This is a genomic window from Chryseobacterium sp. sg2396 (assembly GCF_042610505.1).
GTDB lineage: Bacteria > Bacteroidota > Bacteroidia > Flavobacteriales > Weeksellaceae > Chryseobacterium.
The window spans coordinates 1-54,678 of sequence record NZ_JBHGAQ010000023.1; the positions used below are offsets into that span (position 1 = coordinate 1).

The following is a 54,678-nucleotide window of genomic DNA, read 5'->3' on the forward strand; positions in this document are numbered from 1 at the left end:
TGTTAATCAGCTATTTATAGTCGAATTCACGTTAATATATGATTCATTTAAATCTGATTTATCAATAATATCTTTTACAGAATATCTTTTTTCTCTAATCATCTTACCATATTTGACGCCAAATAAATGTATTTGAACAACTCTGTCGCCATTAGATGCAATTGAATAATTCTCACTCAGAATTTTAGATAATTCGTTTATTTCCATGTTTAATAGTTTTATAATTCTAAATACGGTTAGTGTTTTGTTTTACAAATTTTAAATAATAAATTTAACTAAGTTGATTTTACGAAATCGATTTTAAGGTAAATTTTGCCATTTCAATAGTAGCTGTAGTGGCATCTGCTGAAAAAATAAGATTTCCTAAAAGGTTTTTAGCTTTCTCACCTTTTCCGACATTGTTCAGGAGTATCGCTTTATTTATTTTCAGCATTCCGGCTGTGTCCGCATCAGGATTTTTTGAAAGACCTTGTTCGATAGTTTTCAGCCTTTCTGCATTACCATTTAAAAGATTAGAAAGTTCTTTCCAGGCAGGCGCAAAATCGGGAACCTTATCCGTTAAAGTTTTTGCGATCTCTAACTTCTGTTCTTTATTATCTGTCCATTCAATTTGTAAATAGGCAAGATATAAACCTTTTGGAAATTTCCCAGACTGTTCTCCTTCTAAAGTGTATAGAGCAGCTTTAGTTGTAAAAAATCCTTTCGGAGCTAATTCATCTGTTCTTTTATAAAACTTTAAAGCACTTTCGAAATCTCCTTTCAATAGATACGTAAAAGCTAAATCATAGGTAGGATATGCCCAATCCGGTTGGATTTTTATAGCTTCTTGGAGTTTAGTAATTGCCAAATCGTATTTTCCCGACTGGCCCAACTGTCTGGCTTCCTTGTGTAACTGATCAGCAGTTGCATTTGTATTTTGATTGTCCATAATTTCATAATTTACTTTTCCTGTTGTGTTTTGTAAATCGTTCTTTGATAGGCTGTGTCCTAATTTGTCTTTGAAAACAATAACATTTTCGGAAGATTTGTTTTGTTCTGATTTCTTCTGGCAAGAGTTGAAGATTGAAAAGATATATAGTAAAATAAGTGAAGGTTTCTTTATCATGATTGAAGTAGTGTTATATGTTGTTTTTATTAAGCATTCCACTCTACCACAAGCGCTTTCTCCATCCACGGATATTTGATAACAGAAAAAGAAAAAGGGCATTGGTTAAGCAGAACATCAAAAGTTTTACGCTCTACCGTAAGTTTCCACTGCTCCGGAGATTCAGAAAGAAGGCCTTCTCTGATCAGAAAATTTTCTCTCAATCCTTCTACAGAAGTGCTGCCGAGCGCGCGCCAATTGGAAATTAAAGCATTTAGAACCTGATTGCTGAAGGCTGCGTCTTCAATGGCAATTTTAATATTTTCGGATAAGATAGCTTCAGGAGAAAGGCCGCAGATGATCTTGTTTAAGGCTAACTCGGGATTTGTTGTGCTTTGCTTTCCGGTTACCACATACTGCAGAAACTGCGCTGCCTTTTCCCGGTTTTGCTGACTGGTAAAGTGACCCTCAGCGGTGAAATTCAGGCGTTCCAGCAGTCGCGGAATAAATGGGCTTAGTAGCACTATTCCGGCATTACGGACACGAATATTTTGTCTGTCGGTCATTTTATGGTATTAGTTTTATTTTCGGTTATCCTATTCCTCTCAGCACTGCCGCGAGCATCATGCTCGTGGCTTACCAGCAACAGAAAATCGTACCCGGAATTAGTATAAGTTTTATTTAGATTTGATTATGTTCTCCAGTCTCGTCATCATCTCATCCTTTTCCTTCAGCATTCTTTCGTAAAGCGCAATTTTTTCTTCGTGAAGTTTAATTAATTGATCCAGCTGATTGACCGTGGAATTATAAAATACAGATGCGGGCTGCTGACAGTTGTCAAAAGTATTTGAAATGATATTAATAGCCTGTTCCTCATCAAAATTCCGGAAGGCTTCTACGGGGATTTTCAGGACTTCGGATATTTTCTGCAACAAAGCTTCTTCTACGACTTCTTTCTGTTCCAGGATAGAAATTTTCTTCTGGTTCCAGTCCTCGCCGAGATCAAAGGCCAGGGCTTCCTGTTTGATGCCGAGCATTTCCCTGAACCGTTTCACATTCCGTCCCTGATGTATTTTCTGTTCCATTTGCCGTTTTTTAATTTTTTAGTGTAAGAAAACTGAAAGTAAAGATAAAAAAATATGGATGAGGATGAAAATTTCTTCGGGAATAAAATATCCTTCTCGTATTAATAATTCAGGAGTATACAACATCACCGTTATATTAAAGTCTCTCACAGATTCGCACAGATTTTCACGGATCGGTGCGTGGCTTCGGCTCTGCTCGGTCATCGGGATGGCCATTTATTTAAATCGTTTTCAGTGTAAAAACTAATAACCGAGACCTAAGCACTCCGTTTGTCATCCCGCAGGGATCCCGACATAGTATCAGAGCATGGTATGGAAAGATTCGCGTTTGGATTCCGTACCGGAATGACAAAAGGATGGATAAACTTTGATGCGTTTCTTTAGAATACAGTTTTTAACTTTACCAAAAAGCATGATAATCTTTTAGCAATCTTTTGTAGTTGAAATTTTTACGGTAAGATATAAAACCACAGATTCGCACAGATTTGCACAGATACAGAAGTGGCTTGGACTTCGCTCAGCCACTGGGATGACTATTGATTAAATTGTTTTCAGTATAAAAACCAATAACCGAGATCTAAGCACTCCGTTTGTCATCCCGTAGGGATCCCAGCATAGTATTAGAGTATCGGATGGAAAGATTTGCGCTTGGATTCTTGCAGAATGACAAATGAAGCGGATAAGTCAGAGGTTTTTAAATGAAAATCTTTAAGCTTTTATTGATTACGAAAAATAACAACCGATAGGGTTTCACCACTCTGTTTGTCATCCCGAAAGGAATCTAAATGTAGTCTTAGAGCAAGATATGGAAAGATTCGCGCTTGGATTCCGTACCGGAATGACAAGAGGATGGATAAACTTTGGTGCGCTTCCTTTAGAATACCATATCTAACTTGACTAAACAGTGTGATAATATTTTGTCAATCTTTTATGATTAAACATTCATCTCCAGCTTCCTGATCAGATTCCCCTTCACCACCGTAAAAGCATGGTCTTTTGCTTCGGCAAAGGAAATACCATATTTCCGTTCGATGTTCTGGAGATCTTCCGGGAATGCCGCCAGGATGCGGTCGTAGAAGGTGTCGAGGAATTCTTTTGAAGGCATCTCGTATCTGATCTTCAGCTGGAACCGTCTGAGCAATGCGGTATCGATGATTTCGGGGTGATTAGTCGCGCAGAGCAGTAGGGCATTTTCGGGATAATAGTCGATCAGCTGGAGCAGAGTATTTACCAGTCTTCTCATTTCGCCCACATCTTTATCGTCGCTGCCTCGGGCTTTTCCGATCTGGTCGAGTTCATCAAGGAAAAGGACGGACCGTTCGCGTGCAGCCTTATCGAAGATCATTTTGATGTTCTGGGACGTTTCGCCGATCCGTGAAGAGACAATGTTGCTTAAATTAAGAATGATGATATTTTTGCCTAAGGCATTGGCGACGGCTTTGGCAGTCATGGTTTTTCCGCAACCGGAACTTCCTTCCAGAAGCACTTTGTTGTTGACCGGTAGCCCGTATTCCTGAAGCTCTTTGGCGTAGGTGTTTTCTTTGATGAGCTGTACAAACTGTTCTTTGTTGTTAGGTGAAAGAAATACGTCGTCAAGCGTTATGTCTTCCTTATCCTGGATAATGAGGTTGTACAGATTCATTGCTTCAATTTTATGGCAGCAAAGATAAAGCTTATCCAGCAAAAAAGCCGAACAATTCCTGTTCGACTTCTATCGGCTATTATAAAAATTAAAAGTTGTCTTCCTTAGTGTAAAATCTTTGCTATGTTTTCGATGCCCTTTTACCCACGTCGGGCAAAAGAGCAGTCAATCTTTTTGACGGATTGAAAACATATACAATATAATTCATTTGTGTTTTTCCGGAAACTGATTATCAGTTTCGGAAAATCTGATTAGTTTCTCTCTTCTCTCTTAACAGTTGCAAAATAAGAAGCAAAAACTACTAAACATGTTGCGATTCCGATGTAAGTGATCATTTTGTTGAATTTTTAATTATTTGATTTATTATTATCGATTTTACATTTGCAATATTACGGCATTCAAATGAAGTTTCAAAACAAATAATTATGATGTATATCAGTGTTTTAAGTGGTTTTTGTTTACAGTTTAGATAAAAATAGTTTACATTAATTTAATATAAAATCAAAAATTTATAAAGGCTTTTGTTGTGTTTTGTATAAAAAATTATTGATCTGTTAATAATTTCTGCGCTTGCATTTAAAAGTTGATAATCCAAAAAAGAAAAAATGCAATACATAATAACATTTTTTGAGACAATATTATATCACTTATTTTTGACTTGTATGGATATTGAATGTTACAAAAACTTATTATTGGGCTGTTTAAAATGCTGTTTTACGCTGCCGGTTTGGGCGACAGCAATAAAAGATCCTAGTGAATTCTGTGTACAACTTATTTTTAAGAAATTATTTTATTGTTGTAAATCAGGTTTTTACAGATTTTATTTTTTAAATCCGTTTTTTTAAGATTGAATGTTCTTATTTAAAAGGTAAAGTAAAATTGATTTAAAAAATCAGATATTCAGTTAATCAAATTCTCATGTTGATCGGGGATTGAAGATTTTATTATCTTAAAAACTGTACATGATCAGACCGCATCATTGAATGCAGAAAGCTGTAAGAACAGATCCGATGCTATACACAAACTTAATGAGATATAAAGAAAATGATCAGATGTTGTAAGTAGATTGCTTCGATAAGGCCCATTGCCTGTTTTTGAAAAGCGCTTCGATATAACCGCCACCGGATCCGCTTCCATAGTTGATAAAAAACCTGTTTTTATCCTTGTCCCTTTTGATCTTTCCGATATATTCCGGGAACATTCCCAGCCGGTAATCGGATTGAAGCTCGGAACTTTTATTCTCAGGATAAATGAGGACTTTTACTTCTGTAGGATTAATGTGATGAAAATAATCACAGTCTGAAAAATAGCCGGTAAAAAAATAAGAGGCTTTTCCAAAATCATTCTGCCCATATTCACGATCTATGATCAAGGTATACAGATCCGTAAATTTCGATTTTTCCGACCGGTAAAGCGGATTGCTGTCGGTAAAATCAGGAATACCGTCCTTATCGGTGTCTGCTGAATCCGGATTCAATAAAACCAGCTTTTCAAAAAGGTTATTAAAACGGTCCTTGTCCGAATCCTTTTTTACGGCTTTAAGATCGATTTCAAAAACAAGATCGTCTTTCACAGCTTCTCTTTGTGGGCCGAAAGGGTAGGCCCAGCTTTCGCTGATCCTGACAAAACTGCCGTAAGCCACTAATTTGTTTCCCGAAATAAAGTGTTCCGGTTGTTTTCTGCTGAAATGCGTAAATTGGCTTAATCCCAAATAATAGGCATCGGGAATATTATCTTTCACTTCAAGCAGCCAGTAGCCGAACATATTCTGGCCAATGCCATATACAATGCCATCCACCTTCTCGGTATTGATATAATAAAACTGGTTACCGAAATTTTTGATAAGTTCCCTAAACGTATCGTCATATGCTTTAAAGCGTTTCTTATCTTCTGCTTCCGAATAAGATTTCCGGTCTTCTTGTGTTTCTTTATTGTAGCTCGTAAGATTTTTATCGACCGTAAATTTTACATGAGAAGGGTTGGCCCGCAGAATCTCCTGTAGGGTATCAATCCTGAATTCCTGGTACGCTGTTTTTTCTTCTTTGTCATTCTCAAAACAGGCATCTTCTTTACGGTCTGTTGTACACGAAGCCAGTATAAAAACAAATAGCGGTAAATGAGTAAGTTTCATGGTTAGGGCAGTTTCAGTAAAGTTTCTGGTCATTTTTGCAAAAGAAGCTGGTCCGTTTTAAGGTGCCGGTTTCCTTTTTAATGATTTCTTCGCCACATTTCGGGCATTTTTTTTCGTGATAGACCTGGAAATTCTTTTTCAGGACATTGTCTTTTTTCCATTTCTTGAAATCGAAACTGTAGGTCCGTGCTTCATCGATCATGGCTTTCAGCTTGGAAGGAGGAAGATGCCCGACCAATGTTTCCGGATGGATGCCGACTCTGAAAAGGGCTTCATTTTTTATGATATTGCCAACTCCGGCAAAAATATCTTGGTCCATCAGCGCATCGCAAGCCATCATTTTCGGACGGTCTTTCAGTTTCTTTTTCGCTTTTTCAGGATCCCATGCATCGCTCATCACATCGGCTTCCCAATCAAGACCTGATAGAAATTCAGGGTCTACGAGCTTTACGTTGCAGGTATAAAAATACATTCCTCCGCTTTTGAATTCCAGTCCGAGCTTCAGGGTATGGGCCTGGGCTTTATTTTCCGTCAGGCTGTAGGAACCGAACATCAGCAAGTGGATGCGGATATTGGCTTTGTCGAAAATAAGAAAAGTTTGTTTGCCGAAGGTTTTTACTTCCCGTAAAATGTGGCCTTTGATCTCCGAGGTTTCCGTTATGGAACTTCCTTTTACTTCAATTACCTTTTCACCTGCAAACTTTTGCAGATCTTCTTTCATCAGAACAACCGGAGGACCTTCGGGCATAACTTTAGATTTTATATTCCTGGTCTTCAACGAGAGACCATTTTCCGTTCTTGTATTCTGCAATTATTTTGCCACCACTTGACCTTTTGAAATAAGGGATATAAAACGTTGCTTCATCAGGACCCTTTTTGATCCTTCCGTAAAAAGTACCGAACACGGAAGCATTGGATTTATTTTTAAGTTGATAGGCCTTAGTGCCGGAAAAAATCAGTACCCGGGTATTTTCGGGATGGATCTTCTGAAAAAAACGGCAGTCGGATTCATAGATTTCAAAGGAATAATGATCCCGGGTTGCGTGGTGATCTCCACTGCTTTCGGGCTCAATAATGTTTTCAAAAAGTTCGGTAAACCTATTCTTCTCCGAGGCATGTAGCGGATTTAGATCTTCAAAGTCAGAAATCCCGTCTCCATCCGTATCACGGGAATTTGGATTCAGGAAAATCAGATTTTCAAAGAGATCGTTGTACCCGTCACCGTCAGAATCTTTTTTGATATCATCCAGATTGATTTCAAAGGTCAGGAAATCTTTTACGGCGGTCGATTCATCGAACCGTATTCCTTTTTTGATGCCGATAAAACTTCCGTCGAGGAAAAGGATATTGTTCTTAATAAATCCATCCTTCTGTATGTGATTGATATAGGTGTTTTTGCTGAATCCTATATAGTAGGCTTTTGGCTTCCGATCTTTTATTTCCAGCAGCCATTGCCCGAATTGATTTACGGCAACCGCATATAATGATTTTCCTGCTTGCTGAAACCTGATGTAGCGGAACTGATTCTGAAAATACGTTTGGAAGGCTGTAAACGGATTGTTATGTTCAGGCATTTTCTGGTCCTGCGGCATTGGTGAATATTCATCTGACGTCTCATCCTGTTCGTAGCTGATATTCCCCTTGTTCTCTTTGTATTTAATATGTTTCGGATTGTTCATCAGAATGAATTCTGTCATTTCTGAAGTCGGAGAGAAGCTATCTCCGGCCGGATAATGTTTTTCACCGTCATCAAAACATTGTTCCTGAGAAAACAGATACACCGGAAACAGCAGTACGAGCAAACTTTTCATATTTGGAAATTTAAAACAATACTACTGAAATTTTTTTAAGCCGTAAACTCTTCATTATGATAACGGATAATCTCTGAGATCTTTTGTAAGTGAAAAAATTTATGCTGACCCTGCCGAAATAGTTCTGTGAAGCTTAAAAACAGTTAATATTAAAAAAAACGCTGTGCGCTTAGTGTGCAAACATCACGTATTTACCCAATACTCAGCAATTTTTCGACAATAAATTGTTACCATTTATCTCTGTAATCTTTTATCAGTGAAACGGCTCTGTGGACTTTAAAACAATTCGTATTAAAAAAAACGCTGTGCTCTTAATGTTCAAACACCATATATTTCCTTACTATTTCAACATTTTCATTAAAAAAAATAAAATTTAAAGTAATTTTGAAGCATGATGAATTTAAACCAGATTTTCACGAATCAGCGTACAGGAAACAATCCGCACACCAAAGCTTCCAGAACGGATTTTCAGAGGGATTTTGACCGAATTATTTTCTCATCCGCTTTCAGGAGGCTGCAGAACAAAACGCAGGTTTTTCCGCTGCCCGGAAGTGTTTTCGTACATAACCGACTTACGCATTCACTGGAAGTTTCATCCGTGGGAAGAAGCCTGGGAAGCGTGATGGGCGAGTTCATCCACGATGAGTATAAGAATGACCTTACCGAAGAGGCAAAGAATTTCTACCTGCATAACCTGGGGAATGTGATTGCTGCAGGCTGCCTTTGTCATGATGTTGGCAATCCGGCTTTCGGACATTCAGGAGAAGATGCGATTGCGAGCTATTTTGAAAGAAATGAATCGGATTTAAAATCTAAATTCAACGAAAAGGAATGGGCAGACCTGGTAAATTTTGAGGGAAATGCCAATGCAGTCAGAGTCTTGGTCCAGCAACAGCAGGGGAAAGATGCGGGAGGCATTCAGCTTACCTTCTCTACGCTTGCGAGCATTGCCAAATATCCGTGTGAGGCCATCGCCAAAACAAAGGGAGTGGTGCACCGTAAAAAATTCGGTTTCTTCCAGAATGAAAAAGATATTTTCCTGGAAATTGCCAAAGCGACCCAACTGATTCCGGAAAGTGAGGAACCGTATATTTTTAAAAGACATCCTTTCGTATGGCTGGTGGAAGCAGCGGACGATATCTGTTACAACATTATCGATATGGAAGACGCCCACCGCCTAGGCATCGTTTCTACAGCCGACTGCAAAAACCTGTTTTTTGAACTGGTGAAATCCGAGACGGATGACGTGAAAAGAATAGAAGAAAAACTGGGTTCCATCTCCAACGAAAACGAGCAGATTTCGTATTTACGGGCAAAAGTCATCAACGCCCTGATCAATACCTCGATGGAAAGATACAAGCAGGATTTTGAAAAGATCCTGAACGGAAACCTAAACAAAGCCCTGCTGGATCTTTATAAAGATGAAAATAAAGCACTTCAGGACATTGAAAACTTTTCCATCGAAAAAATATACAACCACAAAGCCGTGGTGGAAATCGAAAATGCCGGATACAATGTCATGTATGAACTGCTTGACCACTTTATTCCGTCCATTCTCAAACCTGAAGAAAAAAGGAAATCCTACGATACCAAAGCGCTGAAGCTGATTCCTAAACAGTTTATTTACGAAAGCGGTACCGATTACCAGAAAGTATTGGGTGTGATCGATTTCGTTTCGGGTATGACCGACAATTACGCCACTGACCTATATCGTAAAATTAAAGGAATCGATATCGGAATGACAGTGTAATGGTGAATTTTGCTTCGCAAGTGAATGGTGAAGTGTGAATCTTAATTTGAGGCTCGTGCTGGATTCACAAAGGCGCGAAAGCTTTTTAAGTGCTTTGTGTAAAAGAAAAACGCAAGGATTTTATCTCTGATAAAATAGAGTACCTTTCAATATATGAATGAAGCAATGGTCATTTACGAATTTATCCATTGTTATCATTTGCTTAGTGAAACGCCCTTGCGCTCGGAAAATATTCTCAATATGATCAAAAAATCCTTGCGATCCTCGCGTTAATACAACTTAAACAAAATCAAATCCAGTAACCAGATTTCCTTTTAATTCATCTTAAAATAAAGCTGAAACACCTGATCATCAACCAATATATCCTCATCTATCATTTGCCGAGTGAAACGCCCTTGCGTCCGGAAAATATTCTCAATGCCATCCAAAAATCCTTGCGGTCAGTGCGTTAATCAAAAAAAAATTGACAAGCGAAGCGGATTGACGATTCACCATTCACTCTAAAATTCCCGTTGTTCATTTGATTTTTCAGGTGAAAATTCTTATCTTACAGCAAACCACTAAAATAAAACAGTATGGTGTACGCAGGAATATTGGCATTTATCGGCCTTGTTACTCTATTTGCTTCATTTTTTACCGTAAAACAGGAATCTGCTGCGATTGTAGAGCGGTTGGGGAAATTTCTAAAGGTGAGCCATGCGGGCTTGCATCTGAAAATACCGTTTCTGGATCAGATTGCCAAACGGCTGAACCTTAGGATCCAGCAGTTGGATGTCATTATTGATACCAAAACGTTGGACAATGTGTTTATTAAAATGAAAGTTTCCGTACAATACCAGGTAATCAGGGAAAATGTAAAGGATGCTTATTACCGGCTGGAAAATCCGGAAAACCAGATTACTTCCTATGTATTTGATGTAGTACGTGCCGAAGTGCCGAAAACAAAACTGGATGATGTATTCGTAAGGAAAGATGACATTGCTATTGCGGTGAAAAGTGAACTTCAGGAGGCCATGCAGAGTTACGGATATGATATTATTAAAGCGCTGGTGACCGATATCGATCCCGATGAACAGGTGAAGCATGCGATGAACAGGATCAATGCTGCCGAGAGAGAAAAAACCGCTGCCGAATATGAATCGGAAGCCCAGAGAATACGAATCGTTGCCGTAGCGAAAGCCGAAGCGGAATCCAAAAAGCTACAGGGACAGGGGATTGCAGATCAAAGACGAGAAATTGCAAAAGGACTGGAAGAATCGGTAAAAATGCTGAATGCCGCCAATATCAATGCCCAGGAAGCTTCTGCACTAATCGTGGTGACCCAGCATTACGATACCTTAAGTTCCATAGGCGCCAACAACCGGAGCAATCTCGTGCTTCTTCCCAATTCACCGACGGCAGCCAGTTCAATGCTGAATGATCTGGTTGTATCTATGGCAGCAACCCAGAAGATGGATGAATATGTTCCGGTAGCTGATCCAACAAAAAAGAAAGATTTTTAAATCGTTCTGATTATATAGCAGGCTTGGAAATCAGCGTTTGATTGATGATAAAACCGATTGACATACTGAAAAATAATAAGTAAATTTTTGTATTTTAATAATGAATTGATCCTTTCCGGCATACCGGAGAGGATTTTTTGTAAAAAGATGATTAGGCATTGAATAATGTGGATTTGGTTTAATTAATTTGTTTTTAGTGAGTTAAATTAAATAGGAGAGGAAAAGACAAGCAGTGGATCGGAAGACTAAATAAGGTTCATCATACCGAATAACAAACCATAGGCTTGTACGATTAAGTTCATGTTGGCTGTTGGATTGACAAATAAAACTTCCCGCATCCGGCATCCAGCTTCCAAACCTGATTAAAGAAATATCTTCAATTTTTTACTCTTGTTTTTTTATAATTAAATCCCTAATTTGATCTTCCTTTTAAAAATACCAAATTGTACAACCAGAAATAATAATATGGATAATCAACTTGAAATTGAAAATTACAGGATCGGAAAGTCGGAAGCATGGGCAGGAAATATGGAGGATCACGAACTTCTGGAACGCATCAGGGAATCTGAATTTGCCAAACACCAGATGGATCAGGGAAAGGATTTCTGTTACTTTTTAGATAAAAAATATCAAACAGGCAATACCGAAAACAGAGAATATGTCTGCATGGCCTATACGCTGAACGAGCCGGCTAATCTGGAAAGGGCATCCGTTTCAGATGTTGTCGTGGAAGAAAATGAAGTATACCATATCCACCGCATCAGTGTAGTGAGAGATGGGGTTCTGATCGATAAAATTCCTGATACCAAAATAAAAGTGCTCGACAGTGAGAACGAAAGCAGCGGCGGGATTCTGAGCAGCAACAAAAAAATAAATATTACCATAAAAGATCTCAGGCTGAATGATATCCTGATCATGGAAGATTCCAGGGTAAAGGCATTCAAAGAACGTGATTTCCTGAGAAAGGAATTTGCGAAATACGTCTGGGTAAGCCCGGACAGCTATTGGGCTTACGGAAGCTATACCTTTACTTTCATCAACAACCGCGAGCAAAGCGTAGCTTGTAAAAAAACATTTTTCCGTGATGAAGCGGGCAACGTGCTGGATCCGGAAATCCGTTACCTGAATAAAGGGGAAGAATTTGTTTTTAAGATGGAAGACTATAACAATCAGGTAGATGCGAAACGCGAAATTTTCCCTTACATTGATTTCGCAACGGACACAAGCTGGAAAGAGTTGTCCGATTACATTGCTCCCATCTACAGTGACATTTTCAGCCAGGCTTCGTTACAGGAATTTGCGCCGAATCTCGTGGAGAAACTGGACGCTATTGCTGATCAGGATGAAAAAATTCAGTTTGCCATTGAATATGTGCAGAATAATATTTACTACATCTTCAATGCCGACGAAATGAACGGCCACAAGCCGCAGGAGCCAGCCGTTACTTATGAAAACAAACAGGGCGACTGCAAGGCAAAATCCGTTCTGCTTAAAGTGATCCTTGATTATATCGGGGTGGAAGCGTCTGTCGTACTGGTAAATTTCCATACCGATTTTTATATTAAATATTACCTGCCGTCATTGCTCATCTTTAACCATGCGATTGTCAAAATTAACCATAAAGGCGAAGAATATTTTGTGGATGCGACGGTGCGTGATGAATTCGGGTTGCTGGAAAACCGCGGATTTATTTACTTTATGTACTATCTCGAAGTAAAGTCGGATCAGGAGCTGAAACAGAGGAAACCGTACCGATATCCTTATTTCTGTGTGGATGAAAAAGTGGATTTTAAAGTGCAGGATAAAACGGGAACGCTTGTTTTAACGACTGCCTATAGAGGAAACCGCGCCAATACCATGAGACGGTATTTTAAAAATACCAACAGGCGGGAAGTAATCGACAGCTGGAACAATTTCCTGTTTTACAGCCTGAATTATTCCGGCGACCGGAACGGTACCGACGTCAGGGATATTTTTACGGATGCAGCCATTGAGATGGTCAGCGACGACAGGAAACTGAATGAGTTTAAAATTCAGTATAAGGCCTCTATCCAAAACCCGTACTACACTGATCCGAAAGAAAACCGGTTTATGATGTATTTCGACAGGAATGTGGTAAAGACCGGCGCGCGTGATTTTATCCATAAAGATCTCCCTTTCTGGCATAATTTCGACAGCGAAAAGTATGAGATCAATCTCTATACGGATCAGAAAATCGATACCGAAGAAAAGTATACTGTGAAGGAAAGCATCATCCATAATCCGTACTTTGATTTCTCCAGCCGGAAAAAAGTAACCCCAAAAGGAGCAACTGCCTATATTGAATTCCAGCCGTTGGTTAATCTGGAGATTCCAAAAGAAGATTTTGAAAAATTCAGGGCGGATCATCACATTATCGCCGACAGCAATTTCGGATTGGGCATCGATATTATTGAACCCGGATTTATCAACATGCTGAAATACAGCTTTAAAAAGAAGTTTAAATAATAATAAGCTGGATGCCGGAAGAAGCTGGAAGCGGGATGATGAGAGAGTCCAAAATTTAGCTTATGATAGAAAGTGGAAATATCTTAATATTAATGAGGGTTGGTAAATGATGATTGATGTTAATAAAAAGCTTCGGCTGGTTTGCTTGCAAACCAGCCGAAGCTTTTTATTGGTTAATTTAAAATTCAATACTATTCAATGATGGATCAATAGACGTCTGGTAATCATTTTGACAAAAGGAAACTTCCATCTTCCTGCATCCATCTTCCCGCCAATGATTTACTCAGAAGCTTTTGCCGCCGAAATTCCTTTAAACTTCTGTTTCCCGATCAGCAGTTCAAAGAACAGCCTGAAATCCGAAATCAGAGACCACAAAGGATATCTGAAAGTGACGGGTTTATTCTTTTCAACAACCGCATGGCTAAACCAGGCAAACCCGTAGCCGAAGATCGGTACATACCAAAGGAACCTTTCTTTTCCTGAAGCAATTACATATCCGATCACGAAAAAGACCAGCAGCGTTCCGATAAAATGGAAAATCCGGGTTCCCATTTTACGATGCTCAGTTAAGTAAAACTGATAAAATTCCGTAAATGTTTTTATTCTTTCAGACATGACTATTTATAATTTAATGTTCCGATCATAAACTTATTGGAAGCATTCAATGCCTTTGAGTTTTTAGTCAGTTCCTTAATTACCCCTTCATTTTTGATGTAATTGGAATGAATAAAATAAGTGTCTCTGTTCTCGCGGGTGATATATCCGGTATGGAAATCAAGTCCGACGATATATACCTGGTTCTTACCTTTTCCCAAAATGTATTTTTCAAGTTCCTGCCTTTTGGTAAAATACCGGATGTCCGTGCATAGCTTTTTGATCATCACCGAAGATGCCTTTTGGGCAAGAAATGTTCTGTTCAGGGCAAAGCCATAGTCAGACAGGGTATTCGTTACAAAATATCCGCAGGCAATACTGCCCTTCCGCGGTATTCTTGACGTTCCGGCAAATGACCAGGGTGTACCATGCCAGTATCGGGGAACATCATAATTGATAAATGTGAATAAATAAGCTGCCCTTTCACTATTTGTTTTTCTGCCTACTGATGTTAATTTCTCCTTATAATCATGAGGGCTTGCATGATCATGATCAATAACAATACCGTCTTTATCTTTTTTGCTGCAATTCAAAGAAAATAACAGCAATACAGGAAAGAGATACCTCATTAATAATTATATTTTGTTCAGCCTGCTGTTTTTTCTGCCGTAAGAAAAATAGAAAATTAGTCCTAAAACCAGCCAGATTCCAAACCATGACCAGTTTTCCGTACTCATTCCCGTTAAAAGATAACAGCAGGACACCAATCCTAAAACGGGAATCAGCGAAAGATTTTTAACGAAAGCCAGAATGGAAATCACGATACAAACTAAGTAGAAGGTAATCAACGGAATATTTTTTACAACGTCTCCGAACATCTCAGAAAAATAGGTCGGAAAAAGATAATTCACAAGGATTAAACTTAAAATAAAGCCTGCCGGAAAAATATATTTCGAATTGATATAAGGGATTCTGAACTTTCCTTTTCTTTCTTCCATTTCTGCCTCACTTTGCGGGGAAAGCATCAGTACCCCTCCACAGACCAGGACAAATGCAAATAAGGTCCCGATACTGGTGAAATCCAAAATAAGATTTTCGTCCGTGAAAAATATGGGAAGGCCTACAACAATACCGGTAAGAATGGTTGCAAAACCTGGGGTTTTATATTTCGGGTGGATTTCCGATAATTTTTTTGGCATCAATCCGTCCCTGCTCATTGTCATCCATATTCTCGGCTGCCCCATCTGGAATACAAGTAAAACGCTGGTCATGGCTACCACGGCGGAAACAGATACGATGAAAAGCATCCACTTTACTCCTTTTAAAGCGAATATCTCCGCCAACGGATCCGAAACGCCCAATTCTTTATAAGAAACCATGCCGGTAAGAACCAAAGCCAGGATAATGTAAACGATGGTGCAGATCACCAAAGAATAAATCATTCCTCTCGGAAGATCCCTCTGAGGGTTTTTTGCTTCTTCTGCCAGGGTGGAAACGGCATCAAAACCGATATAAGCATAGAAAACGGCAGAAACCCCGGCCATTACGCCGCCAAAACCATTCGGCATAAAAGGTACCCAGTTATCAATATCGACATAGGCAAAACCGACAATAATCACGAGAAGTATCACGGCCAGTTTTATGTAGACCATCAGGTTACTGAAGTTTTTGGATTCTTTTGTACCTCTGTAAACCAGATAGGTAATTAATACGTTGATAAGTAATGCGGGTAAATCGAATATGATTTTCAGGTTACCCAGAACAGGGGCGTTTTTCCAGGCTAAAAAGCCTTCACTATTTTGTAATGAAATTATCTTCTTATGAAGAATACCGGAAATGGTATTCCCTTCTTTCAGGCTTTCTTTAACCTCATTGGATGTTAAATAGCTCTCCAGAGGCGAACCCTGCAAAAGAGCCGCTTTGTTCTGTAGATAATCGTTTATACTTTTGATAAAGGTCGTATTATCCAGAAACGCCGAGTGGGCAGATTTATAATTGATGGTCAGCCATTGGGGAATATGAAGGCCGAAAGTCTCCAGCAGATTGGTAAAATAACCGCTCCATGAAAAGGCAATATAAATATTTCCGATCGAGTATTCCATAATCAGTGCCCATCCGATGATCCATGCAAAAATTTCCCCAAAAGAAACATAGGCATATGTATAGGCGCTACCCGATACCGGAACCCTGGAAGCAAATTCGGCATAGCACATGGCCGTAAATCCGCAGGCAACAGCACAGATAGCATACAGAAAGATAACACCGGGGCCGCCGGAAAAGCAGGCATTCCCAATGGCACTGAAAATCCCCCCGCCGATAATTGCGGCTATACCGAAAAATGTTAAATCTTTTACGCTTAAAACTTTATGCAAAGAATGTTTTTCACCATCACCCCCCTCCAAAATTGTCGCATTCAATGGTTTTCTTCTAAAAAGTTGATTCATTCAATTCTATATTTGATTCAAGAAAAGCAAATGTAATTATTTCCCTGAAATAATTTTTACTTTCTTTAAGGTTTCTTCCGTATAAAGTTAAGAAGTCTTAAAAAAATATTCAGTTATTAACAATGTGTTAAAAGGCTTGTCTATGCAATTTCTTTTCAATATTTTCGTTGATAAATTGTGGATAAAACTCCCGTAATTTTAAATAGCTGAACCTGATTTTCAGGTCTTCCCATGTTAAAATTTAAAATTAATGAAATCAAGAAAAATACTTTTAGCGGCTGCTGTAATGTATTTCGGGATCTCCGATGCGCAACAGTCTCAGTACTTTACCCAAAGAGAAAACTACCGGTTTGATTTAGCTGAAAACCTTTACCAGACCAAAATATACAACGCTTCCCAATACGAATATGCCCGTCAGTACTTTTACAACGAGCATCTTTCGAGATCGAGAAAAGAAGCGGCGCAATTTTTTGATAATGTCATCGGTGTGATTCTTCAGAAAAACCATGCGGAACAGGGCCTGGAAGCTTTCATGAAAGAATATCCGAATTCAGCCTACTTTGCCCAGGCAAGCTTACCATTGGCGGATTATTATCTGGCTAAAAAGGATTTTGAAAAGGCATTGGAAACGCTGAAAAAGGTAAATCAGTACCAGCTTTCCAGAGAAGAAAATACCCAATACATCCTGAAGCTGGGATACGCCAAATTTATGATGGGCGATTCCAAAGGGGCGACCGATGCGCTGGAAGAAGCCTTCAAAACGGCAGACCAGTCGCAGAAAGGCGATATAGCGTATATGCTGGGGCATTTATATTACTCCAACCGGCAGAATGATAAGGCCTTCCAGTATTTTGATTCCATAAAAGATGAACCGAAATATTCCAAGCTGGTCCGTCCTTATTATGTACAGATGTACTACAACGATAAAGATTATGATAAGGCTATTACCGAAGGAACGGCTCTTTTAAATGAAGATATTTCGGATTCTTATAAAGCGGAGGTCCACAAGATCATCGGGGAAAGCTATTTCATGAAAAATGATTATACATCGGCATATCCGCACCTGAAAGATTACCTGAGCGTTCAGCAGAATCCTTCGGAAAATGATCTTTATGAAATGGGATTTGTAGCAGCTCAGCTTAAAAAGTACGATGAAGCCGTTTCCTATTACAACCAGCTGCTGAACAGCAATTCGGCATTGGCGCAGAACGCTTATTACCAGCTCGGAAATGCCTATCTGGCAGTCGGCAAGAAGCAGGAAGCTTTATCGGCGTTCCGTTCGGCTTACCAGATGAATTATGACAAGAATGTTAAAAAGCTGGCACACGAGCAGTACGCTAAACTAAGTTACGACATCGGAAACCCGTTTGAAAGTGCTTCTACGGTAATCCAGAATTACATCGATGAAAACCGGAACGGCGCCAATGCTTCCGAAATGCAGTCGCTTCTTGTAAAATCCTATTTATATTCCGGAAATTATAAAGAGACGCTGAATGCTATTGACAGGCTGCAGAGTTCCACGCCGGAAATCGATAAAATCGACCAGGAAGTTTCTTACCTGCTGGGAACAGAGGAATTCAACAAAGGGAATTACGATGCAGCAGAGCAGTATCTATTAAGAAGTTTAGCATTTAATATTAATAAAGAGTTCAACAGCAGGGCTCTGTACTGGCTGGGGCAGGTGTATTACCAGAAAGGAAATTATCCTTCGGCAATTGCCCGTTACGAAAAACTCCTTGATGTAAACTTCCCGGAGAAGCAGCAGCTGCCGTATGATCTCGGCTATGCTTATTTTAAATCTAAAAAGTTCGATGAAGCTGAAAAATACTTTAAACAGTATTTGGCCAACCCGAAACCGGAATTTAAAAACGATGCGGAACTCCGTCTGGCAGATATCAATTATGCCAACAACAACCTGAACGAAGCGATCGCGATTTACGATAAAAACGAAGATGCCACGGATTATACCTTGTATCAGAAAGCTATGGCTTTAGGATTCAAAGGCGATACCCAGGCAAAGATCACCAACCTGAAAAACCTGCTGTCCAAATATCCGGATTCGGATTATTACGACGATGCCCAGTACGAAATCGGAACAGCCTATGCGGCGCAGGACGATTTCAGCAATGCCAACGATTATTTTAACAAAGTCATTAAAACTTCTTCCGATAAAGATCTTGTAGCGAATGCATCCATCTACAGGGCGCAGAATTATATAGACCAGAACCAGAGCGATAAAGCTTTATCTGAATTAAGATCGCTTGCCGAACAATATAAAAATACGGCTTATGCTGAAAAAATCGTTCAGGCTGCGAAACCGATCTTTACGAAAAACGGTGATGTGTCAGGCTATGAAACCTTTGCACGGAATGCCGGGGTGAATATTGATGCTTCGGAAATTGATGAAATCAATCTGTCGACAGCCAAACAGCTTTTCACAAAAAAGGATTACAAAAACGCAATTTCCTATTATGAAAAATATTTAATGCAGAACCCGACAGGAGAAGGACTTTATCAGGCGAAATATGAATTGGGCGAAAGTTATTACCAGACCAAGAACACCACAAAATCCCTGTTGGTTTTACAGGAGGTAGCGAATGTTCAGAACGACTATCAGGATGATGCGCAGACCCGTCTGGCCCAGATCTATATTGCTCAGGGCGACACCCAGGAAGCGAAAAAATATCTTGAAAATCTGATCAGCTCTTCGGATGTCAACATTAAAAACTACGCCAATGTAGAGCTGATGAAGGTCTATGCGGATGAAAAGAATTTCGCCCGGGCGGAAAAACTTGCCGATGCGGTGATTGCCAACAGCAAAAACGCGGCAGCCGTTATTGAAACGGCCAAAGTGATCAAAGCAAGAAGCCTTATGAATTCAGGAAAGGACAAAGATGCACAATCGGCTTATGCAGCTCTTGAAAAGTCTTCCAATACTTCGGTAGCGGCAGAATCCCTTTATGCAAAAGCGTATTACCAGAATAAAGGAAAAGCGTATAAATCGTCCAATGAAACGATCTTTAAGCTGGCCAACAATTACGCTTCCGAGGAATATTGGGGCGCAAAAGCTTTGGTGCTAATGGCGAAAAACTATATCGGCCTGAAAGACAATTACCAGGCAAGTTATACCTGCGACCAGATCATCGAGAATTACAAAGATTTCCCGGAGATCGTAGCGGAAGCGAAGGAGGTTAAAAAGCAAATCCGGAAATAGTGATTTTTATGGGAGAGGAATTTCCTAATGAATATTCCGTTTCTGAACCGATGAGTCCAGGGATTTGTGCAAAGCATTTTGCTGAAATAATGAATAGAAAAGGATTTAACCTTGATTTTTCATTAAAAAGCCTGGAAATTGAAATTGATAAAGTTCTGGAATGTTATTCGGAGATAAAGGTACATGACATGGAAATTCTGGAAGCCTGGCTGACAGCATATATTGGCGAGTCATTGCTCATATGCTTTGGTGGAAGATGGATAGGTAACTTTTACGGCCCTTTATGCAAGACAGGAGTAAATTTTTATACTTCTTATATGATAATCAATGATTTCAGGTTTAACCCAAATCACTTTATAAGTTACTATCAGAATAATGGTAAAAAATCCAAGGGAACTTTTTATGATTATTTATATACAAGAAATGAAAGTATTGGAATCTTCCGTGATTTTTTAGGCGGAGGATTAATTAAAAAAATAAACAACAGTATTCAATAGATTGACAATCCTTTGTGATTAAAATTAAGAGTATGAACAAGAAAATTCAAATATTATCCATATTATTTTTAGGGGTTTCGTCGGTGGCGTTTTCCCAGATCAAAGAAGAAAAGCTGATTCTCAATAAGAAAAGGGAGCCGGAAGTACGGAAGATCGAAAAGAAGAAAACGTCGGTGGAAACGATTAAGAATTATCCTCCTGAAGAGAAATCCCAGAATCCGGTACAGTATACCATCACCGATGTGCCGGCCGTTTCGGATTTCAAGACGTCCACCATCCAGGGACAGGATGTGACGCCGAAATTTGAAGGTTCGGTCCAGAATAACTACATCCAGTTCGGAATGGGGAACTACGGGAAAATTCTGGGTGACGCGAATATTTCAAAAACCCTGGAAAATAAAATTGAGGTTGGCGTAGATGCCCATTTCCTCTCCACACAAGGTCTTAAAAAAGAATACGACTGGGATTCCAAGCAAAGTTCCACCACTTTGGGGGCATACCTGAATTCTTACGGCGACAAAGGTAAATTCAACCTGAATGCGGAATATGGTTTAAACAGTTACAACTATTATGGAATTTATGCTTTAAGTCCGGGCGATGTGGATCTCGACCAAAGAGTAAATCAATTTAAGGTAAACGGATATTACGATTTTTATTCCAACGAAATTTTAAATGATGTCCGCGTTAAATCTTCTTTCTTAAAAGACCATTTCGATGCCCAGGAAAACCAGGCTTCCGTGTTGGCAAATTTCTCCAAGCATGGTGTGGAAATAGGAAAATCGGGAATCAATCTGAATGCCGATCTAGGCGTTGGCCTGGAAACGGTGAAAACCGAATTCACGATCAGGGATAAAAACGCATCGAACTTCTTCAATACCAATTTAAATCCGAAAGTTACTTTCCGAAAAGGGGATTCTTATCTACGGTTAGGTTCTCAGTTTTCGTTCCTGAACAGCAAGAACAACAACGACCTGATGGCGGAACAGATGAAGAACAATAAAGCCTTTTGGTTCCCGGAAGCGGAGTTTCAGGTTGCAGCTGCCGAGCAGTTTAAATTTTACGGTGGGGTAGACGGAGGATTGAAGCTCAATACCTACGCCGATCTTTTGCAGCAGAACCCGTTCCTCGTTTCGGATCAGTATTTAAGGCCTACGGAAACAAAATACCATTTCTATGTCGGATTAAGAGGAGATATCGATGATATGTTTAAATATGACGTTTCTGCAGGTTATGGTAAAATGAGAGACATCATGTTCTTTAAAGGCAACAGCATTTTCGACAACAATTACACCCTGAACCGTTCCGCTTACGACTATGCGAATACTTTCTCTGCAGTATACGATGAAGGGAATGTAAGCGACATTAAAGGAAGCCTTCAGTATTTCCCGCTGGCGAACTTAATTCTTGACGGAGAGGTGAAATTTACCAAGTTTGACCTTAAAAACTACGAAAATATTTACAATGTTCCGCTGCTTACAGCAACAATCGGTGCAAAATATACCATGCTTAATCAAAAATTATTGCTCGGTTTTAAAGGGCTTTTTGCCAGCGACAGAACCACGAATTCCTTTATGATTGAGGGAGTTGGGAGTCCGATGATGTACCGGTCTACGGAGAACACCAACGATAAGGTAGGGGGGTATGCCGATTTAAATTTGTCCGCAGAGTATAAAATTCACAAAAATTTTAGTATTTTCGCACTCGGAAATAATCTTCTGAGCTCAAAATACCAGACGTACAAAGGATATAAGGTTCTCGGTGCACAGGTTTTGGGAGGTGTGAAGATTACGTTCTAAATATAATTGATAAATGATGAGTGATTATATCGTTTATAATTTATCAATCATCATTTATAAAATGGCTCCGTAGTTCAACTGGATAGAATATTGGATTTCGGCTCCAACGGTTGGGGGTTCGAATCCCTCCGGGGTCACGAATGGTGTCATAAGAAGCCAAATGCTTCCTTATGACGCCATTTTATTTTAAATATCTATTAATCAGTATCTTGAAATATTTGTGATTGTTAATTGATTTTAATACTACGCAGTATAAATATCTGTAATCCAAAATAATAGCTATCATACTTTGATTTTTGATACAATTTCTGGAAATTTTTATAGCGACCTGACAGGATTCGAACACCATTAATTATCTCCTAATACAATTTCTCAAAATTGAAATCATGACTTAAAAAGATAAGTTCTTTTATAAAGTCATTCATTTCCTGATCATTTTTATGATCCCTCCTTTGCTGTTTAAATTTAGACATGCTTAATATAACCTTAATTCTATCCGGTAACAATTCTTCAATCTGATCTGAAACAAGTATTACCTTCTCCGGAAAAAATAGTCTGATAACCTTTTGTTTGGTGATGACGTTAGCAGATTCATAGAGATCTGCTAAATCATTAATAATAAAACTGCAATGTTTATGGGTTTGTTTTTCGGTTATAAGCTTTAAAGCTTCATTCTGTAGTTGTTTTGTATAGTTTTTTAGAGATGTTTTACAGTTATTTTTAATCAGATTATAATCATCATAATCAATTTCCCCTCTGGTAAAAAGTTGCTGGGCATTTAAATTTCTGTTAACAACTTTTTCCATAGCCCTCGCAATTTCATTTTTCTTATAATTGTAAGCTTTTTGTTCATTAGCATTTATATCATTTGATATTTTACGAACTGATTCCCGGAAAGCTTCATTGACTTTAAGGTTATTTAGAAACTTCAAAAAATTAAGATTAAGCAATGTAGCGCTTAATCTGTATGCGCATCCTTTTGTGCAATGGTAGTAGTAATATTTTTTTCTTTTGCCTTTAGAACCGCTACCCGTAAGTGTTTTTCCGCAATTAGGACATTGAAATATTCCCCTTAAGATCAGATTTTCATTTATAGATTCTTTGATAATAGAATTTAGGTGCTTTGGCTTTTTTAATTTTAGTTGTACTTGCTCAAACAATAGTAAAGGAATTACACTATTATGATTGCCTTTTATCGTTTTACTTTCCGCAGTATCTTTATTCAGGATTCTGATTCTCCCACAATAGACAGGATTTCGCACCATTTCATAAAAAGTATTCGAACTACACTTTAGACCTTTCATTATTGCTTGTCTATATATACCGGAAAGAGGTAAATTCTTTTCACGAATAATAGTCTAAAATACTTCCCTAATGATAATGGCCTCGGACTCATGTGGTACAATATATTTATGACCATCCGCTGTAACTTTATTTCGATATCCAATTGGAGCTTTACCCATATATCGGCCTTCCAATCTTGCTTTTTGCATTCCTAAGCTAACATTCCGGCTTCTTTTGTCATTTTCAACTTCAGATGTTGCCAGGTATATAGCAAGCATAATTTTACTTTCCGGTATGGAAAAATCAATAGGTTGCTCAATAGCCTGAATTGAAACATTCATTATTTTAAGCTGTTCCAGCATATTGTATGCATCGGTAATATTTCGGCTGAAACGATCCCAATGGGTAATTAAAAGGAGTATGGGCTGGTTTCTGCTGAGCTTAAGTTTTGTAACCAATTTCTTCCACTCAGGACGGTTAAAGGTTTTTGCCGAATGATCTTCGAAGATAATTTCAGTAATAGTAAGATTATTGTACTCGCAGTAATTTTTTATCCGCTCTACCTGGCTTCGCTGTGAATATCCTTTGATGGCCTGTTCATCTGTACTGACTCTTATGTAGGCATAGGCAGGTTGCATAAGCTATTGATTTTTAATGATTTAATATTATTGCCTTATGTTGATAAAACGGAAAAGCCTGTTGATTTATTTAAAAACTAAAGGATTTTAATGGGCAGATTAATAATCGGGAGCTATAAGGGCATCCTTTATAATAATACACGACATTTCCTTACTGTTTTCCGTAAAGCCATCTTGTTTTATATAATTTAAAAAATAGATGCTTATGATTTTCAAATCAATTATCATTCATAGAAAATACTTCATATAAAAATATATTACGTGACCTTACTGTTTTCCGTAAGCCATTATTTTATTATATCGCTATTTTTGAAAGATATATTGTTCAGACATAATATCTTATTAAAGCTTATAAATTACTTTTAAATTTCATCTGTGGTTGCGAATTAATTATTAAATTGCAACAACTAATAACGACTCATCATGAATAAACCAAATAGACAATCTCCATTTAACTTGATCAAAAGCTTAAGCAAAAGCTTTACGTTATTGGCTTACTATAATTGGCAAGTCTTTTTTTGAATTTTCTCAGCTCTTATTGCGATAAGATTATTACCCGTAAAATCGTTTCTTGTCATTCCTGCATGTAGTAGACCAGAAAATGAGCCATCTATTTTAGGAATTTCTTATTGAATATGTTTTAAAGTCATACGATAGTTGGCATTTAGCGAGGCTGCGATAATCTAGGTAATAACGAAACGGATGTCAGATTTTGAAGCGCCAAAAACCAAGCTGGTGACTGAGGTCTATGTATTGGTAATTAGGTTTGGAAAACTAAATTATTAAAAAATAAAAATCCAGCTGAATTAGGATTTAGTAAAGTTGAATCTTTAAACCCATTTGTGATATATGTTAGCAATAGAACAAAAAACCGAATTAGAGGAAATTTTAGATGTATTAGGTGAAAACCTAAGTATAACAGAGACACAGCATGACGCAGCTGTTCGTAGCTATAAAGCTGTCGGCAATTGGCTTACTACGGAAGATTCTGAATTAGCATTGTATAAGCCTGTAGTCTCTCCACAAGGATCATTCATCATTGGAACCACGATCCAAACAATAGACCCTGACGGCGATATGGACTTGGATGTTGTATGTGAATTGAATGGTAAAAGACCTGATTGGACTCAAAAAGATGTTAAAGAAATTGTTGGAAATCAATTAATAAAACACAAAAAATATGAATCTATTTTGGATGAAGAAGGTCGAAGATGTTGGACCTTAAAATACAGGGAAAATAGTTCACCTAACGAACGATACCATATGGATATTTTGCCTGCCATAAATACACATGGATATTCTATTATACTTGAAAAAGCTTATTCCAATTTGAAAGATCAAGATATTCAAGAATTGGTATTAAGTATTACAGATAATGAAAGGCCCGAATATGATTATTCAATTGAACCTATAGAATGGCTTCAAAGCAACCCTTTTGGATATGCAAAGTGGTTTATGAATATTGCAGATAATATTAAAGGAAAACGTACAAAAATGTTCTCACTCAACGAATCTGTTAATCCTACACCAAAGTTTCAAAAAGATAGATTACCATTGCAACGAGCTGTACAATTACTAAAAAGGCATCGTGATATAATGTTTAAGGATTATAGTGATGAAGATAAGAAGCAAAAGCCAATTTCATGTATTATTACAACTTTGGCAGCAAAGTCATATGATGGTGAAGATAATATTGCAGATGCCTTATTAAATATTATCGATAATATGGAGAGTCATATTGCCAATAGATATGACTATGCGACAAATAGATATATAAAATGGATTTCAAATCCAGTAAATGAAGCAGAAAATTTTGCCGATAGATGGGCATTGTTAGGATCAAAAAGAGAAGATTTTTTCAATGATTGGATAAAACAATTAAAAACTGATTTTAAAATATTTCAATCATCTTTTAATCGGATCAATCTCTCCGAATCATTACAAAAGTCTTTTGGTAATGAACCGGTAACGAGAACATTTTCAGCTATTGGAAATAAGATGAGAATGTTAACAGAAGCTGGAAATAATAATATAGATCGTAAACTAGGATTAGTGGGTACCGCAACTACAGGTTTATCTTCTGTTTCCAAAGTGCAGTCGCACAATTTTTTTGGTAATGATCAAGAAGCCTAGTTTAAATATTATGCAACAATACGCTGCATTAAAAAGAGATTATAATTACGGGGACATTAAAATAATTGGTGACCGTCTAATTTGGGAAGGGAAATTAAAATCATCGCCAATTGGTGACGAATACCTAATTAAAATTTCATATAAGAAAAATGACGTTCCCAAAATATTTGTTTTACAACCTGAAAATTTAAAACTACCAGAAGGAAAGAACAGGCTGATGCATGTTTATGATCATGAAAAACAAAGATTGTGTCTCTACTATCCCGATGCAAAAGAGTGGACAAATAAAAAAACAATAGCTAGCACAATATTGCCTTGGGCAATTGAATGGTTATATCATTATGAAATATGGCTAATTACTGGTAACTGGACAGGTGGTGGAATTCATCCTAGCGATGAAAAAGACAAAAGTGAAATTAAATAATGATTTCTATGGTTTACTATTTTAATATCAAATAATTATAAAAAAGAGCATATGACCAATGTTGAAACTAAGTTCAAAATTCTATCTATCGATGGAGGGGGTATCCGAGGTATTTTTCCTGCGATGTTTTTAGCGAATTTTGAAACCGAGCTTAAAGCTAAGGGTGCTGAAAAATGGCAAGTGTATCAAAATTTCGATTTGATCTGCGGTACATCAACCGGTGGAATAATGGCTATTGCCTTAGCATTAGGAATTCCGGCAAAAGAGATTTATGATCTATATCTAAATAATGCTAATACTATTTTCGGTACTAAAAAAGGATTTTTAAAAAGATTCAAATATTCTGCTCACGATCGTTCTCAACTAGAAAAGCTGATCAGAGATAAATATAAAGAATATCATAATGGGCAAGATAGTGAAGACCCTTTATTAAAACACTGTAAAACCCATGTGGCTATTCCTATCTACGACTTAATGGAAGGCAGGCCATCCGTTTTAAAAAGCAAATATCACGATGCTTTTGTGAGAGATTACCATATACCTGCTTATCAAGCGGCTCTGGCAACCTCAGCTGCTCCAACATATTTTGATCCCTATTCTGCCGAATATACAGATTTGAATGGATTGAAAAAAACATTTAAAAATAAAGTAGATGGGGGTGTTTTTGCTAATAATCCAACACTAAATGGAATAATCGAAGCAAAAAAGGCTTTCAGTTTGGACTTATCAGATCTATCTGTGCTATCCATAGGTACCGGCCATCAACGTTTTTGTGATGCAGGATTGGATAAGAAGAAGCAACACAGAATAAAGTATGGGATTTATTATTGGATGCTAGAGGATGGAAAAAAAAGATTAATCGATCTTTTCATGCAGGGACAGTCTCAGCAGGTTCAAAATTTGATTAGTATCCTGAAAAATGGTATTGATAGACGAGAAGTTGATAATTTCAACTATATACGTATTGACACAGAACTTGATGAAACGTGCGGAATAGAGATGGACGAAACAGATGTAGGTAAGCTGGGCAAGCTTGCGGAAAAAGCTAGTATTGAATTTCAAAATAATGCGACTCAGGTTATTAATTTTTTTGGAAATGGCAATAAATATCTAAATAGTGTTTAGGCTTATAATGCACTCTATGGATCTTAATATGAAGTTTAATAGCACCAAATTTTTTTATGAGTTACATTAATAAGTCGTTCAAGAAATTAAAAGATGATCTTTTATCAAAAGGTATTTATGATGTCATCAAGTGGATATTTATATCTTTAATCTTACTTCTGCCATCAAGATGGATTCCATTATTTAAAGAATTAATCTATTACAAGATAAGTCTGTCAATTTATTGGTTATCGATTTTAATAATTATCTTAATTGGCTTTACAATTCTTGTAACTAATTATGTTTTTAGACAAAAAATTCAAGCTGTTGTCAGAGATAATTTTACTGATGATCTTACTGGACTAAAAAATCATAAAGCTCTAGCTGAATATTTAAATCAAAAGATTCTTGAGTCTAAGAAAAATAATGCGGCCCTGTCACTTATTTTATTGGACATAGATGATTTTAAAAGAGTAAATACCGAAGCTGGCTACAACATAGCAGATCAATTGCTTAAAAAGATTGGAGAATTACTCGGAAACGATAAGCGAGCAACTGATGAAACTTTCCGATATTTTCAAAGGGGAGATGAATTTCTAGTAGTAACAACTGAAACTAGTTTAAGCCAAGCTATTCAAGCTGCTGAAAGAAAAAGGATATTAATCTACAAAAGCTTGTTTTCTGTAGATGGTGATAATTTTAAACTAACCGTTAGTTGTGGGGTCACAGAATTAAAAAAAGAAGATGACTATAATTCATTTACAAATAGAGTAATTATGGCTTTAAACGAAGCAAAAAAGATCCCTAAAAAAAATAATACAAAGTCAATTTTATGATAATAACAAGATTAAATGTTATTAAATCAATTTAACAAGAAAGCATACTCCTTCTACAAAAACGACAAAACACTCCAGCTGTTGCGGCAATTACTATTAGTCTATTTTTTTTATCTGAACTATAATATGAAAGAAATCGATTTGTATTCTGAAGCAAAACCACGCTACTATCAGCTCATCCCCAACAAAAAAGATGGGCTGATCCTTCTTGCCCTGTATCAAAAATACCAAAAGCAAGAATTTACAGAAGAACAGATCATACAAGTGATTACCAAAGTGCTCAGTGATTTGGATGGGCCAAACCAAAGGGACGAAAACAACCGAAACAACAATATTATCCTGCGCCTGCAAGAATTTTTTTTATGGCGTGACAGGAAAAGAAAAGTATACGGATTTAAAAACTACGGAGATGAATTCTGCCAGAAAGTTTTTAAACGCCTCTCTGAAAGCTACCATCCAGCTAAAATAGAGAGGCTTTTCAAACACTTATTAGAAACCCTAAGAGCAAGTCTTGAAAAAAGTCCAACCGAACTGTTGATTTGGATGGACGATCATTTCAATATCAGAAGCACCGAACTGGCCCAGCAAATAGAAATACTCGATCAACAAGTAAGCGAGTCGGTAGACGATTTCCGATTTCAAATCAAACAGCCTCAAGCCAATATCATCCAAGTAATTGAAACCATCAGCACAGGATTAGACAACATCAAAAAGCACGTACATGAACTTACCACTGGATTTCAGATCACCTATGACATTGATGATCTACTGCAGGACATGCTTAAAGATACTGCTAACTTTGAACTTTTGGATAGTATCAACCTTGTACTGCAATACAACCAAAATGTACGTAATCATTTAGACCAGGTAAGCACCCGCATAGATAGAATAAAGCCCCGCATACGGGAATTTATCTTCGAATTTAACCAAAGAGAGCTTGACAGAAAAACAGATAAATTTCTTCATTATCTGCTGGATAATGCCTCCTATATCCGAGAGAACAACCAACAAAAAAGGTTGATTTTCCCCGATGAAATCGAATCTTTTAGCATCAGGGGTTTAGAGTCCGTACCCCGTTTTTATATCCTTACCGAAAGAGATTTTGCCAGAAAAGCTCCCATTCCTCCTGCTTTAAGATCAGTAGATGTTGAACAGACTAAGGAAATGATGGCTAAAAACATAGAAAAGCTCGAAATTAAAAAAAGAATACAATATTGGGCAACAGAAGCCCTGGACCAGATAGACAGGGAAGGGAAACTCGATTTTTCGCCCTTCTTTTTTAACATCCTCAACCACGAACATTACAACCTGAACATAGCTGTAAGAACAGCCCAAAGACTGGTAAAACAATGCAATAGCTGGCAATATGAAATCACGGTAGACCAAAACGAATATCACGACCCACACTATCTAAATCTTTCACTATGGAATATGACGATACTGAAAAAGACCTAAACGCTCGTTATGCGTTTATGCTTGACAAAACAGCTAAGAATACCTTCGCCAAGTTAGACTATCTCCTGAAATCAGGGATGCATATACAGCGCGATTTTCCAAAACCCGTTTCGCTTTACGCCTTTTTGGATAAACATTACCGAAGCCTGCAAGCCTACTATGACGATTTCTTTGAAATGCTTCTTAAAAAGGAAGGCGAAGGATGGAACACCTATTTCTATATCGATTTTCATGAAGGTTCGCGAGGCAAAATCCCCACCGACAACCAATACCGATCGTACCTCAAATCGGAATATATCCTTATAGGCCTTATTTTTTTCAAAATCTATAAACTCGACGGCAACATCGAGCTCGCTAAAATATCCGACTTCATCAACCTGCTCTATCAGGAATATGATGAACTCCTCAACAAGATACAACGTGTCGTATCATCCATTGAAATTGACGCAGGATCAGACATGAATGAAGAGAAACTAAAAAATCTGGTATATAAAGCCTTTTCCGAATTTGAACAGCTGGGCTGGATCGCCAGAGATACAAACGACAGTGACTACTTCACCTACCAACCCTCGTTTGAAAGACTAAGAAGAATTTATTATCCGCAGATAGAAACGATTGATGAAATCATAAAACGAAAAGAACATGGCTAAATTTCAACCCAAGATCTATAGTTTATCAACCCTCAACATCAGGCAGCACTTCAACTGCGACTACCGCTTTAATAACTTTCGTACCGATTTTAGTGGCGAAAGCGGAAGTGGCAAGAGCCTGATTGCCGACTTTATCCAACTGCTTTTAGTAGGTTCGCGTGTATTCAAATCCGGAACAGAAGGCGTAAGCAATAGAGATACAAGTGGCCTTGTACTCAAAAATAGTGGGAGCAAATACGGACGAGGCTATATTTTTATCAACATCGAAATACAACCCTGCAAATACATTACCTTGGGAGGCTACCTGGACACTACAAGTACCCAGATGCAATTTTTCATTATACAGGCCGGCTACGATTTCGACGAAACGCTCCTGCCCATGGATGAACCCATATTTTACAGAGATCTGCTGCTGGATGAACAAATAGAAACACTGGAAAATCTGGAAAAAAAATTTTCGGAAAAAGGTTTTCTTAAAGGAGTAAGCAATAAAAAATACCACTATCTCCTTTTTAACAACGGCATACTCGCTGTAGACCTTAGCCAAAACCATCAAAGCCTGAAAAGCTATGCAGCAATTATCCGGGCCTTCTCCAGAGGAAAAGGCTTCTTTACCGATTCAGATGTTCTCAAAACATTCTTATTTGGAGACAGCGACCACAAACAGCTTGTTGATAAATATCGAGAAGAAGTACAAAATATTAATGTAGACCAGCAGCAACACCACCGCCTACTGGACGAAATAGCTACCATAAGAAGTAAGGAACAAAAAATAGAGAATGTGCTGCGTGATTTCAACACTTGCAGTCAATTGAAAAAGCAATTCAGTTTGGAAAACGTCAGTTTCTGGTATCGAGAAACCGAGATTATTGGTGCAAAACTTGCGCAATCTATACAAGACTATCAAACTACCCGGATCAAAAGGCTCCTGAGCCAAAAAAAATTGGCTAATGTTAAACTATCCGACATTAAAAACCACCATCAAATCCTTTCCCAATTAAAAAACAATAACAAAAATACAGAGCAGGAAAAAGAAAAATTTGAAAGAGAATGGCAACAAGCCAAAAAACTGCTGAATGAAAGCACCAAATACAAAGACAGCATAGATAAAGTAAACAGCTGGCTTTCCGAAGACCGACAAGATGCAGATGCTATCAGGCGATGGCATAAGGCTGAACGCTCCAAAATAACAGACGCAGAAAACCTAAAAGCATTCGAAAAATTTCTTATAGAAAACAAACTGCAGCAGCAATTTGAACAATCTGACTGGTACAATGACTATGCAACCGCAGGAAAATTGACTTTGCAAGAATTTAAGAACTTTGAAGAAGCCATCAGCAAGCTGGACACCCAACTTATTTTTTCAGATTTGGACAATCCTGCTTCACTAGCCCACTGGGCAATAGAACAGCTCGATTTACCGCTTACGCTTGAGCAAGAAAGCCTGCTTATCCATTTTCAACCCCTGTCGCGAACGGCGCCGAATCCGCCTACAGAACGCTACCTCCCCTTTCCTGAAAGACTTTTTAAAGAACCGCTTACTTTCAAAGCAAGCAACAATGGATTCTGGTTGGAATTAAATGGTATTCACGAGTTTATAACCTATGTACGCACACAACATCTGAACGTACCTGCTGACCAGATCAAACTGGGTGTAGAACCAAATGAAGACCTTAAGCAACAACTTCAACAACTAAAAGAACAACAACAAAACCTACAAAATCTAAATGAAAAACTAGGAAGCTACCCTGCATTAGAAAAAGCAATTTCGCTTTACAAAACCAGTGAGAAGGAACTATTTACCAAAATTGATGAAATTGCAGAACTTACCCCTACAGAGCTGGAAAGACAACTGTCCATTTTTCAAGACGCCGAACAACATCTGGAAACTTATAAAAGTCGTCATGAAGCGCATGATATGGCCTTTGCTAAGTTTAGCTACAGCAGGCAGCAGAATAAGGATAATCAAACAAAAATTGATGAGGTTGAAAGATATATGACCAAACAATATGGTTCAACAGACTTTGACCAGCTAGCTGAGACAGAAGAAACCCAGTTTCGAGATTTTGAAACAGATTTAGAAAATCTCATCACAGCCGAAGGAATAGCACTTACAAAAATTCATAAAATCGAGGATGATTTGTTTAAAACCAATCCGCCTATTAATAGGCTGTACGAAATGCATAATGCTATTGATACAGAAAACGCAAGAGCTAAAACACGATTTGAACAATACCAAACAAGCCACAATACCGGTATTTTAAAACTCGATGAAGCAAAGATAAAATTTGCAGCAGAACACCATCGTGATTTTATTGCCGGGCAGGATTTTATAAAAATAGAACAACCGCCAACAGAAACACCAAGTACGGATGCTTATAGCAAGTTCAAAGCTACCTATGACGCTGCTTCTGATGAGATAGAAGACAAGACCATTTTAAAGGACTATTCAGTTGGTGTGCTAGCCAACAAACTATTACCAACCGTTTTCCCTACGCAACAAATACAGGAAGAACTTATTGGGGAACAGATAGAAAAGAGGCTTACGGAACTCACAAACGATTTGCAACGTATCGGCTCCAGAAAAATAGAAATTCTACACAATATTTTTCAAGAATTAATTACGGTTTACAACGGATATCTGACTAAGGTCCAGAAAATAAGCGACTACCTGTCAAAAAATAAAATTACAGGAGCCAATTATGCGACACTGCAACATGCACCAGCTACTGGATATCCAGACGACTGGATGAAAGTTTTCAGAAAACGCCTAACGAACGAACTGCAAGAGACAGGCCTATTTGCAACAAACAACAAACAAGACATTGATGATATCATGATTAGTGTATTCCGTGAAGCAAACGGAAGAAGAGAAGCCACCGTAAACGACCTGCTCAACCCACGCTCCTATTTTGAACTACTTTTTGAAATCAAGCAAGACGGGCAAAAAAACTCAGGAAGCAATGGACAAACTTATACCGCCAATGCACTGCTCTGCCTTGCCAGACTATCGCTCATTGAAGATGAAGACCGCACGGGAATACGGATTATGCCAATCGATGAAGCAGAAGGTTTGGGAAGTAACTACGAAATGTTACATAAACTAGCAAAAAAGGAACAGTACCAAATCGTTACCATGTCAATCGAAACTGCAGGTGATATTAATGAAAAAGGACAATATATCTACATCATGCACGATAATAAAGATGCTAATGGCTCGAGCTATGTGCCGCCATTAGGGATTTTTCATAGAGGACAATTAACACAAAACATCAATGAAATCTTTGAAGAAATTACAGAGTAAGGATTTTACATGGCCTGTATTAAAAGCGTTGAATGATCTGTATGAAAAAAAGAAAACAACAGCAAAAATTCAGCAGATAGATTATATCCGTTACTTAATGACACAAACAGAACTTATTGCTCAAAAGAAAGGCAATAGTAATGTTTTGGTTGCAGGCGATGGCTATGAAGAGTATTACGAAGATAATTTTCAACCGGCTTATCACTATTATTATAATTTTCTTAATCAAGTGGGTATTAGACCAGACGGAGGTAAAAACTTCACCGAGGAAGATATCCGTACGCTGATGGTCATTTACGAAAGTAGAGATGAACTCAGAGGTAATCTTACTAACATAGAGGACTTTTCAGGTAAGATTTTCGACTATGCGGGTTCAAAATATTTGAAATTTAGGAGTAGCGTTCGCAATGCAGTATTGAAAATCCTGGAAATAGATGAATTTCCACAAACATCAAAAGATTTGCAATACAGATTGGTTGTCGATTATCCTAATCCCAAAGCCATCATACTCTGTGAAAATAAATCCTTCCTCAAGCAGCCCTGGAATGCTAAAGAATTTGAAGTTAAACTATGGCATGTTGGCGGAAATAACATCGCAATTTTGGAAGATATTGATGAAATAGAACTTGTATATCCTATCTATTACAGTTGCGACTGGGATTTTCATGGATTGAAAATATTTCAAGGAATTAAAAGCAAACTAAATAGCCGTGGCGTTGACATCAAACTTTTAACTCCGCCAACACCACATCAATATCTTCCTTCGGATTCTTTTATGCATAAAAGCAGATGGAATTATAAAGTTCCTTTCTCAGGCCTTAACAGAGAGGTGTTTTCTCATAACGAAAACGAATTGATCATAAAACTTATCAAAGAGGATTTATGGATTGAAGAGGAGTCAATCGTTTTTAGAGATATGTTGTATTATAATTCAGTTTAGACGAAGTGCATGATTATCTAACGGACTTATAGATTGCTTAAGGTATAATGCTATTAACGACTTTTCGATTAAAGGATTACTAATAACGCATAAACCTATGCCTGTACCATTGTCAAAGAAAATCAAAGTTTCAGTTATAGATATTGAAACTTGATTAATAAACTAACAGCCTTTTACGATAAAAAGCGTGAGCTTATTGATTCTTACATTCTATAGCACAATCAAAAGAATATTTACAGCCTTTAAGCAGAGATTAAAATTTATAACTGGAAAGTTATTTGAACCCAACATAAAATTACTAATCACAATGGTATTTAATACAATCGCAAACTTTATGATCCCATTAATCACCAATAAAAGCATAGCTTATGAAAATAAAGAATATTCAGGAATATCGTAGTTTTTATAAAAACGAAGTACGTCGTTTAAGATTAGAAGATCGTAATGAAAACTTTATCGGTAACTTTTTAAGTACGTCAGATTCTAATGAAGTAGAATTTGGCTGGTTTGAAATATACCATGGTGACAAGGAAGGGTACGGAAGAGCCGAAGCCGGAATTGAAAATTTCCTACAAAGTTTCCTGGATATGGCCAAGGACGGTCAGGCTGTATATGAATTTTTGCAAAATGCAGTGGATGCAGGAAGTACACATTATGCAATGGTTTGGGGAGAAGATGAGTTAGACGGGAACCATTATGTGCTTGTTGCTAATAATGGTAAAATGTTTAATCTGGATAGCGTTCGTTCTATTCTTAATGTAGGTTCATCTACCAAAAGTAATGATAGTCAGACTATAGGTAAATTTGGTATTGGTTTTAAGCTCGCACACCGTTTAGTGGGTAAAGATAATGGGTTGCAGGAATTAATTAACGAACAATCTGGGCCAATCCTTTTTAGCTGGAAGAATTATGAAATTGAACAACTGGCCAATGAAGAAGCAGTTGAACCAGAACCATTCATTTATAATGCTAAAGCCAACCGCAATTTTGAAATAATAGACCACCATCCCTGGTTGTTTAAAATTCTTATTACCTGTTTCCCCTGCCTTCCTGAGAACAGGCTTGTTGAAGAACTACCAAAGATGGCAGACGGTCAACCAGCTAAAGGTAATCCATTCAGTGATGAGGAATACCATGTTCTTTCTCGTTGGGTTAAAAAATACCAGCATATTTTAAATAAGGACAATTATAATGAGGGAGCCTTATTCTTTATTAAACTAGGTAAGGGCAAAGAAGAAGAGCTGGCAGAAGTAAATCTAAAAGAAGGTGTAAAATTTTCTTTAGCTATTTTAAAGGAAACTGCAACCGATGAAGAACAAAAAGAAAAGTTGTTACATACAGTCCAATTAAATGACAATGAGCCTATAACATATCCTGAACTTCAATATATAAAACTAAATATTTCAAAAGAAAAGGATAATGACACCTATGCTTATATCAGGTTTGGAATAGAGCGGTATAAAGATTTGAGCAACGAACAACAACGAAAAATGACAGACGAGGCTGACATTGAAGCACTGTTCGGATTTAGAAAACATTATGAAATTGGTGAGTATTTTAAAGGAGCTCCAAATCTATATTTATATTTTCCCTTATCGGAAGAGGTTCATAATTTCAATTATATACTTCACTCCAATGCTTTTTATAAAGGCAGTTCAAGAACCTTTTTACATAAAGGCAATACTAAGGAAGATGGTATTAACGAACGCCTGCTAAAGGTTCTCGTTAACAAAATAGATGAGCAACTAAAAGAGCTTTCTCAATCCGAAAATCCAGATGACAAATCGTTGTTTCTGCATTTTTATGCATCGTTATTAACATCAGGGAAAAGCAACAGTCAACCTAGGCTATGGATTGAAACACCATACATAGCCCCGGTAAATGATCGATTAAAACAGTATATTCCTATATGCAACAATATTATTGATAATAACTATAAAACTGTTTCTGACAATCATGTTGTGTTTATTAAGAAAACAGAAATTGATATTGATCCAGATGTTTGGGGATTACAAGACGTAAATTGGTTTTATTGGAATGAGGAAAGTGTAAACATCATCTTAAAAGGAATTGAGAAACTGGGAATTAAAAACTACACCATTTTTGATTTACTCGAAATCGTAGGGATTGAAGACCAAATAAATAATTGGCTAGGTGGAAATGAGGATAGAATAAAACTTGTATTAAGCGAGCTGTCGTCAATTACACCGGATAAAGCTTTAATTGACGGTATAAAACCACAGTTAGTACGATTAAAACTATTAAGATTTTCGAATGGTGAATTACTTTCTATTTCTGAATTTTTAGAAAAAGAACGCAATGGTTATTTTCTCTTACATAACACATTAGGTACTATAAAGGATATTTTACAGAAGGTTGGTTTGATCACAACAGAATTGGATTTGAAAGAATTCGAATTCGTTGAAAAATACAGAACGTTTTTATTACAATCTTCCAAGCATAGTGGATACACTGAGCTTACTAAGTTATTCAGCCAGTCGGTAGAAGATCAAAAATTGACAAAAATCCGTAAAGACGAAAAATTAAAAATATTTAATGCCTTTAGAACCTTTAATACTGATAATGTAAATGAACGGATAAGGGAACTTAAATTGTTTGAGAATAATTTAGGGAAACCCATTGTCTTTAAATCGTTATTATCACCCCAGCCTGGTAATTGGCTCAACCTTTTCGCCATTTCTAGTAAGGAATATGATGAACAGGTTAAAGCATATCTATTGGATGACAGGAAGTTTATATATGAACAAATTGTCTACCCCTATTGGGAAGATATATTAAACTTGATAGGGAATAATCGCAAAGAGGTTACCAGTATATTTGAAGATATTATCTCGCTATTTAACGAAAGTAGTTGGTCAGAAAAACAACAGCATTCATTGTCGAACCAGGACCTGATCCTGTTTAAAGGGCATGTAGTCAAATCTGATAATATTTTCTATAAAAGCATTCTCGCAACATTATCTGAGGAGTCCTTTTCAAAGGTGCAAGATATTGCATTCAAAATTTACGGACTTCAGATACCAGACAGTATTCTCATAAAGCATTTGGATAATACACCACTTTCTTATTCTAGTATTTTAGCAAATTTATCCATTGACGTTGAAAATATATCAATTAACGACGTTAATGATTTATTGCTTTTCTGTATTGTTTGTGATATAGATTTTTTCGAGCACAATACGATATCGTATGATGGAACCAGCTATTCGATTAACTATGGATCAAAATTAAAACAGTATTATGCTTCGGATAGGCGTATCGTAGATTATATAGGAAGGTATCATTCGGAAGAGTTTATATTAATTCCTACCATCATCCAAGTTAAAGCTGGGGCAATCAAAATGTCAGGTACTGTCTTGATAGAACGATTAGTTGACCTGTTTTCGGAAGAAACAATGGAGCAAGAACTGGATTTAATTGAACTAGTATTGAATGAACGAAAGGAAGATAAAAAGCAACTATTAAATTCTTTGACCTATTTGAGATTAGATGCGCTTTGGAAGGACGAACACCAGAACGAATTGTATTTAAAACTCATAGATGCTGTTATTGAAGATACCTTGGAAACTGACATTTTTCAAGCCTTACAACAAAAACTAATAATATACAATGGTGAACAGGAAGTTAATGTTGGAGAAATAGAAAGTGCGCAAGATGCCATAGAAGTCAAAAGAGGCGATAAGGTCATTTATCTTTCTCAATCTCAAATCTTAGATCTGGAAAATTCACAGATTATAAATCTTGTTCAACATTTTCACGATGAAGCATTAAATAGAAGTTTAATTAGCTCTACTAAAGCACATAAATTATTTAAGATTTCAAGCGTTGGCATTACTAACGATCTGATTAATCGATTTGAAAACGTTCTCAAATCATTAAACTTGCTGAAGGACGCATTACCAATTACCAACTCTCATCAGCTAGCTTTTGTATTACTGTCTAATAAGTATGCTTCTTCTGATTTGAAAAAGTTCGCAGTAAAATGCCATGATAACAAATGGTATTTTCTGAAGGGGCAAAGAGTTATATTTTCTACGGAAAATGAAGCGCATATACATGAAACCCATCTATTAAATGCACAATACGTCGATTTACAATCTGTATTTTCCTTAGGAGATTTTGAAGTATTCAACTATAGCGAAAATGAAGATGATATTATAGCTTCCAAATTTTTGTTTTTTAAAGGAATAGATCCTGAGATTTTAAGTCCAGATAGCAAGCTTTTAGATAAGTTGAACTATCTGTATGATGGTTGGAAAGGAATATCCTCTGCAACAAGAGATTATAAAAAAGATGCCGAATGGAAAGGTATCCTGGGTATAAATCCATCGCACTATGTATTGAATGGAAAACACATTGAAAGTGAAATATTACCCGATGATTTTTTAAAATGGTGCAAGGATGAAAAATCGAAGCAAGAATTTTTAAGAAGCATTGGAGTTTTTGTAAAAGACAGATTTCTCGAACCGCTACGAAACTATCTTTTGAAAGACACAGAAACGTTTCCAGAGGAAGTTGACCCACTAAAATTTAATGATACTATCTTACTCAATACACTTAAAGGACTATGTGGTAATTTTAACTCTTTGAATAATCAACCAATAATATATGATATTGGTAAAGATAATTTTAGAATTTTGATGCTTGAGCGTATTATAACGCACCTAACTGAAAGCGATGTTGAATGTCCTTTGCTGGTACATAATGATAGTATTTCATTTAAAGTTATAAACTTTTCCGATACCAAAATTTGGCAGATAGAAGATGAGCTTCATTCAAAGCTGAAACAAAACGATCAGAATAATTTGAATCACGTTTATTCTAGCTACTACATCATTAAATCAGAATTACTGTCCATACAGAAGCTTAATGACCTAACCGATCAATTTAAGTTTAACCGAGAATTTACTCCAACAAATACAGAGGAACATGATGAGCCCTTTTACCATAATTGGAGCAAACATCATAAGATTATACTTATAAAGCAGGATGAATTAAAATTTAAACTTTTTGATTCGGATGAAGGGAAAGGAATACGCATTGGAACAATTGCAGATGGTAATTTTCATATTGTAGACGATGGTGAACTGACAACAATTTTTTATCCTAAGAGTATTTACTTGGAAGGGTTAAAATCAGCATTAGAAGAATCAGAAAGTTCAATAACTGCCTTAATTGAGGATCTGATTTCCAGAAGAGATGCAATGCTGGCGAGTATTTACAATGCCTATAATGCTGCGAATATAGATGATGTAAATAGCGAACACCTACAAGCATTACAAGACGCTTTTAAAGCACAGAACTTAAAGCAAGAGCGTAACAATTTAATAGATAACATAAGACAAAATGCAAAATATTCCTACGATTGGTTTATCTCTTATTTAGATTACCTACTTACTTTTAGTAATAATACGTCAGATAACGATAAACAGAAAACCATCCGTTTCGAATCCATAAAACGTCAGATCGTAAATCATCTGATCTCGGGTAAATACTTTCTGTTGAGTGGTGCGAGTTCTTATGTCAGTGACTCCATAGAGGAAGCCAGTGACTTTTCATTGTCAATTACAATGAATAATTACAAAAGAGTAGACGTAATAGTAGAAGGGGCTCAAAAGCAAGGTCAGGATCTGTTGATTTTCTGTCCAAAAGGCATTCCTAATGATATAACAGAAAACCTGGATGCTGTTTTTCAGGCTGAAATAACATTTGTTCCTCAAATTGATTTATTAAAAGAGCTAAGAAGTGCATTCGCAAATGAGAATAATTTAGAAAGGTGGGACCAAATAAGCGAAAGCTTGCCTTCGCTACATTTTATCTATGGTCCTCCTGGAACAGGAAAAACTACCACCCTTTGTGAAAGAATAATAGATATAAAAGAAGAAAATTCAAAAACTAAAATACTCTTTTTGACTCCCACCAACAAAGCAGCTGATGTTCTATCTAAGAAACTTCTGATGCCATCTAACGATCCAAATGATAAAGTAGGTAAAAGGTTGAAAAAATTGATTGAGAACAATGGAAATTTAACCATTACACGCATCGGAAGACCTACTGATCCCGAATTAGAAGATTTGGATACCGAAGTTTATCAATCTTCTGTGAATGATTCTGTCCTTAGATCATCAGACGTTCTCGCAATGACGATTCATCGTTTGCCTTATACCACAGTATTTACGGAGGAGTTAAACAATGAGATTATATTATTCAAACTCGAAGAGCATTGGGATTACGTGATATTTGATGAGGCCTCAATGATAAATCTACCGTATTTGGTATTTGCGACAATGGCAATATCCAGGTTCAGCCCTAACGTAAAATTCATTATAGCCGGAGACCCTAAACAAATTCCTCCTGTAGTTGATGTAAATGATAAAGAACTTGAGGAATTGGATATTCAGGATGAAAATGTTTATTCAATGATGAACATTAGAAGTTTTAATAAAGATAAGCAATCATTGAGAAACGGTGATTCTATTCAAAATTTGAATATGCAATATAGAAGCATCGGTAAAATTGGTAAGTTATTCAGTGAATTATCGTATGGAGGTTTATTGCAACACTATAGAGAAAAAACAGAAAATAAACCTAAGGACTTGCCTTCTGGACTTCAAAAATTGATTAGCAATAATGTGCTATTTATTGATATTCCATTAAATAACGAAGATTCCGTTTATAAGATTAGACAACTATTCTATAGCTCATATCATATCTATAGCGCTATCTTGGTAAGTGAAATCATTAAATTTTTTGATGCTGCACTCAGTGAAGATGATTCATGGTCACTTGGGCTTATAGCTCCCTATAAAGCTCAAGCGGTAATGATGAATAAACTTATCGCCTCTTTTGGTATCTCAGAAAAAATAAAAATCTATGCAGATACCGTGCATGGTTTTCAGGGGGATGAGTGTGACTTGGTTTTCTTTATTTCCAATCCAAATAATTATTATTACACAGGCCATCCAAAAAGTTTATTATCAAAGGAATATATCTACAACGTAGCTATTAGCCGTGCTAAAGACTATCTAGTTGTATTACACCCTTTTTCCGAAATATCTAACAATACATTCATTAATAGAATTAAAAACAGCTATCGAAATAACTATGAAATCCCACTTATAAAAAAGGCTTCTGAGATTGAAAGTATTCTTTTTAAAGAAGATGACTTTATATATAATAATAGTTATATAACTGGCCATGATACCATTAATGTTTTTGGACAATTAGAAAAGAAATATTTTATAAAAGCTAATCCAAGCGCAGTTGACATTCAACTGAGAAAATTGTCAGGCGAAGATCACAATTAAACAACCTACACGAGTATATTAAAGGTTGTTATGCATTTATCTCTCGGAACAAATAATAGATGGAACAGTTAATTAGAAATACGGTTATGAAATCCCCTTATTATAAAAATTGGAAAATTCCAATAGATAAGTAGATTCTGTATCACAACTAAAATATATCTTTAAAACTATTATTAAGGGAATTAAATCTTAGTAAATCTTGTATAAAAATGTTCGAAGATAGTCCTGTTTGGATCACAAAAAAGCTTCTTTAAAAAGAAGCTTTTTTTGTTTTTATATTTCATCCTTTGAATTGTTCGTAATAAGTACTAAACAGATCTGCTTCAAATCAGTAAATCCGATCAGTATATAACCTAATAGTTTTTTAAAACCCGTTAGATTTTGTTGCGCAAATTTTATTTCACATCATCTTTAAAGATAAATCAGGCAATATTTCTTGGTTTCGTTAACATTTTGGATTGAATAAAAATCTGATTTTAATTCCCAGATATTAACTTCCCCGATACGTAGAATAGCCGTATGCTGAAAGTGTGATAGGAACATGGTAATGGTTCTGGTCTTTTATCTCAAAAACAACTTCGATGAACGGATAAAAGCTTTCGATCCTGTCTTTCTTGAAATAATCGTTCGTATAATAGATTAATTTAAAAATACCCGTATTGGCATTTCCTTTTTCTGCTGGCAGGAAATCCGGGATTCTGCCGTTTGAATCTGTCTTCTTTTCGTCTACAAAAGTCCAGAGCTTCGACTCTGCATTGTACTTTTCCAGTTTTATGCTGATGCCTGCCGCAGGCATACCCCTGGATACATCCAGGATATGTGTTGACAGTTGAAAAGTGTGTTTCTGTGCAGAAAAGCCTGTTGACAGAAGCATGAAGAGAAGAGTAACAATAACTGATTTCATTGATATTTCGATTTTTAAATTTTAAACTATTCTAAGTCCATTATCCGATTTTTTCGCTGTTTGAAGGACGAATTAAGGATCTCCGGGCATTGAAAATTAATAACCTTAACTTTGAAAATACTATTCCAAAAAATTACATTCAAAAAATATACCCAGTAAAAATTCAGTAAAAAACCATCACGATTTTCTTCGTAGTGTTTTCCGGCTTAAAGAAAATTGATTAACTTAACGGTAGAATAAAGACTAAAAAATTAAACTATGGTAAAGAGGTTTCAGATTTTAAATATCATTGTCCTGCTGGCGACAATCGGCATCAATTACCTTTCAAATACCGGATTGCTCAACAATGAAACGATGGCAAGCATTTCTGCAAAATACCAGAATCTGTTTACTCCTGCCGGATATGCTTTTTCCATTTGGGGTCTTATCTATCTCGGTCTGTTGGGGTTTGTCATTTATTACGGTCCATTCGCCAAAAATACGGAAGCCAAAGAAAAAACGATTTTAAATACCGGATGGTGGTTTGTTATTTCATGTATCGCCAATAGCCTGTGGATTTTTACCTGGCTGTATGAATATACATTGCTGACAATTCCGATTATGATGCTGCTGTTTGTTTCCCTGCTGAAAATTATACGGAATAACCGCGGCCTGATCGAATCCCGGGATTTCAAAACAACGGTTTTCCTTCGCTTGCCCTTTTACATTTATTCAGGATGGATTTCTGTTGCATTAATTGCAGATGCAGCCGCCTATTTAAAAAAGATACAGTGGTCAGGATTCGGAATTCCGGAAACCGGATGGACGGTCCTGATGTTCATTATAGCTGCCGTAATTCACCTTTATATGGTCTGGAAACAGAACATGAGCACATTTGCCCTGGTCGCCGTTTGGGCCTTGATCGCTATTGCGGTTGCCAATCAATATTCCAATCAGGCGGTTTATATTTCGGCCATCGTGACGGCTTTATTTGTTTTTGTCAATATCGTTTTTAAACTGTCAAGGAAAAAAGGTATGCTGTAAATGGATGAGTTTTACAATTCATCCGGTATGCTAAATAAAAATCTAAATTTTATTCATTGATGTTAACTCACTTTACAAACCAACACATAGCCAGCCTGGAGAAAAGAGCTAAAACAGCACTGGTCAATTCTCTGAGCGGTTTTAAAAGCCTCAATCTGATCGGAACCGCAAATGCCTCAGGACAAACCAATCTGGCCTTATTTAATTCGGTGATGCACATTGGGGCCGATCCGGCTTTAATGGGCATTATTTCCCGTCCGGATTCCGTGGAACGGCATACGCTGGAAAACATAAAAGAAACCGGCTTTTATACCATCAATCATGTTAACACAGACATTTTTGAAAAAGCGCATCAGACATCAGCCCGCTATGCGAGGGAACAGTCGGAATTTGATGCTGCCGGATTGGAGGCAGAGTATAAAAGTGATTTTTCAGCACCCTTTGTTAAAGAATCGTTTGTCCAAATAGGCTTAAGCTTAAAAGAAATTGTCCCGGTTCAGGTCAACAGCACCCTGTTGGTGGTCGGCGAAATCACGGATCTGTATTTCCCCGGTGAAATCTGGGATGCCGATCAGGGTATTTTTGATTTTGAAAAGGCCGGTACCGTTGCCGGTTCTTCCCTTGACGGGTATCATGAGACCCGGCTGATCAAAAGGCTGAAGTATGCCAAACCTTAAAACACATACAATTCAATTCAGATTAATAATTTACAAACCGGAATAAGGGTATGTTACATTTAAGACAGCGTGATTAAGGTATCTGAAAGAATTTTCAGATACAAAATTCTGGCAAAAGAAGAAGAAAATGTATCTTTGGTTTTAGCAAAAATAAAAAACAATAACGGTTTCGGATGTTGAATCCTTTTAGGAAAACCGGTAGAAAAAGAAATCTGTTTCGTTACACAAAAAGATTTTTAATTTTAAAAATAAATGTAAGTTATTATGAAAAAACTATTAACCTCTGCCGTGATTTTGGCCGGCGTTTCTTTCGCAACAGCACAAACCATTGAGTCGGGTAGCCGCAATACCGCAGGTTACATCAAATCAGACGGCACCATTGAAAACAGCAGTCATTCCACGGTTGGCTATATCAAAAGTGACGGAACTATTGAAGACAAGAGCCACAGCACTATTGGCCGTGTAAAAAGCGACGGGACGATAGAAAACAGAAGCGGATCCACTGTAGGATACGTTAAAAGCGACGGAACCGTAGAAAACAGCAGCCATTCTACCATCGGGTATATCAAAGACAACGGAACCGTAGAAAACGGCAGTCACAGTACATTAGGCTATGCAAGCGGTATAAAGAAATCCTGGGCTGCGGTGGCGTTTTTCTTTTTTAAGCTGTAATAGGAATTAACATTTTTATAAAGGAAATTATTTCACTTTTTACTTTCCCTAAATTCCATTACTGCATATACGATGTAATGTAATGCTTTCCACCAAAAGCAGATACTGCTGGAAATTAATCTTTAGTTTGCATAGAATTGCGTTATAATATAGAGGTCATGTTTGAGAATTCCTTTTAGTTTTATCTATTATTGAGTATATAGACAGAAAAATTTAAGTTGTTTTTTCTGTTTTTTCAAAATAAATATAATAAAGAGCAGGAAACCATTGGTTTTTTGCTTTTACTCTTAAAAATTATTTTCCACTTCCGCCGCTTTCAGCATCAGATAATGCAGGTCCGTATTTTTCATAAATGGTTTCAGCTGGTCGCTTCCGGGGCCGTACATTGCCAGCTCTACATAATCACCACTATGATCCATACTGATCCAGCCTACATTGTTACGTTTTTTTTGAAATTCTGAGTAGATTTTATAAGGTAGTTTTTTATAATTGTAAAGTCCTTCTTCTTCTTTTTCCAATCCTTTGTAGAAGTTCAGAAGGTGGTTGGCTTCTTCATCGGACAGCGAAAACTGGTTGTTTTCAAAAACCCAGTCTTTTAGCTGTTGTGTATTGAAATCGTTGTGAATGTTATTCAGCAGATACTCGTTTGTAAATTTATAATTGGCTATGCTGTTGAAGTTTTGGGTGGCACTGTTTCCGTAAATTGTTCCGGGATTGGCATTGCCGTGGTCTGTGGTAATGATGACGAGTGTATTACCGTCTTTTTCTGCGAAATCTATCACGGCTTTTATAGCTTCGTCAAAGGCCATCTGGTCGTGGATGAGCGCCGCAATGTCATTGGCGTGTGCGGACCAGTCTACTTTTCCGCCTTCTACCTGAAGCACAAAACCTTCCTTATGGTCTTTCATCTGGTCTATAGCGGCCTTTGTCATTTCGGCAAGTGTCGGTGTATTTTGCAATTCCGGCGTATTGCTTCTGTCGATGGAATAAGGAAGTGCACCAGTAGTGAAGATGCCCAAAACAGGTTTCGTTTTATCAATATTTTTAAGGTCAGATCGGTTTTTCAGGATTTGATAACCTTTTGCTTTGTAAGTAGAGTATACATCTTTTTTATCCTTTCTTTTGTTCGCGTTGAAGAACTCATCACCGCCACCCATCATCACATCAAAACCAAATTGTGCGTACATCTCGGCAATTTCCGGTTCGGCACTTCTTTTTTCTGAATTGATACAAAATCCTGCCGGTGTAGCATGCGTAATGGTTACTGAGGTTACGCAGCCTGCTTTCTTTCCTTTTTTCTTGAATTTTTGCCAGATCGGAAGATGCTGCTCGCCATTTGGGCCGACATTTAATGAACCGTTATTAACGCGGAATCCACCCCCGAAAGATGAACTTGCCGCAGCGGAGTCGGTTACGATGGAACTGGCGGAAGCAGTGTCCATCAATGCACGTGAAGCTTTATTTTCCAGATAGAGGTTCATCCAGTTGGTTTCTCGGCCCAAGATATTCTTAGAATAAAGATTGGCCATAGAAAGTGTTCCGTTGCTCATTCCGTCACTGATCATAAAGATGATGTTTTTAGCTTTCTTTCCTCCGGAATTTAATTTTTTTTCCGGATTTCCGGCAAATAAATCAAATGGGCTTATGGCCAATGCGCCGGTTAGAAGAGCGGTACCGCCCAGAAATTTGCGTCTGTTCATTGCTGGTATTTTGGTGTGAATTTAGAATTATTATTTCTCAATCAAATGAATGGAATATTAAAACAAATCTTAAATTTTATTAAAAAAAATTGACTTATCCCTTTAGCCAATATCCGGAATTAACCATTAATAGAGGTTTCTTGTATGTTGGCCTTCGATAGTTTTCTTTAATTTAAAATAAGAGCTCGGTATAAGTTAATGCAAAAATATAAATGGAAATAGGCTTTAACTTAACACAACCGATAACGATCGATATGCGGATTATTAGCAATTTATATGTTTTATTACATCGAACATTATAATACCGAAGAACGATTTAAATATTCTTGGGAAATGGATCGTCAAACGATATTTTCTGGTCAAACATATATTTTTCGTTATCCTTCAAAAGACAATTTTCCAGGTCCAGAATCATTTGTTCTCTGTCCAGATCCTGACCGATAAAGACCATCTCGTTGGTTCTGTCACCCCAGGTTTTGTCCCATTTTGATTCTATAAAATCCTGATTTTCTGCAAAAGAGGCATACATTGCACGCTGACTCATCGGCATGCTGCACCACCAGACTCCGGCTTTTTCCAAACGGAAAGACCCGCCGGCCTGTGAAAAATTGAGAGCGTCACCGGGTCTGGAAGCCAGCCAAAACAAGCCTTTGGCACGGATAACGCCAGCAGGATATTTATGATTCAGATAATTCCAGAATCGCATCGGATGGAATGGTTTTTTATGCCGGAAAACAAATGAACCAATCCCGTATTCCTCGGTTTCCGGGGTATGATGATCGTTCTGTAGTTCCTTCTGCCAGCCTGCGGATACCTGCGCCGTTCCAAAATCAAAAAGGCCGGTATTCAGGATTTCTTCGGGATTTACTTTTCCAAACTCCGATCTGATGAATTTTGCATCCGGATTAAGTTTTTTAATCGCAGCTTTCAGGAAATCCACGGATTTTTCCGTTACCAGATCGGTTTTGTTGAGAATGATAACATTAGCAAATTCCACCTGGTCGGTCAGGAGATTCACGATGGTTCTGTGATCGCCCTCAATGTCCGTAAGATCCCGGTCTGTCAGCAATTCATTGGAGCCGAAATCCTTGAAAAAATTGAGAGAATCTACAACAGTTACCATGGTATCAATATAGCTGAAACGTGAAAGGTCGATACCGCTTTCTTCATCCACATAGGAAAAAGTCTGTGCGATCGGCACGGGTTCTGCAATTCCGGTTCCTTCTATGAGAAGATAATCAAACCTGTTTTCTTCGGCAAGACGCTCTACTTCGATTAAGAGGTCATCTCTGAGTGTACAGCAGATGCAGCCGTTGCTCATTTCCACCAGTTTTTCTTCGGTACGGGATAATGAATTCTGATCCTTAACCAGTTTTGCATCGATATTAACCTCACTCATATCGTTCACAATAACGGCAACTTTCAGATGGTCTTTGTTGTGAAGAATGTGATTCAGCAATGTGGTTTTACCGGCGCCTAAAAAACCGCTCAGAACGGTAACAGGAATTCTTTTTTGCATTTTTAAGAATGGATTTTTGAATAGATTATGGATAAAAGGATTGCATTCCGTTGTTTGTTAAATATGAACAGAGCCAACTATTAATTATCATTAATGCTTGTGATTTTTAAAATTAATAAGATGGGCGATGATCAATCCGGCAGCCCCCGGATAAATCAGTTCGAAGTGGATGTGAAAGATAAAATCCAATCCGACAGAAATAGCAATCAGCGCAATGGAAGACCAAAAGAGTACTTTCAGCCAGGTTGTATCGATTTTTTTTGTAATTCGGAAAACCATGATTGTCCCAATGATCAGAAATGCTAGATCAATAAATGGATTATGCGAGATTCCAAGTGGGATAATCATTATTAAAGGGAATAAAATACAGTGAATCAGACATAAAACCGCTGCCGAAATACCTATATAATCAAAGATTTTTGTTTTCATATATGACTTTGTTTTTCATTGTAAAATTTTCAAAATATTGATTATCAATAAATTAAAGGCTTAAAAATGTTGCGTGATTCCATAATTCTTATTGTAACCATGTTGCAAAAGTACTAAATAAATTTTATTTAATGCAATTTTGTTGCATTAATAAGTGGACAGTTAATACTTCATAAGCTATTTTTATTTTTTAATCCGTATTCTTTTTTCCAATGTAAATTATTATTAATAAGATTCAATTAATGTTATAGATGAACAGGATAGGGCTGTCTGTGCGGATAGCCTATCTCTTTTATACGATTCCCGGAATTTTAATTCTGGTGTGAAAGGTCTTATTTGACAACTTGGAATATGTTTTGTTAGTCCCGAGATAGAACTTTTACTGATGAATGATAAATCTTTACCCTCTCAACCCCGACGCCGTAAATGGCTGATTTACACTATTGCCGTTATTGTTGTGCTCGCCGTCGCTTTTCCCTTTGCCCTCGAGTTTTACCTGCAGCGGAAACTGCCGGACATGGTAAACGATAAAACACCGTATATCGTTAAAATCTCAGGCTTTAAACTCAGCCTGATGTCAGGCGATATTACCGTTAACCAATTAAAAATCGCCACCAAAAACACGAAAAATAAAAACATTACCCAGATTCAGGGAAGCGTGGGACAGGTAAAAATCACGGATTTCGGGATTATGAAAGCATTTTTCAAAAAATCATACCATGCCGACCAGCTGCTCGTTTCGGATGGAAATATTATTGTTAAAACGGCCGTTAAAGATAAAAAGGAAAAAAAAGAAAAGAAAAAACTGGATCTTACCTTAAATAATCTGTCCATTAAAAATGTAACGGCTGATGTGGAAGATGCCAACGGAAAACCGATTTTCAAAGGTGAGAATATTGCGGTCAGTCTTACAGACATTACCCAAAGCAGCAATGATTCGAAGATACCTTTAGCCTTTAAAGACCCTCAGATAAAAGCTTCAAACATTAAAATAGGGGTGAATGAATTTTACGAGATCCATTCCCGGGAGGTGAAAGCCTCAAAAAAGTCATTGAAACTGTTGGCTTTCCGGTTGAAGCCTATTCAGAATCCCCGGAACTACAATTCAAAAAATATTTTTGATTTTGCAGCCGGGGAATTTACAGCCGATGATTTTAACATTAGCCAGGATTCCCTCATCGTTTCCAAAGTATACTTTTCGGAACCCGATCTGAAGGTAACCTCTACCGGGAAGCAGACCGTAGAAAAAAATAAAAACCCAAAGGAGATCGAAATGAAAATCGGGATGAAGAATATCTTTTTCCAGAATGGTAAAATCACCGTCCTTCAGCAGGATCGGGAAAAAACCGCGTCTGTCGAGCATTTTAATTTCAAGCTTAATGACATTGTTTTTGACAAAAATACCGTGAAAGAGAAAATCCCTTTCCGTTTCACGAATCATGATATCGAAGCCGACAATATCTATTTTAAAGCCGATCCGGCACAAGCCATCAGAGTAGAAAAAATCACTTCAAAAAACTCAGATATTATCATTGATGGTTTTAGGATGCTGGCCTTAAAAAAGAATATTTCAAAAGATGTATTCACGGCATCGGCAAGTCAGATCAGATTACTGAAGAATAAAAGCCGGTACATCGGCCAGAAGCTGAATATCGATTTTGCAGGAATTTTTATCGACCGTCCGGATATCGCCATCAGTTCCCCTGCAAAAAAATCGCCGGACAAGAAGAAAAGTGCTACGCCTCAGGAATTTGCAGCAAAAGTCGGTTTCATTCGGCTAACAAACGGTAAATTTGCCCAAACCGTTCAGAATAAACATAAAATGTCGGTGGAGTCTTTTGATATTAAGCTTGACGGTATCTATACCGACCAGAAGATTTTAGGACACAGCATTCCATTTGCCGTTCAGAAACGGGACGTCAAAGCTGAGAAAATCCATCTTGACGCCGGGAAATATTATAATTTATCAGTGGCCGGGATTGCAAATTCAGGGAAGACAACGGAGATGTCGGATCTGCATTTTACCCCGAAATATTCCCGTAAAGCTTTCAGCCGGGTGATTGCCAAGGAAACCGATCTGTATACTATTGCCGTTAGGAAAATTAAAGTGGAAGACCATCAGTCGTCTTTCGGAAAAGATGCGGTTATCGATATCAGCCGTGTTGATATTGACCGGCTGAACTGCAACATCTACCATGATCTTGCTCCGCCTGATGATAATGCCATACGCTATTTTTTCAGCAAAAAACTAAGGGATGTGAAGATGCCGCTTTTTATTAAAAACGTTAACCTCAGAAATTCCGAGTTGACCTACGAAGAAAATGCGGAGAACAGCAACATTCCGGGAAAAATTACCTTTAATAAATTCAATGCGCAGATTACCAATGTGAATAATGCAAAAATAAAAGGCCGGCCGACGGTGATCAACACCGATGCCCGATTTGACTTCTTTGGTACTGCAGATACCAAAGTAAACTGGCGATTTGATGTCAAAGACCGTTCGGATTATTTTACCATAAAAGGGGATATCCGAAAACTCTCCGCAGAAAACGTCAATCTTTTTGTCCGGCCGTATCTTAATGTAACACTGGACGGGCAGATCGATTACCTGAAATTCGATTATTACGGAAACTCCGCCGGCATCAACGGGAAGTTTTACTTCAAATACAACGATATGTACGTTAACCTTTTGAATAAAAAGGGGAAAGAGAGAAAACTACTGACCAAGATCGCCAACTGGTTTGTAAAGGACGATTCTAAAGGAGAGCCGGAGCATGTGGTGATCGAGAAAAAAAGAGATCCTGAAAGAAGCTTCTTCAATATGCTGTGGCAGGGAATTATGGAAGGGCTTAAGAAATACATTATTTAAATAAAATTAATCGGCATTCTTTTTGCCAGCCTAATAAACATTGATGAGGATAAGGACGATGAGATGTGCTTATCCTCATTTATTTAATACACCTTTTATGAATAAATATTACCCGCTACTATTGCTGTTGTTTTCAACCCTCCTGTTTTCCCAGTCGAAAATCACTATTAAAGACTCCGAAACCCATTTGCCCATCAGTAATGCCACCGTAAGCTGTGACCATACGGTTCTGGGCAAAAGTAATGCATCGGGGATTCTTTATTTTACCTCAGACTGTAAAAAAGTGGCTGTTTCCGCAACCGAATACAAAGAAGCAAGCTATCTTACCGATAAAGTAATGGAGGTATTTCTTGTGAGAAGAGAGCCGAAAACAAAATCCATAGAAGGCGTGGTCTTGTCCGACAAAAGTGATCCGAGGGCACTGGAAATCTTGCAGAAAGTAAACGATAACTACAATCAGAACTCACCCCAAAGCCTTGAATCATATGCCTACAAGTCGTATGAAAAAATAGCCATGGATCTGGATCAGGACAGTATTGAAAGCTATAATAATTACATAAGAAAAAGAATCGATTCGTTGGAAAAGCTTCCTCAGAGGCCAATGAAGCCTAAAGATAAGAAAGACTCGTTACAATCCGTACAACTGGCACAGCTGGCGGGTCAGAGTAAAATGTTTCTGTGGGAACGCGCTTCCGAAGTGATGTATTCACAGAAATATGGGGAAAAAATCAACATTCTGGATAACCGGGTTTCCGGTCTCAAGCAGCCTTTGTACGAGCTGATGGCCTTCCGGTCAAACCGCAACAAAATTCCTAAAGAAGTAAAAGAAGAAAACAGAAACCTGTACCGGTTTTTCCTTACCGATTCCCTTGAGATCGACGGCCGTGAAAATTATGTGATCCGGTTCAGACAGGTGAATAACCGGGAAGCGCGGGATCGTAAAAAATTCAATGGATATCTGTATATCGATAAAGCCACTTACGCCCTTAAAAAAATCGAGAGCGAAAGCAACGAGGCCAACGAAGGGACCGTAACCAGCATCTGGACTCCCGTTAAAGACAAATGGTTCCTGCTGAAAGAAGATTATAAGCTGAAAGTAAACAGCAATGTTCTGGATATGAACATCAGCCTGCGGGGCGAGAAAAGAGAAAAGAAAAAAGACAAGGGCAAAAAGTTCGGAACCTATGCTTATGCGACCGCTGATTATTTCGACATTAAAACGCCGATTGAGGAAAATCCAAAAGATTTTAAAGGCTATACCATTTCCGTGAAAAATTCTGATGGCAACTTGCTGGACGAATACCGTACGGAAAAGCTTAATGAACGAGAAGAGAATACCTACGTGAAAATAGACAGTCTGAGCAATGCTTATAAACTGGATCAGAAAGCAAAAGGCCTTGCCGGGCTTTTGAAAGGAAAGCTTCGTCTGGGAATGGAGGATTTCGATCTGGCGAAAGTATTCGGTTACAACAAATACGAGCACGTCCGTCTTGGATTAGGCGTTAAACTCAACGAAAGATTCAATCCGTATATTTCGCCGGATGCCTATTTTGCGTATGGAATCTATGACAAAAAATTCAAATTCGGAGGTGGAGTAGACATCAAAACCACCCTGGAGAAAAATTCATTTTTCAGGCTTGAATACTTTAATGATGTAAATGCCGCAGGACGGTTTTCTGAGAACCTCTGGAATTTCAGAATGCAAATCATGAATTCGGGAGTAGCCATCAACAATAACATTTTCTACAGCTATGAAGGTTTTAAACTAAGCTATGAAAACGATATTACCAACGGCCTTACCCTGAATATAGCCACTAAAAAATCACAGGAAGAAGCCCTGTTCGATTACAGCTATAAAGATTTGGGCAAACGTTTCGACATTACTTCAGCAACCCTTACCCTCAAATATTCTCCGAATTCCAAAAACGTAATGACGCCCGAAGGCAAATACACCTACGAACAGAATTATCCGGAGTTCTACTTCAATTATGAGCAGGGGCTTAAAGCTTGGGACGGCGATTTCAGCTTCAGCAGGTTTGACGTACTGATCAGCCATAATCTCAAAACAAAATTAGGGGTTACCGGAATCCGTGCCTACGGAGGGTTGGTTGTCGGGGAGGCGCCGATCTGGGAAAACTTCACCATGAACGGACTGGCTAACGGAAAAAGCGGTTTAAACTTCAACCTGACCTCCTATCTTGGGTTTGCGACAATGGAAGGCGGTAAATATTACAATGATAAATTTGCCGGCATCTACCTGACCCACAGACTGCCGTGGTATTTCAAGAGCTTTGGTAAAAATGTTTCGAGTTTCGACGTTATTTACCGTGGGATTACCGGCGACATGAAAAATCCACAGGATCATCAGTTCAAATTTGAAACCCTGAACCACCTCTACAACGAAGTCGGCCTGGAGTGGAACAACTTCCTTTCTTCCCAGTTTAACCTCGGATTCTTCTACCGCGTAGGCCATTATAACACAGGAAGCTTCAAGGATAATTTTGCCATCCAGTTTAAATTAAGATTGTTAGGCTTTTAAATACAGAAATATAATACAATATGATAAGGCAGTGGTTTTTTAAGCCACTGTTTTTTGATTTTTACTTTACCCGATAACAATTCATTATAAAAGCCTCCCACAGATTCTACAGATTTTCACATTCCGTGAAAATCTGTGCAAATTCCTGGTTAAAAAATTCTTCGATTTTATTTTTAGGTGTTTCAGGCTATCAAAAACTCGTCTATGACCAAT

The 54,678-nt window shown here is 37.5% G+C and carries 37 protein-coding genes and 1 tRNA gene; 21 read left to right on the forward strand and 17 right to left on the reverse strand.

Features of this window, described 5'->3' with window-relative positions; translation table 11 throughout:
* Positions 1–6: 6 nt before the first annotated feature.
* The 8 genes from ACED20_RS18865 to ACED20_RS18900 all read right to left on the reverse strand — a co-directional run bounded on the left by ACED20_RS18865 (position 7) and on the right by ACED20_RS18900 (position 7,753).
* Positions 7–207 (reverse strand): hypothetical protein, encoded by a 201-nt coding sequence (locus ACED20_RS18865; RefSeq protein WP_345765910.1) that lies wholly within the window; start codon positions 205–207, stop codon positions 7–9.
* A gap of 79 nt (positions 208–286) precedes the next feature.
* The gene (locus tag ACED20_RS18870) at positions 287–1,174 is read right to left on the reverse strand and encodes a tetratricopeptide repeat protein (RefSeq protein WP_378106291.1); all 888 of its coding nucleotides are present in this window, start codon (positions 1,172–1,174) and stop codon (positions 287–289) included.
* Positions 1,135–1,650 carry a contractile injection system tape measure protein gene (locus tag ACED20_RS18875; protein ID WP_378106293.1) on the reverse strand — a complete coding sequence of 172 codons (516 nt, stop codon included), beginning with the start codon at positions 1,648–1,650 and terminating at the stop codon, positions 1,135–1,137. Before ACED20_RS18875 ends, ACED20_RS18870 begins: the two co-directional genes overlap by 40 nt.
* 111 nt (positions 1,651–1,761) lie before the next feature.
* Positions 1,762–2,169 carry a helix-turn-helix transcriptional regulator gene (locus ACED20_RS18880; protein WP_294324653.1) on the reverse strand — a complete coding sequence of 136 codons (408 nt, stop codon included), beginning with the start codon at positions 2,167–2,169 and terminating at the stop codon, positions 1,762–1,764.
* A gap of 934 nt (positions 2,170–3,103) precedes the next feature.
* Positions 3,104–3,811, reverse strand: a complete 708-nt coding sequence (locus ACED20_RS18885; RefSeq protein ID WP_294312042.1) for an AAA family ATPase — start codon at positions 3,809–3,811, stop codon at positions 3,104–3,106.
* 1,048 nt (positions 3,812–4,859) lie between these two features.
* The gene (locus ACED20_RS18890) at positions 4,860–5,942 is read right to left on the reverse strand and encodes a hypothetical protein (protein ID WP_295222647.1); all 1,083 of its coding nucleotides are present in this window, start codon (positions 5,940–5,942) and stop codon (positions 4,860–4,862) included.
* Positions 5,943–5,955: 13 nt separating this feature from the next.
* Complete coding sequence (locus ACED20_RS18895; RefSeq protein ID WP_378106296.1) at positions 5,956–6,690, reverse strand: DNA-formamidopyrimidine glycosylase family protein; 735 nt, start codon at positions 6,688–6,690, stop codon at positions 5,956–5,958.
* A 4-nt stretch (positions 6,691–6,694) separates the two neighbouring features.
* On the reverse strand, positions 6,695–7,753 hold the full coding sequence (locus ACED20_RS18900) for a hypothetical protein (protein WP_378106298.1): 1,059 nt from the start codon (positions 7,751–7,753) through the stop codon (positions 6,695–6,697).
* Between the two features lie 394 nt (positions 7,754–8,147).
* Between ACED20_RS18900 and ACED20_RS18905 the strand changes: the two genes are divergently transcribed.
* From ACED20_RS18905 to ACED20_RS18915, 3 genes are all read left to right on the forward strand, one after another.
* Positions 8,148–9,503, forward strand: coding sequence for a deoxyguanosinetriphosphate triphosphohydrolase (locus ACED20_RS18905; protein WP_378106343.1), 1,356 nt, complete (start codon positions 8,148–8,150; stop codon positions 9,501–9,503).
* Positions 9,504–10,078: 575 nt separating this feature from the next.
* The gene (locus ACED20_RS18910) at positions 10,079–11,005 is read left to right on the forward strand and encodes an SPFH domain-containing protein (RefSeq protein ID WP_294323852.1); all 927 of its coding nucleotides are present in this window, start codon (positions 10,079–10,081) and stop codon (positions 11,003–11,005) included.
* Positions 11,006–11,470: 465 nt separating this feature from the next.
* On the forward strand, positions 11,471–13,492 hold the full coding sequence (locus ACED20_RS18915; protein WP_378106300.1) for a DUF3857 domain-containing protein: 2,022 nt from the start codon (positions 11,471–11,473) through the stop codon (positions 13,490–13,492).
* A 279-nt stretch (positions 13,493–13,771) separates the two neighbouring features.
* Here the strand turns inward: ACED20_RS18915 and ACED20_RS18920 are convergent, their stop codons facing one another.
* Genes ACED20_RS18920 through ACED20_RS18930 form a run of 3 tightly spaced genes read right to left on the reverse strand, consistent with a single transcriptional unit; the run spans position 13,772 to position 16,530 of the window.
* Positions 13,772–14,107 carry a DUF962 domain-containing protein gene (locus ACED20_RS18920; RefSeq protein WP_294332478.1) on the reverse strand — a complete coding sequence of 112 codons (336 nt, stop codon included), beginning with the start codon at positions 14,105–14,107 and terminating at the stop codon, positions 13,772–13,774.
* Positions 14,108–14,109: 2 nt separating this feature from the next.
* Complete coding sequence (locus ACED20_RS18925; protein ID WP_378106302.1) at positions 14,110–14,715, reverse strand: hypothetical protein; 606 nt, start codon at positions 14,713–14,715, stop codon at positions 14,110–14,112.
* Between the two features lie 6 nt (positions 14,716–14,721).
* Entirely contained in the window at positions 14,722–16,530 is a 1,809-nt protein-coding gene (locus ACED20_RS18930) for an amino acid permease (RefSeq protein ID WP_294237202.1), read from the reverse strand.
* A gap of 250 nt (positions 16,531–16,780) precedes the next feature.
* On the opposite strand from ACED20_RS18930, the gene ACED20_RS18935 reads away from it, so the two are divergent.
* The 4 genes from ACED20_RS18935 to ACED20_RS18950 all read left to right on the forward strand — a co-directional run bounded on the left by ACED20_RS18935 (position 16,781) and on the right by ACED20_RS18950 (position 22,174).
* Positions 16,781–19,744 (forward strand): tetratricopeptide repeat protein, encoded by a 2,964-nt coding sequence (locus ACED20_RS18935; protein ID WP_378106304.1) that lies wholly within the window; start codon positions 16,781–16,783, stop codon positions 19,742–19,744.
* Positions 19,745–19,752: 8 nt separating this feature from the next.
* Complete coding sequence (locus tag ACED20_RS18940; protein WP_378106306.1) at positions 19,753–20,241, forward strand: hypothetical protein; 489 nt, start codon at positions 19,753–19,755, stop codon at positions 20,239–20,241.
* Between the two features lie 32 nt (positions 20,242–20,273).
* Entirely contained in the window at positions 20,274–22,037 is a 1,764-nt protein-coding gene (locus ACED20_RS18945; RefSeq protein ID WP_378106307.1) for a TonB-dependent receptor, read from the forward strand.
* 63 nt (positions 22,038–22,100) lie between these two features.
* Positions 22,101–22,174, forward strand: a tRNA-Arg gene (locus tag ACED20_RS18950).
* Positions 22,175–22,396: 222 nt separating this feature from the next.
* Here the strand turns inward: ACED20_RS18950 and ACED20_RS18955 are convergent.
* Together ACED20_RS18955 and ACED20_RS18960 are read right to left on the reverse strand one after the other, a co-directional pair.
* The gene (locus ACED20_RS18955; protein ID WP_378106309.1) at positions 22,397–23,341 is read right to left on the reverse strand and encodes a recombinase family protein; all 945 of its coding nucleotides are present in this window, start codon (positions 23,339–23,341) and stop codon (positions 22,397–22,399) included.
* Positions 23,342–23,395: 54 nt separating this feature from the next.
* A complete protein-coding gene (locus tag ACED20_RS18960; protein WP_378106311.1) occupies positions 23,396–23,959 on the reverse strand; it encodes a recombinase family protein in 564 nt (187 codons plus the stop codon).
* Positions 23,960–24,808: 849 nt separating this feature from the next.
* On the opposite strand from ACED20_RS18960, the gene ACED20_RS18965 reads away from it, so the two are divergent.
* The 9 genes from ACED20_RS18965 to ACED20_RS19005 all read left to right on the forward strand — a co-directional run bounded on the left by ACED20_RS18965 (position 24,809) and on the right by ACED20_RS19005 (position 42,133).
* Positions 24,809–26,092 carry a nucleotidyltransferase gene (locus ACED20_RS18965; protein ID WP_378106313.1) on the forward strand — a complete coding sequence of 428 codons (1,284 nt, stop codon included), beginning with the start codon at positions 24,809–24,811 and terminating at the stop codon, positions 26,090–26,092.
* Positions 26,076–26,516 carry a hypothetical protein gene (locus ACED20_RS18970; RefSeq protein ID WP_378106315.1) on the forward strand — a complete coding sequence of 147 codons (441 nt, stop codon included), beginning with the start codon at positions 26,076–26,078 and terminating at the stop codon, positions 26,514–26,516. Before ACED20_RS18965 ends, ACED20_RS18970 begins: the two co-directional genes overlap by 17 nt.
* A gap of 51 nt (positions 26,517–26,567) precedes the next feature.
* Complete coding sequence (locus tag ACED20_RS18975; protein ID WP_378106317.1) at positions 26,568–27,641, forward strand: CBASS cGAMP-activated phospholipase; 1,074 nt, start codon at positions 26,568–26,570, stop codon at positions 27,639–27,641.
* Between the two features lie 56 nt (positions 27,642–27,697).
* Positions 27,698–28,456: a GGDEF domain-containing protein gene (locus tag ACED20_RS18980; RefSeq protein WP_378106319.1), complete on the forward strand. Its 759-nt coding sequence runs from the start codon at positions 27,698–27,700 to the stop codon at positions 28,454–28,456.
* A gap of 126 nt (positions 28,457–28,582) precedes the next feature.
* Positions 28,583–29,911, forward strand: a complete 1,329-nt coding sequence (locus tag ACED20_RS18985; protein ID WP_378106321.1) for a hypothetical protein — start codon at positions 28,583–28,585, stop codon at positions 29,909–29,911.
* Entirely contained in the window at positions 29,881–30,561 is a 681-nt protein-coding gene (locus ACED20_RS18990; protein ID WP_378106323.1) for a chromosome partition protein MukE, read from the forward strand. Before ACED20_RS18985 ends, ACED20_RS18990 begins: the two co-directional genes overlap by 31 nt.
* Positions 30,554–33,865: a hypothetical protein gene (locus ACED20_RS18995; protein ID WP_378106325.1), complete on the forward strand. Its 3,312-nt coding sequence runs from the start codon at positions 30,554–30,556 to the stop codon at positions 33,863–33,865. Before ACED20_RS18990 ends, ACED20_RS18995 begins: the two co-directional genes overlap by 8 nt.
* The gene (locus ACED20_RS19000) at positions 33,846–34,805 is read left to right on the forward strand and encodes a hypothetical protein (RefSeq protein ID WP_378106326.1); all 960 of its coding nucleotides are present in this window, start codon (positions 33,846–33,848) and stop codon (positions 34,803–34,805) included. The genes ACED20_RS18995 and ACED20_RS19000 overlap by 20 nt, the downstream gene beginning before the upstream one ends.
* Positions 34,806–35,173: 368 nt before the next feature.
* A complete protein-coding gene (locus tag ACED20_RS19005; RefSeq protein ID WP_378106327.1) occupies positions 35,174–42,133 on the forward strand; it encodes an AAA domain-containing protein in 6,960 nt (2,319 codons plus the stop codon).
* Between the two features lie 490 nt (positions 42,134–42,623).
* Here ACED20_RS19005 and uraH read toward each other — a convergent pair whose 3' ends face one another.
* A complete protein-coding gene (gene uraH, locus ACED20_RS19010; RefSeq protein WP_294292474.1) occupies positions 42,624–43,037 on the reverse strand; it encodes a hydroxyisourate hydrolase in 414 nt (137 codons plus the stop codon).
* Between the two features lie 258 nt (positions 43,038–43,295).
* On the opposite strand from uraH, the gene ACED20_RS19015 reads away from it, so the two are divergent.
* The 3 genes from ACED20_RS19015 (at position 43,296) to ACED20_RS19025 (ending at position 45,409) form a co-directional block, all read left to right on the forward strand.
* Positions 43,296–44,060, forward strand: coding sequence for a tryptophan-rich sensory protein (locus ACED20_RS19015; protein WP_378106329.1), 765 nt, complete (start codon positions 43,296–43,298; stop codon positions 44,058–44,060).
* A 59-nt stretch (positions 44,061–44,119) separates the two neighbouring features.
* Positions 44,120–44,737, forward strand: coding sequence for a flavin reductase family protein (locus ACED20_RS19020; protein WP_378106331.1), 618 nt, complete (start codon positions 44,120–44,122; stop codon positions 44,735–44,737).
* Between the two features lie 264 nt (positions 44,738–45,001).
* A complete protein-coding gene (locus tag ACED20_RS19025) occupies positions 45,002–45,409 on the forward strand; it encodes a 5-fold beta-flower protein (RefSeq protein WP_378106333.1) in 408 nt (135 codons plus the stop codon).
* A 287-nt stretch (positions 45,410–45,696) separates the two neighbouring features.
* Here ACED20_RS19025 and ACED20_RS19030 read toward each other — a convergent pair whose 3' ends face one another.
* The 3 genes from ACED20_RS19030 to ACED20_RS19040 form a co-directional block, all read right to left on the reverse strand.
* Positions 45,697–47,109: an alkaline phosphatase gene (locus ACED20_RS19030; RefSeq protein WP_378106335.1), complete on the reverse strand. Its 1,413-nt coding sequence runs from the start codon at positions 47,107–47,109 to the stop codon at positions 45,697–45,699.
* 316 nt (positions 47,110–47,425) lie between these two features.
* Positions 47,426–48,628 carry a GTP-binding protein gene (locus ACED20_RS19035; RefSeq protein ID WP_378106337.1) on the reverse strand — a complete coding sequence of 401 codons (1,203 nt, stop codon included), beginning with the start codon at positions 48,626–48,628 and terminating at the stop codon, positions 47,426–47,428.
* Between the two features lie 90 nt (positions 48,629–48,718).
* A complete protein-coding gene (locus tag ACED20_RS19040) occupies positions 48,719–49,057 on the reverse strand; it encodes a MerC domain-containing protein (RefSeq protein ID WP_294241840.1) in 339 nt (112 codons plus the stop codon).
* A gap of 385 nt (positions 49,058–49,442) precedes the next feature.
* On the opposite strand from ACED20_RS19040, the gene ACED20_RS19045 reads away from it, so the two are divergent.
* Positions 49,443–51,926 (forward strand): hypothetical protein, encoded by a 2,484-nt coding sequence (locus tag ACED20_RS19045; protein WP_378106339.1) that lies wholly within the window; start codon positions 49,443–49,445, stop codon positions 51,924–51,926.
* Between the two features lie 97 nt (positions 51,927–52,023).
* Complete coding sequence (locus tag ACED20_RS19050) at positions 52,024–54,465, forward strand: DUF5686 family protein (protein WP_378106341.1); 2,442 nt, start codon at positions 52,024–52,026, stop codon at positions 54,463–54,465.
* Positions 54,466–54,678: the final 213 nt, after the last annotated feature.

Excerpts from the sequence above, each read along its gene's own strand:
- ACED20_RS18920 (WP_294332478.1), bottom strand. The coding sequence starts at position 14,107 with ATGTCTGAAAGAATAAAAACATTTACGGAATTTTATCAGTTTTACTTA.
- ACED20_RS18960 (WP_378106311.1), bottom strand. The coding sequence starts at position 23,959 with ATGCAACCTGCCTATGCCTACATAAGAGTCAGTACAGATGAACAGGCC.
- ACED20_RS18885 (WP_294312042.1), bottom strand. The coding sequence starts at position 3,811 with ATGAATCTGTACAACCTCATTATCCAGGATAAGGAAGACATAACGCTT.
- ACED20_RS18875 (WP_378106293.1), bottom strand. The coding sequence starts at position 1,650 with ATGACCGACAGACAAAATATTCGTGTCCGTAATGCCGGAATAGTGCTA.
- ACED20_RS18895 (WP_378106296.1), bottom strand. The coding sequence starts at position 6,690 with ATGCCCGAAGGTCCTCCGGTTGTTCTGATGAAAGAAGATCTGCAAAAG.
- ACED20_RS19020 (WP_378106331.1), top strand. The coding sequence starts at position 44,120 with ATGTTAACTCACTTTACAAACCAACACATAGCCAGCCTGGAGAAAAGA.
- uraH (WP_294292474.1), bottom strand. The coding sequence starts at position 43,037 with ATGAAATCAGTTATTGTTACTCTTCTCTTCATGCTTCTGTCAACAGGC.
- ACED20_RS19035 (WP_378106337.1), bottom strand. The coding sequence starts at position 48,628 with ATGCAAAAAAGAATTCCTGTTACCGTTCTGAGCGGTTTTTTAGGCGCC.
- ACED20_RS18995 (WP_378106325.1), top strand. The coding sequence starts at position 30,554 with ATGGCTAAATTTCAACCCAAGATCTATAGTTTATCAACCCTCAACATC.
- ACED20_RS18945 (WP_378106307.1), top strand. The coding sequence starts at position 20,274 with ATGAACAAGAAAATTCAAATATTATCCATATTATTTTTAGGGGTTTCG.
- ACED20_RS19045 (WP_378106339.1), top strand. The coding sequence starts at position 49,443 with ATGAATGATAAATCTTTACCCTCTCAACCCCGACGCCGTAAATGGCTG.
- ACED20_RS18890 (WP_295222647.1), bottom strand. The coding sequence starts at position 5,942 with ATGAAACTTACTCATTTACCGCTATTTGTTTTTATACTGGCTTCGTGT.
- ACED20_RS19025 (WP_378106333.1), top strand. The coding sequence starts at position 45,002 with ATGAAAAAACTATTAACCTCTGCCGTGATTTTGGCCGGCGTTTCTTTC.
- ACED20_RS19050 (WP_378106341.1), top strand. The coding sequence starts at position 52,024 with ATGAATAAATATTACCCGCTACTATTGCTGTTGTTTTCAACCCTCCTG.
- ACED20_RS18900 (WP_378106298.1), bottom strand. The coding sequence starts at position 7,753 with ATGAAAAGTTTGCTCGTACTGCTGTTTCCGGTGTATCTGTTTTCTCAG.
- ACED20_RS18880 (WP_294324653.1), bottom strand. The coding sequence starts at position 2,169 with ATGGAACAGAAAATACATCAGGGACGGAATGTGAAACGGTTCAGGGAA.
- ACED20_RS19005 (WP_378106327.1), top strand. The coding sequence starts at position 35,174 with ATGAAAATAAAGAATATTCAGGAATATCGTAGTTTTTATAAAAACGAA.
- ACED20_RS19015 (WP_378106329.1), top strand. The coding sequence starts at position 43,296 with ATGGTAAAGAGGTTTCAGATTTTAAATATCATTGTCCTGCTGGCGACA.
- ACED20_RS18865 (WP_345765910.1), bottom strand. The coding sequence starts at position 207 with ATGGAAATAAACGAATTATCTAAAATTCTGAGTGAGAATTATTCAATT.
- ACED20_RS18990 (WP_378106323.1), top strand. The coding sequence starts at position 29,881 with ATGGAATATGACGATACTGAAAAAGACCTAAACGCTCGTTATGCGTTT.
- ACED20_RS18905 (WP_378106343.1), top strand. The coding sequence starts at position 8,148 with ATGAATTTAAACCAGATTTTCACGAATCAGCGTACAGGAAACAATCCG.
- ACED20_RS19040 (WP_294241840.1), bottom strand. The coding sequence starts at position 49,057 with ATGAAAACAAAAATCTTTGATTATATAGGTATTTCGGCAGCGGTTTTA.
- ACED20_RS18930 (WP_294237202.1), bottom strand. The coding sequence starts at position 16,530 with ATGAATCAACTTTTTAGAAGAAAACCATTGAATGCGACAATTTTGGAG.
- ACED20_RS19030 (WP_378106335.1), bottom strand. The coding sequence starts at position 47,109 with ATGAACAGACGCAAATTTCTGGGCGGTACCGCTCTTCTAACCGGCGCA.
- ACED20_RS18980 (WP_378106319.1), top strand. The coding sequence starts at position 27,698 with ATGAGTTACATTAATAAGTCGTTCAAGAAATTAAAAGATGATCTTTTA.
- ACED20_RS18925 (WP_378106302.1), bottom strand. The coding sequence starts at position 14,715 with ATGAGGTATCTCTTTCCTGTATTGCTGTTATTTTCTTTGAATTGCAGC.
- ACED20_RS18910 (WP_294323852.1), top strand. The coding sequence starts at position 10,079 with ATGGTGTACGCAGGAATATTGGCATTTATCGGCCTTGTTACTCTATTT.
- ACED20_RS18975 (WP_378106317.1), top strand. The coding sequence starts at position 26,568 with ATGACCAATGTTGAAACTAAGTTCAAAATTCTATCTATCGATGGAGGG.
- ACED20_RS18940 (WP_378106306.1), top strand. The coding sequence starts at position 19,753 with ATGGGAGAGGAATTTCCTAATGAATATTCCGTTTCTGAACCGATGAGT.
- ACED20_RS18915 (WP_378106300.1), top strand. The coding sequence starts at position 11,471 with ATGGATAATCAACTTGAAATTGAAAATTACAGGATCGGAAAGTCGGAA.
- ACED20_RS18985 (WP_378106321.1), top strand. The coding sequence starts at position 28,583 with ATGAAAGAAATCGATTTGTATTCTGAAGCAAAACCACGCTACTATCAG.
- ACED20_RS18970 (WP_378106315.1), top strand. The coding sequence starts at position 26,076 with ATGATCAAGAAGCCTAGTTTAAATATTATGCAACAATACGCTGCATTA.
- ACED20_RS18955 (WP_378106309.1), bottom strand. The coding sequence starts at position 23,341 with ATGAAAGGTCTAAAGTGTAGTTCGAATACTTTTTATGAAATGGTGCGA.
- ACED20_RS18965 (WP_378106313.1), top strand. The coding sequence starts at position 24,809 with ATGTTAGCAATAGAACAAAAAACCGAATTAGAGGAAATTTTAGATGTA.
- ACED20_RS18935 (WP_378106304.1), top strand. The coding sequence starts at position 16,781 with ATGAAATCAAGAAAAATACTTTTAGCGGCTGCTGTAATGTATTTCGGG.